The organism is Rahnella bonaserana (genome assembly GCF_019049675.1).
GTDB classification, from domain to species: Bacteria; Pseudomonadota; Gammaproteobacteria; order Enterobacterales; family Enterobacteriaceae; genus Rahnella; species Rahnella bonaserana.
On the sequence record NZ_JAFMOW010000062.1, the window covers coordinates 173,015 to 230,540 of the forward strand.

General features: G+C 53.0%; 54 protein-coding genes (2 of these 54 cut by a window edge). 23 read left to right on the forward strand and 31 right to left on the reverse strand.

All coding sequences use genetic code 11. The features are described from left to right. A protein-coding gene (glgX, locus tag J1778_RS12295) for a glycogen debranching protein GlgX (RefSeq protein ID WP_217173401.1) crosses the window boundary here: on the reverse strand, window positions 1-622 show its start. Its footprint begins 1,661 nt before the window's first position; only the first 622 of its 2,283 coding nucleotides appear in the window; it begins with the start codon at window positions 620-622; the stop codon falls past the left edge of the window. 214 nt (window positions 623-836) lie between these two features. On the opposite strand from glgX, the gene J1778_RS12300 reads away from it, so the two are divergent. Both J1778_RS12300 and cbl read left to right on the forward strand, forming a co-directional pair. After that, entirely contained in the window at window positions 837-1,781 is a 945-nt protein-coding gene (locus J1778_RS12300; RefSeq protein ID WP_217173402.1) for a 2-hydroxyacid dehydrogenase, read from the forward strand. A 172-nt stretch (window positions 1,782-1,953) separates the two neighbouring features. Further along, window positions 1,954-2,907: an HTH-type transcriptional regulator Cbl gene (gene cbl / locus J1778_RS12305; RefSeq protein ID WP_217148862.1), complete on the forward strand. Its 954-nt coding sequence runs from the start codon at window positions 1,954-1,956 to the stop codon at window positions 2,905-2,907. 138 nt (window positions 2,908-3,045) lie between these two features. Here cbl and J1778_RS12310 read toward each other — a convergent pair whose 3' ends face one another. Then, the gene (locus J1778_RS12310; protein WP_217173403.1) at window positions 3,046-4,989 is read right to left on the reverse strand and encodes an exoribonuclease II; all 1,944 of its coding nucleotides are present in this window, start codon (window positions 4,987-4,989) and stop codon (window positions 3,046-3,048) included. Between the two features lie 149 nt (window positions 4,990-5,138). Then, on the reverse strand, window positions 5,139-7,445 hold the full coding sequence (locus J1778_RS12315) for an FdhF/YdeP family oxidoreductase (RefSeq protein WP_217173404.1): 2,307 nt from the start codon (window positions 7,443-7,445) through the stop codon (window positions 5,139-5,141). A 459-nt stretch (window positions 7,446-7,904) separates the two neighbouring features. On the opposite strand from J1778_RS12315, the gene J1778_RS12320 reads away from it, so the two are divergent. After that, on the forward strand, window positions 7,905-9,074 hold the full coding sequence (locus tag J1778_RS12320; RefSeq protein ID WP_217173405.1) for a serine hydrolase: 1,170 nt from the start codon (window positions 7,905-7,907) through the stop codon (window positions 9,072-9,074). A gap of 175 nt (window positions 9,075-9,249) precedes the next feature. On the opposite strand, the gene J1778_RS12325 is transcribed toward J1778_RS12320, so the two are convergent. From J1778_RS12325 to J1778_RS12345, 5 genes are all read right to left on the reverse strand, one after another. After that, on the reverse strand, window positions 9,250-9,477 hold the full coding sequence (locus J1778_RS12325) for a hypothetical protein (RefSeq protein WP_015697366.1): 228 nt from the start codon (window positions 9,475-9,477) through the stop codon (window positions 9,250-9,252). A gap of 221 nt (window positions 9,478-9,698) precedes the next feature. Next, window positions 9,699-10,637, reverse strand: a complete 939-nt coding sequence (locus J1778_RS12330) for an ABC transporter substrate-binding protein (RefSeq protein WP_217173406.1) — start codon at window positions 10,635-10,637, stop codon at window positions 9,699-9,701. Window positions 10,638-10,646: 9 nt separating this feature from the next. Further along, window positions 10,647-11,744: an LLM class flavin-dependent oxidoreductase gene (locus J1778_RS12335; RefSeq protein WP_217173407.1), complete on the reverse strand. Its 1,098-nt coding sequence runs from the start codon at window positions 11,742-11,744 to the stop codon at window positions 10,647-10,649. Window positions 11,745-12,034: 290 nt separating this feature from the next. Then, on the reverse strand, window positions 12,035-12,328 hold the full coding sequence (locus J1778_RS12340) for a DUF1161 domain-containing protein (RefSeq protein WP_120134343.1): 294 nt from the start codon (window positions 12,326-12,328) through the stop codon (window positions 12,035-12,037). A gap of 103 nt (window positions 12,329-12,431) precedes the next feature. Beyond that, window positions 12,432-12,800 carry a DUF1283 family protein gene (locus tag J1778_RS12345; protein ID WP_217173408.1) on the reverse strand — a complete coding sequence of 123 codons (369 nt, stop codon included), beginning with the start codon at window positions 12,798-12,800 and terminating at the stop codon, window positions 12,432-12,434. A 132-nt stretch (window positions 12,801-12,932) separates the two neighbouring features. On the opposite strand from J1778_RS12345, the gene J1778_RS12350 reads away from it, so the two are divergent. Further along, entirely contained in the window at window positions 12,933-13,259 is a 327-nt protein-coding gene (locus J1778_RS12350) for a YnfA family protein (RefSeq protein WP_217173409.1), read from the forward strand. A 4-nt stretch (window positions 13,260-13,263) separates the two neighbouring features. Here J1778_RS12350 and J1778_RS12355 read toward each other — a convergent pair whose 3' ends face one another. Next, on the reverse strand, window positions 13,264-14,169 hold the full coding sequence (locus J1778_RS12355) for a LysR family transcriptional regulator (RefSeq protein ID WP_217173410.1): 906 nt from the start codon (window positions 14,167-14,169) through the stop codon (window positions 13,264-13,266). A 310-nt stretch (window positions 14,170-14,479) separates the two neighbouring features. Here J1778_RS12355 and J1778_RS12360 point away from each other — a divergent pair, with 310 nt between their 5' ends. Then, a complete protein-coding gene (locus tag J1778_RS12360; protein ID WP_217173411.1) occupies window positions 14,480-15,775 on the forward strand; it encodes an NCS2 family permease in 1,296 nt (431 codons plus the stop codon). Between the two features lie 132 nt (window positions 15,776-15,907). Here J1778_RS12360 and ydfG read toward each other — a convergent pair whose 3' ends face one another. The 8 genes from ydfG to J1778_RS12400 all read right to left on the reverse strand — a co-directional run bounded on the left by ydfG (window position 15,908) and on the right by J1778_RS12400 (window position 24,573). Next, window positions 15,908-16,657, reverse strand: coding sequence for a bifunctional NADP-dependent 3-hydroxy acid dehydrogenase/3-hydroxypropionate dehydrogenase YdfG (gene ydfG / locus J1778_RS12365; protein WP_217173412.1), 750 nt, complete (start codon window positions 16,655-16,657; stop codon window positions 15,908-15,910). 125 nt (window positions 16,658-16,782) lie between these two features. Then, the gene (locus J1778_RS12370) at window positions 16,783-17,838 is read right to left on the reverse strand and encodes an aldo/keto reductase (RefSeq protein WP_217173413.1); all 1,056 of its coding nucleotides are present in this window, start codon (window positions 17,836-17,838) and stop codon (window positions 16,783-16,785) included. A gap of 47 nt (window positions 17,839-17,885) precedes the next feature. After that, entirely contained in the window at window positions 17,886-19,331 is a 1,446-nt protein-coding gene (locus J1778_RS12375) for an MFS transporter (RefSeq protein WP_238484683.1), read from the reverse strand. A gap of 110 nt (window positions 19,332-19,441) precedes the next feature. Then, window positions 19,442-20,530 carry an ABC transporter ATP-binding protein gene (locus tag J1778_RS12380; protein WP_217173415.1) on the reverse strand — a complete coding sequence of 363 codons (1,089 nt, stop codon included), beginning with the start codon at window positions 20,528-20,530 and terminating at the stop codon, window positions 19,442-19,444. Then, a complete protein-coding gene (locus J1778_RS12385) occupies window positions 20,531-21,484 on the reverse strand; it encodes a carbohydrate kinase family protein (protein WP_217173416.1) in 954 nt (317 codons plus the stop codon). A 26-nt stretch (window positions 21,485-21,510) separates the two neighbouring features. Next, a complete protein-coding gene (locus J1778_RS12390) occupies window positions 21,511-22,350 on the reverse strand; it encodes a carbohydrate ABC transporter permease (RefSeq protein WP_217173417.1) in 840 nt (279 codons plus the stop codon). Further along, window positions 22,347-23,249 carry a carbohydrate ABC transporter permease gene (locus J1778_RS12395; RefSeq protein ID WP_217173418.1) on the reverse strand — a complete coding sequence of 301 codons (903 nt, stop codon included), beginning with the start codon at window positions 23,247-23,249 and terminating at the stop codon, window positions 22,347-22,349. The genes J1778_RS12390 and J1778_RS12395 overlap by 4 nt, the downstream gene beginning before the upstream one ends. Window positions 23,250-23,322: 73 nt before the next feature. After that, on the reverse strand, window positions 23,323-24,573 hold the full coding sequence (locus tag J1778_RS12400) for an extracellular solute-binding protein (RefSeq protein WP_217173419.1): 1,251 nt from the start codon (window positions 24,571-24,573) through the stop codon (window positions 23,323-23,325). A 304-nt stretch (window positions 24,574-24,877) separates the two neighbouring features. On the opposite strand from J1778_RS12400, the gene J1778_RS12405 reads away from it, so the two are divergent. From J1778_RS12405 to xdhC, 6 genes are all read left to right on the forward strand, one after another. Next, complete coding sequence (locus J1778_RS12405; protein WP_217173474.1) at window positions 24,878-26,050, forward strand: ROK family transcriptional regulator; 1,173 nt, start codon at window positions 24,878-24,880, stop codon at window positions 26,048-26,050. Window positions 26,051-26,169: 119 nt separating this feature from the next. Next, window positions 26,170-27,522, forward strand: coding sequence for a guanine deaminase (gene guaD / locus J1778_RS12410; RefSeq protein WP_217173420.1), 1,353 nt, complete (start codon window positions 26,170-26,172; stop codon window positions 27,520-27,522). After that, window positions 27,519-28,157 carry a TetR family transcriptional regulator C-terminal domain-containing protein gene (locus tag J1778_RS12415; RefSeq protein WP_217173421.1) on the forward strand — a complete coding sequence of 213 codons (639 nt, stop codon included), beginning with the start codon at window positions 27,519-27,521 and terminating at the stop codon, window positions 28,155-28,157. The genes guaD and J1778_RS12415 overlap by 4 nt, the downstream gene beginning before the upstream one ends. Next, window positions 28,154-29,557, forward strand: a complete 1,404-nt coding sequence (gene xdhA, locus J1778_RS12420) for a xanthine dehydrogenase small subunit (RefSeq protein ID WP_217173422.1) — start codon at window positions 28,154-28,156, stop codon at window positions 29,555-29,557. The genes J1778_RS12415 and xdhA overlap by 4 nt, the downstream gene beginning before the upstream one ends. Then, window positions 29,550-31,949, forward strand: coding sequence for a xanthine dehydrogenase molybdopterin binding subunit (xdhB, locus tag J1778_RS12425; RefSeq protein WP_217173423.1), 2,400 nt, complete (start codon window positions 29,550-29,552; stop codon window positions 31,947-31,949). Before xdhA ends, xdhB begins: the two co-directional genes overlap by 8 nt. An 11-nt stretch (window positions 31,950-31,960) precedes the next feature. Then, a complete protein-coding gene (xdhC, locus tag J1778_RS12430) occupies window positions 31,961-32,749 on the forward strand; it encodes a xanthine dehydrogenase accessory protein XdhC (RefSeq protein WP_217173424.1) in 789 nt (262 codons plus the stop codon). On the opposite strand, the gene J1778_RS12435 is transcribed toward xdhC, so the two are convergent. Both J1778_RS12435 and J1778_RS12440 read right to left on the reverse strand, forming a co-directional pair. Next, on the reverse strand, window positions 32,742-33,041 hold the full coding sequence (locus J1778_RS12435; RefSeq protein WP_217173475.1) for a helix-turn-helix domain-containing protein: 300 nt from the start codon (window positions 33,039-33,041) through the stop codon (window positions 32,742-32,744). The two genes, xdhC and J1778_RS12435, sit on opposite strands and share 8 nt — an antisense overlap. After that, entirely contained in the window at window positions 33,041-33,367 is a 327-nt protein-coding gene (locus J1778_RS12440) for a type II toxin-antitoxin system RelE/ParE family toxin (protein WP_338019642.1), read from the reverse strand. Before J1778_RS12440 ends, J1778_RS12435 begins: the two co-directional genes overlap by 1 nt. Window positions 33,368-33,688: 321 nt before the next feature. Between J1778_RS12440 and J1778_RS12445 the strand changes: the two genes are divergently transcribed. From J1778_RS12445 to J1778_RS12455, 3 genes are read left to right on the forward strand one after another with little or no spacing between them, the layout of a single operon-like run. After that, window positions 33,689-34,756: an ABC transporter ATP-binding protein gene (locus J1778_RS12445; RefSeq protein ID WP_217173425.1), complete on the forward strand. Its 1,068-nt coding sequence runs from the start codon at window positions 33,689-33,691 to the stop codon at window positions 34,754-34,756. A 24-nt stretch (window positions 34,757-34,780) separates the two neighbouring features. Continuing rightward, on the forward strand, window positions 34,781-35,782 hold the full coding sequence (locus J1778_RS12450) for an ABC transporter substrate-binding protein (RefSeq protein WP_217173426.1): 1,002 nt from the start codon (window positions 34,781-34,783) through the stop codon (window positions 35,780-35,782). 19 nt (window positions 35,783-35,801) lie between these two features. Next, complete coding sequence (locus tag J1778_RS12455) at window positions 35,802-37,532, forward strand: ABC transporter permease (RefSeq protein WP_217173427.1); 1,731 nt, start codon at window positions 35,802-35,804, stop codon at window positions 37,530-37,532. Between the two features lie 71 nt (window positions 37,533-37,603). Here J1778_RS12455 and J1778_RS12460 read toward each other — a convergent pair whose 3' ends face one another. Continuing rightward, entirely contained in the window at window positions 37,604-38,212 is a 609-nt protein-coding gene (locus tag J1778_RS12460; RefSeq protein WP_217173428.1) for a hypothetical protein, read from the reverse strand. A gap of 265 nt (window positions 38,213-38,477) precedes the next feature. On the opposite strand from J1778_RS12460, the gene J1778_RS12465 reads away from it, so the two are divergent. Next, window positions 38,478-39,173 carry a GntR family transcriptional regulator gene (locus tag J1778_RS12465; protein WP_217173429.1) on the forward strand — a complete coding sequence of 232 codons (696 nt, stop codon included), beginning with the start codon at window positions 38,478-38,480 and terminating at the stop codon, window positions 39,171-39,173. Between the two features lie 52 nt (window positions 39,174-39,225). Here the strand turns inward: J1778_RS12465 and fetB are convergent, their stop codons facing one another. From fetB to manA, 4 genes are all read right to left on the reverse strand, one after another. Continuing rightward, window positions 39,226-39,999, reverse strand: a complete 774-nt coding sequence (gene fetB, locus J1778_RS12470) for an iron efflux ABC transporter permease subunit FetB (protein ID WP_217173430.1) — start codon at window positions 39,997-39,999, stop codon at window positions 39,226-39,228. Then, the gene (gene fetA / locus J1778_RS12475) at window positions 39,986-40,657 is read right to left on the reverse strand and encodes an iron efflux ABC transporter ATP-binding subunit FetA (protein WP_217173431.1); all 672 of its coding nucleotides are present in this window, start codon (window positions 40,655-40,657) and stop codon (window positions 39,986-39,988) included. The genes fetB and fetA overlap by 14 nt, the downstream gene beginning before the upstream one ends. A 155-nt stretch (window positions 40,658-40,812) precedes the next feature. Continuing rightward, on the reverse strand, window positions 40,813-42,348 hold the full coding sequence (locus J1778_RS12480; protein ID WP_217173432.1) for a YdgA family protein: 1,536 nt from the start codon (window positions 42,346-42,348) through the stop codon (window positions 40,813-40,815). A 134-nt stretch (window positions 42,349-42,482) separates the two neighbouring features. Then, window positions 42,483-43,664: a mannose-6-phosphate isomerase gene (gene manA, locus J1778_RS12485; protein WP_217173433.1), complete on the reverse strand. Its 1,182-nt coding sequence runs from the start codon at window positions 43,662-43,664 to the stop codon at window positions 42,483-42,485. Window positions 43,665-43,933: 269 nt separating this feature from the next. Here manA and fumC point away from each other — a divergent pair, with 269 nt between their 5' ends. Beyond that, window positions 43,934-45,331, forward strand: coding sequence for a class II fumarate hydratase (gene fumC / locus J1778_RS12490; protein WP_217173434.1), 1,398 nt, complete (start codon window positions 43,934-43,936; stop codon window positions 45,329-45,331). A gap of 69 nt (window positions 45,332-45,400) precedes the next feature. Here the strand turns inward: fumC and tus are convergent, their stop codons facing one another. Then, window positions 45,401-46,336, reverse strand: a complete 936-nt coding sequence (tus, locus tag J1778_RS12495; protein WP_217173435.1) for a DNA replication terminus site-binding protein — start codon at window positions 46,334-46,336, stop codon at window positions 45,401-45,403. 181 nt (window positions 46,337-46,517) lie between these two features. On the opposite strand from tus, the gene J1778_RS12500 reads away from it, so the two are divergent. After that, window positions 46,518-47,084, forward strand: coding sequence for a DNA-3-methyladenine glycosylase I (locus tag J1778_RS12500; protein ID WP_217173436.1), 567 nt, complete (start codon window positions 46,518-46,520; stop codon window positions 47,082-47,084). 27 nt (window positions 47,085-47,111) lie between these two features. Here J1778_RS12500 and J1778_RS12505 read toward each other — a convergent pair whose 3' ends face one another. Beyond that, complete coding sequence (locus J1778_RS12505; protein ID WP_217173437.1) at window positions 47,112-48,074, reverse strand: GlxA family transcriptional regulator; 963 nt, start codon at window positions 48,072-48,074, stop codon at window positions 47,112-47,114. 115 nt (window positions 48,075-48,189) lie between these two features. Here J1778_RS12505 and J1778_RS12510 point away from each other — a divergent pair, with 115 nt between their 5' ends. Further along, the gene (locus tag J1778_RS12510) at window positions 48,190-48,831 is read left to right on the forward strand and encodes an HD domain-containing protein (RefSeq protein ID WP_217173438.1); all 642 of its coding nucleotides are present in this window, start codon (window positions 48,190-48,192) and stop codon (window positions 48,829-48,831) included. Between the two features lie 80 nt (window positions 48,832-48,911). Here J1778_RS12510 and yqfB read toward each other — a convergent pair whose 3' ends face one another. From yqfB to J1778_RS12530, 4 genes are all read right to left on the reverse strand, one after another. Continuing rightward, entirely contained in the window at window positions 48,912-49,217 is a 306-nt protein-coding gene (gene yqfB / locus J1778_RS12515) for a N(4)-acetylcytidine aminohydrolase (RefSeq protein ID WP_217173477.1), read from the reverse strand. A gap of 223 nt (window positions 49,218-49,440) precedes the next feature. Continuing rightward, window positions 49,441-49,770, reverse strand: coding sequence for a helix-turn-helix domain-containing protein (locus J1778_RS24880; protein WP_420804079.1), 330 nt, complete (start codon window positions 49,768-49,770; stop codon window positions 49,441-49,443). A 205-nt stretch (window positions 49,771-49,975) separates the two neighbouring features. Beyond that, complete coding sequence (locus J1778_RS12525) at window positions 49,976-50,335, reverse strand: cupin domain-containing protein (protein ID WP_217173440.1); 360 nt, start codon at window positions 50,333-50,335, stop codon at window positions 49,976-49,978. A gap of 128 nt (window positions 50,336-50,463) precedes the next feature. Next, window positions 50,464-51,069, reverse strand: a complete 606-nt coding sequence (locus tag J1778_RS12530; protein WP_217173441.1) for a transglycosylase SLT domain-containing protein — start codon at window positions 51,067-51,069, stop codon at window positions 50,464-50,466. Window positions 51,070-51,286: 217 nt separating this feature from the next. On the opposite strand from J1778_RS12530, the gene J1778_RS12535 reads away from it, so the two are divergent. Together J1778_RS12535 and gap are read left to right on the forward strand one after the other, a co-directional pair. Continuing rightward, entirely contained in the window at window positions 51,287-52,264 is a 978-nt protein-coding gene (locus J1778_RS12535) for a GlxA family transcriptional regulator (RefSeq protein WP_217173442.1), read from the forward strand. 78 nt (window positions 52,265-52,342) lie between these two features. After that, window positions 52,343-53,353: a type I glyceraldehyde-3-phosphate dehydrogenase gene (gene gap, locus J1778_RS12540; RefSeq protein WP_217173443.1), complete on the forward strand. Its 1,011-nt coding sequence runs from the start codon at window positions 52,343-52,345 to the stop codon at window positions 53,351-53,353. 137 nt (window positions 53,354-53,490) lie between these two features. On the opposite strand, the gene J1778_RS12545 is transcribed toward gap, so the two are convergent. Next, window positions 53,491-53,904 (reverse strand): VOC family protein, encoded by a 414-nt coding sequence (locus tag J1778_RS12545; RefSeq protein WP_217173444.1) that lies wholly within the window; start codon window positions 53,902-53,904, stop codon window positions 53,491-53,493. Between the two features lie 200 nt (window positions 53,905-54,104). On the opposite strand from J1778_RS12545, the gene J1778_RS12550 reads away from it, so the two are divergent. The 3 genes from J1778_RS12550 to J1778_RS12560 all read left to right on the forward strand — a co-directional run. Then, window positions 54,105-54,563 (forward strand): MarR family winged helix-turn-helix transcriptional regulator, encoded by a 459-nt coding sequence (locus tag J1778_RS12550; RefSeq protein ID WP_217173445.1) that lies wholly within the window; start codon window positions 54,105-54,107, stop codon window positions 54,561-54,563. Between the two features lie 198 nt (window positions 54,564-54,761). After that, window positions 54,762-56,504 carry an MFS transporter gene (locus J1778_RS12555; protein WP_217173446.1) on the forward strand — a complete coding sequence of 581 codons (1,743 nt, stop codon included), beginning with the start codon at window positions 54,762-54,764 and terminating at the stop codon, window positions 56,502-56,504. 48 nt (window positions 56,505-56,552) lie between these two features. Further along, window positions 56,553-57,526: the 5' portion of an HlyD family secretion protein gene (locus J1778_RS12560; protein WP_217173447.1), read on the forward strand. 76 nt of this gene lie beyond the right edge of the window; the window shows 974 of its 1,050 coding nt (coding positions 1-974); it begins with the start codon at window positions 56,553-56,555; its stop codon lies off the right edge, out of view.

Here is a 57,526-nt window from a genome sequence, read left to right on the forward strand (position 1 = left end):
TTTTACGCGAGCGAGCCCATGAGAATGCCGGGTCGATCACGCGACACTTAGGCAGAAACTCGGCGCTGTCACGGTTATCAATATGCAGGTCTTTTTTCGGGCTCTGCATATCATAGGCGAACAGCGCATCGTCCCATTTCAGCTCACCGACAATCTGTTTGGCATACGGGTCGAGCAGCAGTTTGGCGGGATTAAACCGGTGTCCGTCATGCGGCGCATACGGGCCATGCACGCGATAGGCATAAAGCAGACCGGGGCGGGCATCGGGCAGATAACCATGCCAGACCTCATCGGTGTATTCCGGTAACTCAATTACGTCGTACTGTTCGCCGTCTTCATTGAAAAGACACAATTCGACTTTGGTGGCGTTAGCCGAGAAAAGGGCGAAGTTCACACCCAGCCCGTCCCATGTCGCACCCAGCGGCACGGGCAATCCTTCACGTACGCGGGTGGTATGTCCGGAATCGAAACTGCGAACAATTTCGCCGTCACTGTAGGGATGGATAATCCGCACGCCGAGTTCGTCCACGGCGATATCAACCTGAGCATGTGAAGGAACTGTGCGGACTTCTTCCGTTGTGGCGGTAGGTTTACTTGTCTTGCTTGACCGGGCCTTTGTCATACTCGACGTCACTCCATTTCAGGGAAATCTGACAAAAAAATGCCGAAAAAGGGCCATCTGCGCATGCACAGACGATAATAACGAGTGTAGACCGGAGTTTGGAACTTCTCCCGTTAACCGTCGAAAAGCTGTACAAGGCGCAGAGCATCAATGATAGTGAGAACGAAAAGACTAGCCTGCTAGTTATTGTCTGACTTTCTCCAGAGGAATTCCCATGACCATCGCGTTACTCAGCCATGTCGATCTTGATGCTGGCTATCCTGACCGGTTTAAAGCGGCCGGTTTTACTCTTTATTTTGCGACGACGCCGGAACAACGTAACACTCTGGATCCGCAGATAGCACAGCAGATCCGCGCGGTGCTGACCATCGGCAGTATTGGTTTAAGCGCGGCAGAAATGGATAACCTGCCAGACCTGGAAATCATTTGCGCGCAGGGTGTCGGATTTGAACATATTGATGTTGCCGCAGCGAAACAGCGCGGTATTCATGTCACGCATGGTCCGGGAACCAATAATTCTTCCGTGAGCGATCACACGCTGGCGCTGATGCTGGCGATCACCCGTAAAATCCCGCAATTCGATGCGGCGGTGCGGGGCGGAGAATGGAAAAAATCCCGCTGGAATACACCAGGAATGGCGGGGAAGCGTTTAGGAATTATCGGGATGGGCAACATCGGCAGTCTTATTGCCCGCCGTGCTGCGGGTGGATTTGATATGGAAATTGCTTATCATAACCGTCGCCCGTTGCAGGATACGCCATACCCTTATTTCCCGGATGTCACCGGACTGGCGCAATGGGCTGATTATCTGGTGGTAGCAACGCCGGGTGGCAAAGACACGGTCAGGCTGGTCGATGCGGACGTCCTTCGCGCGCTGGGGCCGGAAGGATTTGTCATTAACATTGCGCGCGGCAGCGTGGTGGACAGCGGGGCGCTGATCGCCAGTCTCAGAAATCATGAAATTGCCGGCGCGGCGCTGGATGTAGTAGATGGCGAGCCGCAAGTACCGGTGGAAATGCTGACACTGGATAACCTGGTCATCACGCCGCACGTGGCAGGGCGTTCGCCCGAATCCGTCGAAAACATGATGACGCTGGTGTTATCGAACCTCACCGCGCAATTTAGTGACAAACCTGTCATCACGCCGGTGCCGCAATAGCACGTTTTCACCGCTCGCCTGCACCCTGATATAAACGCCGCCTGTCGGCGTTTTTTTACGGGTGTCATCCCGTCGTTAGTCGGAAAAAGCATAAGACACAGCTTTTTCTTATTTGTCTGGCATAGCAACAGATCGTAACAATAGGGTTTTGGCAAGCAAGAGGCAGACAGCGGTGAACTTTCAACAACTCAAAATTATACGGGAATCAGCGCGATGCAACTACAACCTGACTGAAGTCTCGAACATGTTATTCACTTCACAGTCAGGGGTCAGCCGCCATATTCGCGAGCTGGAAGATGAGCTGGGCGTTGAGATATTCATCCGTCGAGGTAAGCGTTTGCTGGGACTCACGGAGCCCGGTAAAGAGTTGCTGGCTGTCGCCGAAAGGATCCTCAACGAAGCACAGAACATCCGCCGTCTGGCCGATGTTTTCTCGAAAGAGGACGCTGGCGTTCTGACTATCGCCACAACCCATACTCAGGCGCGTTACAGCCTGCCGAAAGTCATCAAAGCGTTCCGCGCGATTTATCCCGGTGTGCGTCTTGAATTACATCAGGGCTCGCCGCAGGAAGTTCTCGCGATGCTGCTGAGCGGGCAGGCGGATGTCGCCATTGCCAGCGAAAAACTGATGAACGACCCGGCTGTGGCGGCGTTCCCGTATTACCGCTGGCATCACGCGATAGTGGTTCCGCAAGGTCATCCGCTGACATTGCAGCATCCGGTGACATTGCAACATCTGAGTGAGCTGCCGTTAATCACCTATCGTCAGGGGATCACCGGTCGCTCCCGCCTTGATGAAGCTTTTAACCGCGCCGCGCTCACCGCCGATATCGTGCTCAGTGCTCAGGATTCCGATGTAATTAAAACTTACGTCGAACTCGGACTGGGTGTGGGCATTCTGGCGGATAAAGCGTTTGAAGCCGCCCGTGATACCGGCCTTCAGCTGATCAACGCCGAGCATCTGTTCGAAGCTAACACCGTCTGGCTGGGGCTGAAAAAATCGCAATTGCAACGTAACTACGTCTGGCGGTTTATTGAATTGTGTAATCCGGGACTGTCTGTGAATGAGATTAAAGAGAAGGTATTTGCGACGGGTGGGGAACCGGTGATTGACTATCAGATCTGAGTGGCAAGCTTTTCGCTCCTGCCCCTGCGAAGGGGGAGGCTGGGAGGGAGCTAACTGAGCTCTTTTTCGGCAAGGCAAATTTCACATATAAAAAAACCGGTCCTGAGACCGGTTTTTTACATCCGCTAACAGCGAAACCTAAACTGCGGGTTTGGCGATCACGTTACGATTTTCCATGCGAACTTCCGCAATGTTCACATCAATGATATCGCTCTGACGGTAGGCCACTTCGCCTTTAATCAGCACGGTGCCAGTATCAGCACTGCATACCAGTTCGTCGCGCACGCTGTGCAGGAACGGAGCCGGGATGAACGCCACTGCGCCGATGTCTTGCAGACGCACACGCAGACCGCCGCGGGTGACATCAATGATTTCAGCGCTGAACTTAACGTCAGTACCGACTTTATCTTCCAGATAGCGCGCATACAGCCAGTCACCGACATCACGTTCGGCCATGCGGTTAGCACGGCGACGCTCTGCCAGCTGAACGGTCATGTCGTCCTGAGGTTTCTCAGCAGACTGTTGCAGGATCATTGCTTTCAGCAGACGGTGATTCACCATGTCACCGTATTTACGGATTGGTGATGTCCAGGTGGCGTAAGCTTCCAGACCCAGACCATAATGCGGCCCTGGAGTGGTGCTGATTTCTGCAAACGTCTGGAAACGACGGATACGGCTGTCGAGGAACTGCGTTGGCAGCGCATCCAGTTTACGGCGCAATGCGCAGAAACCTGGCAGCGTCAGCAGTTCTTCAGCATTAGCTTCAACGTCGTTGGCCTGCAACACGGTCACTGCGTTTTCTACCAGCAGCGGATCAAAACCAGTATGCACGTTGTAAACGCCGAAACCGAGGCTGTCGCGCAGGGCGATAGCTGCACAGACGTTGGCGGCAATCATGGATTCTTCCACGATGCGGTTAGCGATACGGCGATGTTCAGCGACGATTTCCAGCACGTTGCCTTTCTCACCCAATACGAAGCGGTAATCAGGACGGTCTTTAAACACCAGCGCGTGTTCAGTGCGCCATGTGCTGCGCAGGTCACAGACGCGTTTCAGCAGACGGATTTGCGAGGCAATCACATCGCTGGCCGGTTGCCATTCGCTTTTCTCATCCGCTTCCAGCCAGTCAGACACATCATCGTAGGCCAGCTTAGCTTTCGATTCGATGGTCGCGGCAAAGAAACGAATATCACTGCCCAGTGCACCTTCGGTGCCCAGCGTCACAGAGCACGCCAGAACCGGACGGCTGACATCCGGCCACAAAGAACAGATATCATCAGACAATTCACGCGGCAGCATCGGGATGTTGAAACCCGGCAGATAGTTGGTGAATGCGCGTTTTTTGGCGATATTGTCGAGATCGCTGCCTTCACTGACGTAAGCCGTCGGGTCGGCAATCGCGATAGTCATTTGCAGGGTGCCGTCGCCGTTGTCTTTCACATACAGCGCGTCATCCATATCCTGCGTGCTGCCGCTGTCGATGGTGACAAATGGCAGGGCAGTCAGATCTTCGCGGGTCAGGCCTTCATCGCGCAGTTCTGCGATGTCAGATTTTGGCGCTTCACGTTCGAGATTATGACGTGCCAGCGTCACCCACCACGGCGCGAGATCGTCAGTGCCGGTGGTGATCCATTCGGTGATTTCAGCCTGGAAGCTGTGATCGCCTTCTTTCAGCGGGTGGCGGCGCATTTCAGCCACACACCAGTCGCCGTCGCTCACTTCATGATTGATATTGCGGGCAACGCGGCACTGAATGGAATCACGTAATAAAGGGTGGTCCGGAATGATAGAAAGACGGTCGTCTTTCCTGGTCACGCGGCCTACAAAACGACTAAGGAACGGCTCAACCAGCGTTTCCGGCTGAACGATTTCACGCTCTTTCTCTGTTTGCAGGGAGGCAATGACGCGATCCCCGTGCATGACTTTTTTCATGTACGGAGGCGGAATGAAATAGCTTTTTTGACCGTCTACTTCAAGAAAGCCAAAGCCTTTCTCAGTGCCTTTCACGATGCCTTCGACACGCGGAGTCTGAGAGTGAAGTTGCTGTTTTAGCTGCGCGAGCAGCGGGTTATCTTGAAACATATCGTCCAGAGAATTGGGGGTTAATGTGGCTCGATTAGCGGCAGACAGTTTTACGCGATCTGGTCCCTTCGGGCAAGCGGCATCTACCCCTTTCGCCTCATAACCCTGAAGCGAAAGGGGAGATTTGCGCGAGGGCGCGCAAGTCCGACTTATGCAATACGTTGCAGGTCGACTTTTTGCTCGCAGCGACGGATAGTGACCGGCACGGCTTTGGAGGTCGGGGTATGGGTCTGGTCACCAAAACTGGACATTGGCACCAGCGGATTGGTTTCCGGATAATAAGCCGCCAGATTACCGCGCGGAATGTCGTAGCTGACCAGTTTGAAACCGGTCACTTTACGCTCGATGCCGTCGTTCCACAGCGTTTCTATTTCCACCAGTTCGCCGTCTTTCAGGCCGAGATCAGCCAGATCCTGCGGGTGAATAAACAGCACTTCGCGCTGGCCGTAAACGCCACGGTAACGGTCGTCAAGGCCGTAAATTGTGGTGTTGTACTGGTCGTGTGAACGCAAAGTTTGCAGGGTGAACGGCGCATTCTGGTCGCCCATCGGGATCAGCACGTCCGGCAGTGGGGCCGCGCTGAAATTCGCCTTGCCGCTGAGCGTGTTGAAATTCAGTTCCGCTGCAGCATTGCCCAAATAGAAGCCGCCTTTAATATCGCAGCGTGCATTGAAATCTTTAAAGCCTGGAATGGTCGCTTCGATGTGGTCGCGGATCAGATTGTAATCGTCAGCCAGCGCCATCCAGTCGAGGTATTTATCACCGAGAACGGCATTGGCGATACCGCAGACAATCGCGGTTTCGGAACGCTGTTCTTTCGATAACGGAATGCCGACACCTTCAGACGCATGCACCATGCTGAAGGAGTCTTCAACGGTGATGAACTGCGAACCGGTGGCCTGCATATCCAGTTCGGTACGGCCCAGTGTTGGCAGGATCAGCGCTTCTTTGCCCGGCGTCAGATGAGAGCGGTTGAGTTTGGTGCTGATTTGCACAGACAACTCAAGATTACTCAGCGCCCGTTCGGTACGCGGTGTATCCGGTGCCGCGGCCGCCAGATTTCCGCCGAGACAGATCAGAACTTTGGCTTCTTTACGCAGCATCGCTTCCAGCGCTTCAACGGTGTTATGGCCCGGCACGCGCGGTGGGGTGAATTTGAAGTGGCTTTCCATCGCATCGAGCAACGCTTTTGGTGCTTTTTCATCAATGCCCATGGTGCGGTTGCCCTGCACGTTACTGTGGCCGCGAACCGGACACAAACCGGCACCCGGTTTACCGAGCTGACCAAACAGCAGTTGCAGGTTAGTGATTTCACGCACGGTCGGAACGGAGTGTTTATGCTGCGTTATGCCCATCGCCCAGGTACAAATCACGCGTTCGGCGTTCATATAAATAGACGCTGCTTCACGCAGATCCTGTTCGCTCAGACCCGACTGTTCAGTGATTTTTTCCCAGCTGGTGGCATCCACCACGGCCAGATACTCATCCACGCCAACGCTGTTTGCAGCAATAAAGTCTTCATCGAAAAGGGAAGGCTGGCCGGAGGCGATGCGCTCGCGGTGAGTCTGCAACAGCGCTTTCACGATACCGCGCACGGCCGCCATATCGCCGCCAAGATTTGGCTGATAATACGCCGCACTGATGCGACCGGCTTTCGGTGTAACCACTTCCAGCGGTTTTTGCGGGTCGGCAAAACGTTCCAGACCACGTTCACGCAGGGTGTTAAAACTCACCACTTTTGCGCCACGGTCAGACGCATGGCGCAGGCTGTGAAGCATACGCGGATGGTTGGTGCCCGGGTTCTGACCAAAGACGAAAATGGCATCGGCTTTTTCAAAATCATCCAGACGGATGGTGCCTTTACCGACGCCGATACTTTGCTTCAGGCCGACACCGCTGGCTTCGTGACACATGTTCGAGCAGTCAGGGAAATTGTTGGTACCGAACATCCGGCCGAAGACCTGATACAGATATGAAGCTTCATTACTGGCGCGCCCGGAGGTGTAGAAATCTGCCTGATCCGGGCTTTCCAGACCTTTAAGATGACTGGCGATCAGCGCGAAAGCCGCGTCCCAGCTGACAGGTTCGTAATGATCAGTTTCGCGGTTATAACGCATCGGGTGAGTCAGGCGCCCCTGGTATTCCAGGAAATAATCGCTTTGTTCGCGCAGTTTGCTCACGCTGTGTTGGGCGAAGAATTCAGGCTCAACGGCTTTACGGGTGGCTTCCCAGCTGACGGCTTTCGCGCCGTTTTCACAGAAACTGAAGGTGCTGTGGTTGTCATCGCCCCAGGCACAGCCCGGACAGTCAAATCCGCGACCTTTGTTAACACGCATCAGGTTACGCAGGTTAGACAGAACTTTTTTACTGTCGAAGACGAAACGGGTGGTTGATTCCAGTGCGCCCCAGCCGCCGGCAGCGCCGTGGTAGGGTTTGATCTCAGTTTTGAATTTCATAATTATGCTTCGCAGGTGATTTTTGTCTGATTTTAAACAGCCGTAACGATGAATTGTTAACCGGAATGTTAATTTTATGTCACAAGTTTAGGAGGGGTATGCGCTCCCGTCTAATCGAATGCCATGATGGTGTGATAGAAGCGCTCTATCGCAGGAAAATATCGGGGAATAACGCAAATAGCGTTTAAAAATCAGGGATGGGAGCGCAATGCCAATCAGTTTGAAAACAGCGGGTTGTGATAATGAAAGCTAATGACCTCGCAGGATGTGGTTTTCGGCTGAAATTAACACAAGTTGTAACAGTATCGTTTCATTATGAAATGCTTAGCAAAAGACTAAGGGTTTTTCTGCGAGGGGTTTTAGTGCAACCTATGCCGCAGATTTTTAATCCATAGGTTTTTTGTATAGAGTGCGGCTCAGTTTATGCCCCGACTCTGTAGCGCGTTTAAGGAAGATTCAGTGAAACGTAGTGTAATTAGTGTCTTATCTTGTGTATTGATGTTCTCCGCAGGCAGTGCGAAAGCTATCGCACCACTGGATTTCCCTGTTGTTCCGCCGAGTATTGATGCGGCTTCTTTTGTGCTGATGGATTATGCCAGTGGTGATGTGCTGGCTGCCGGTAACCCGGATGACCGCCGCAATCCGGCCAGCCTGACCAAACTGATGACAGGTTATGTCATTGACCGCGCACTGGATCATAAAAAAATCACCATGGACGATGTGGTCACGGTACCTCAGGAAGCCTGGGTTGCCGGTAACAAGAGTCTGGAAGGTTCTTCGCTGATGTTCCTTAAACCGGGTGACCGCGTGAGCGTGCGTGATTTGATCCGCGGCATCATCATCACGTCCGGTAACGATGCCTGTGTGGCGATGGCCGATTATGTCGCAGGCAGTCAGGACTCATTCGTTGGCATGATGAATCAGTACGTCACCAGCCTTGGCCTGACGAACACCCATTTCGAAACCGTACATGGTCTGGATGCACCGGGTCAGTACACCACATCTTATGACCTCGCGAAGCTGTCACGTGCCATTATCGGCGGTGAGCCTGAGGAATATCGCATGTACGCTGAGAAATCACTGACATACGACAACATCACTCAGCAAAACCGTAACGGCCTGCTGTGGGATAAAAATCTGCAGGTGGATGGCCTGAAAACCGGTCACACCGAAAGTGCCGGTTTCAACATCATTGCCTCTGCAACGCAGGGTGATCGTCGTCTGATCGCAGTCGTTATGGGCGGTAAAAGCTCAAAAGGGCGCGAAGAACAGGCGCGTAAACTGCTGACCTGGGGTTTCCGCGAATACACCAGCAAACAGATTTTCAAAGCGGGTCAGACCGTTTCGGATGAGCACGTCTGGTTTGGTGCGACTCCTCAGGTGAAAGTCGGTTCACAGAGTGATGTGTTTATCAGCGTACCGCAGGCCGATGCCGATAAACTGAAAGCGCAGTATGTGCTGACCAATCCGCAGATTGACGCGCCACTGAAAAAAGGTCAGGAGCTCGGCAACATTAATATCGTAGATAACGGCAAAGTCATCAAAACCGTGCCGCTGGTGGCACTGGAAGATGTCGCAGAAGGCGGGATCATCAGCCGTGCGATTGATTACGTGAAACTGAAAATCTGATTCGATTTTCTGAACGTAAAAGGCGCCGCTTCGGCGCCTTTTTTGTCCCTGAGATTCACATCAAACTTCCCGGCCTGAAAATCGGGGATTGTCACAAATGATTGTTAACAAGGTGTAATTGGTTTTGAAATCACCGGGCAAATGGCTCACATCCACCCGGTGATTGTGCAAGATTTCAGAATACTTTGGAGGAGAAGTCGGTTTTCACTTCGCTTTCGATGTAGGTATTTAAGCCCCATCCTGCACGGGCCAGTTCCTTCATCTTCTCAAGATGTTCAGGGCCGGGGTGGCGGATGTCGTAAAGATAAACGTGGTTATTCTTGAAACGGACTTTGATCGAATTGGCATCAATCTGGAAGCTGACAACCTGTGAATCACCGCTTTTGTTGGCGTAATTTTCCATGCTGTATCCTGTTAGCTAAGCCTGATTTCGGGCGACGTCTACTATTAACCACGTCCGGCATTTGGTTACAGGGTGATAGTTCACACTATCAGCATGTTAACTTCAGTCCGTTAACTTCATCTTATTAACGACAAGGTTGATTAGCGTAATGAAGGTGGGCAGGTTTTGTCGTGAAGAAAACAGGCACCTGCTGAACGCCGGTGCCGTGATTTCAAAGGCAGTTATTTTAGCAGGAACGAATGGTCAAACGTGCCGGTGACATTCAGGGCGACAGGGAGTAATCCCTGAGCATGATAGAAATCAGCCGTTTGCTGTTGCTGCGTTTCCGTCGCGGCATCAATCGGTTGCCAGTAGGATTTACGACGCTCAAACCCCAGTTTCGCCGCGTCCAGCGGGAAGCCGATGATTTTCGCCAGTTTCTCACTGTACGCATCCAGATTTTTATATGCCCAGACTTGTGCATCGCTCAGACGTTGCAGGTAGTCGGCAATCGCCTCACGTTTGGCTTTATCCTTAAGCGCGGTGTCTGTTGCTGCCAGGAAACTGTTGCCCGACCATAAACCCCGGCCATTCACCAGAACCCGCAGATGATCCTGTGTTTCGGCGAAGGCGGTGTAAGGTTCCCAGGTTGCCCAGACATCCACGGAACCCTGGGTCAGCGCCAGTTTGGCATCGCTCGGCGGCAGAAAACGGAAGGTCACGTCTTTGGCCGACAGTCCGGCAGACGCCAGCGCTTTTAGCGCCACAAAATGTCCAATGGAACCGCGATTTGTGGCAATGCTTTTACCTTTTAAATCCGCTGCGCTTTTAATCGGGCTGTCCGGTTTTACCAGCAGCGCGGTGCCATAGGCGTCCGATTTATCCACGGCAATCGCTTTCACTTGCGCGCCTGCGGCTTCGGCAAATAACAAGGGCGCATCACCGATAATACCGACATCTACCGCCTGCGCATTCAGCGCTTCGGCCAGTGGCGCGGCGGCAGGGAATTCTGACCACTCAATTTTGTACGGCAAATTATCCAGCTTATTGGCTGCCTCCAGTTGCGCCCGCATATTGCCTTTCTGGTCGGCTACCCGCAGGGTGATTTGTCCGGCATTGACTGCCAAGGCGCTGCCAATCAGCGAAACCAGCAACAGAAGATTTTTCACATTCACTCGCATCAGGGTTCCTTATACCAGCGTGGTTGCGGTGGTTTTATTCAGTGCCTGACGCGCAGCGATTTTCTGTTTCGTCAGCGGGATCAGACTCTTGCCGTACTCGACGGCGTCGTTGAGTGGGTCAAAACCGCGGATCAGAAAAGTGGTGATCCCCAGATCGTAATATTTCAGCAGGGCATCGGAGACTTGTTCCGGCGTGCCGACCAGCGCTGTTGAGTTAGAACCACCGCCAATCAGTCCGGCAATGCCGGTCCACAGGCAGGAATCCAGACGGTCGCCTTGTGCAACGGCCTTCAGTAAACGCTGCGCGCCGACACTTTGCGGTTTAGCCGCCAGCGCCTGACCTTTTTCAGCCTGCTGCGCGGTGGCTTTCGCGAGGATTTCGTCGGCTTTGGCCCAGGCTTCTTCTTCGGTTTTACCGAGGATCGGGCGGAAGGAAATACTGAAATCGACCTCCCGCTGATGTTTTGCCGCAGACGCTTTCACTGCTGCGACCGTTTCCGCCGCACTTTCCAGCGGCTCCCCCCACAGCGCGAACACGTCTGCCTGTTTTCCGGCAACGCGAATGGCGTCATCAGAAGATCCGCCAAAAAATACCGGCAGCTTTTTCTGATATGGCTTAATGGCGGAGAAAGCGTTTTCTGCCTGATAAAACTCACCCTGATGATCAAAGCCCGTTTCCGAGTACCAGCTCTGTTTCAGCACATCGATATATTCGTCCGTGCGCTGATAGCGACCAGATTTCGGCTTGAAATCGCCGTCACGACGCTGTTCTGCGTCACTGCCGCCGCTGATGATATGCACGGCGACGCGTCCTTCCAGCAGGTGATCCAGCGTGGCAAGTTTGCGCGCTGCCAGTGTCGGGGCGACAAAGCCCGGACGATGCGCCAGCAGAAAATGGATACGGGAAGTGCTGGCACCGGCGTGCGCCGTGACCAGAAAGGCGTCAGGCTGATCGGAGGCGTAAGCCACCAGAATACGGTCAAAACCCGCATCTTCATGGGCTCTGGCGAAATCGGCGATGTATTTTTTATCGAAAATCGGACCGGTCGGCGGGATGATTTCAGAAGCCAGACGATGGCCGATCATACCGATAAATTGCACGCTCATAAGCTGTCACTCCTCAGATGAGGCCAGCGAATGAAAGTCTGCGCTGGCAGGAGGTATCACCTTAAACGGCAACTTACTATGTGAGAAATTCATTATCTTCATAAGCTAATATGAAAATTGTGCATTACAGGATGCGGGCAAATAAAGGGGTATTACTGAGCGCGACAGGCCGGGTGAATTATATGCGGGTGAATTATTTGCTAGTGAATAATTTGCGAGTGAATTATGTAAAGGGGGCAGGGATGAACCCTCCCTCTGAACGAGGAAGGGTGTGGAGCAAAACTACGACGTTACTGCGAGTCCTGGCTTGTGCCGGTTTTCGGGCTGGCAGCCGAGCTGTCTCCCGCATCCGCAGTTTTGGTATAAACAATCTTCTGGCTGTCATTTCCACAATGACCGACGACCTGGCCACCGCTCTGGTCAGCCTGATCGTTAGGAACGATATCAAGTTTGAACCCGGATTCAGGCAAACCGTTTGCTACAATTTTTTGGGTAATGTCTGCTTTGACGCTTTCACAGGATGCCTGTGCCATCAGAGGTGCAAGCATCACGACAGCGAGACCAGCTAAGAGTGTCTTTTTCATCATTCATTCCTTTTATGAGAACCGCAGTATCAATAAGTCTAGCAGATATGCAGGGGCGGTAAGATTTACTGCCCCAGTGGAGAGACAATCTGGCAGGAAATGATTACGGCGCCATCAGCTGACGGCCTGTGCGGCGGTCGAGACAGCGTTCAGTGTTCGGTTCCCAGTACGCATTAATGTTCTGGCTGGCTTCACACTTATCGCGCAGATCTATGGAGTTGTCATATTTGGAGAAGTCCTTCTCATTACGCTGATTTTTCATCGCGCGCAGACGCTGGGTTTCATCCCACTGTTCTTTGCTCTGACGTGCTTCTTCGTTGGTCATGGCATCATTGCCGGTACCGCCAAAGACACAGGTTCCGCCCGCACAGTTGGTGGCAGCTTGCACAGGAACCTGCCAGCCAGCGGTCATGGCCAGCAAAGCAACAGGAAGCATGGCGCGCGTCAGTCGGGTTATAAACGTTGTATTCATTAGCTAATCCTTTTAATTTACACATCGCTCAGGCGAATCTATGAATTATAACACCCGCCTGAATGGCGTCACCCTTTGCCTGTAAACTGGTTGATATGTTATTGAAGTCCGCACTGTAAACCTGGCTCAACTATGCTCAAAACATCTTTACTCTTCTTTGCCACAGCGCTGGCGGAAATCATCGGCTGCTTTTTACCTTATCTCTGGCTGCGCAAAGGCGGCAGTATATTGCTGCTGCTTCCGGCGGCTCTCAGTCTGGCGGCGTTTGTCTGGTTGCTGACCCTGCATCCGGCGGCGAGCGGCAGGGTATACGCGGCTTACGGCGGCGTGTATGTCATGACCGCAATGTTATGGCTGCGGTTTGTCGATGGCGTGAAACTCAGCACCCCCGACTGGCTGGGCGCGTGCGTTGCACTGGCGGGGATGCTGATTATTATTTCAGGCTGGAAAGCCTCATAAGCGATTACTGCGATAATCTTTCCATCAGCACAATGACTTTCTGAATCACGATTTGCGCAGCACGGGACAGCTGACGGCGTGGCGCAACGCACAGAGCCAGTGTCAGCGGTTTGGCCGTTCGCCCCTGCAACGGCACAAAGGCCAGCCGCTTTTCCTGTAAGTCAGGCAAAACATCCAGCAGACTGAGCACGCCAACACCGGCGCCTTTACGAATAAGTTCGCGCATCATGCGCACGTCATTGCAGACGATCGACGGTGTTTCCAGCAACTGATAACGGTTGTACAGCAATCTGGCGCGGGCATTCACCATCAGCGGTTCCGAGGGAATGATCTGCCGGTAGGAGGCGATATCGCTGAAAGACAGCGATTCCTGCTGTGAAAGTTCGTGTCCGACCGGCATGGCAATGCCAATGGGTAATTCCGCGAAAGCCCGCACTTCCAGCCCGGTATGCTCAACCGGATCCAGCAACAATCCGAAATCGACCTCTGCCGAGCTGACCTGTTCGCTGATATTCCGGCTGTCTTCTATCCGGATATCAAAGGTCAGGTAAGGATGTTCTGCGCCCACTTCCGCAATCAGTTCTGCCACCATTCCCTCGCTGAGTGCTGCGATCATAGAAATAGTGACGTGTCCGCGACGCAATCCCTGGATCTCATCGAAGCGTTCCTTTGTACGGGAAAACTCTTTTCGCCAGCGGCGGATGTCATCAAACAAAATTTCGCCCGCTGAGGTCAGTTTCAGGCCGGTGGGCAGGCGTTCGAATAACGGGGTTTCCAGCGTCTGTTCGGCCTGCAATATCTGCCGGTTAATGGCTGAGGCGGAGACATGCAGCGCTTCCGCCGCTTTGCGCAAACTTCCTGTTCGGGCGACTTCGGTAAAATATTGCGAAAAACGGGAGAATGGAGACATGGGTGTACTAATTTATGCAGTGAATAAGTGAGATATCTATTATGGACTGCATCACTCATTTTTCCTAGATTGTGCGATGCCCCTTTGTAAAACAACCACCTCAGGTTGTTTTACAGTCAAAACGGGCAAATGACAGGGTTCGTCAAAACACGTTTTAGCTCGTGTGCCGCAATCAGTGATGGAAAGCGGGGCGAACGGTGGCATTTGCACTGCTGGCACATGATCGTGTTTTGAAAAACAACACTAATAACAAGCGTGCATGTTTGAAAACCAGACTCAACGTGATCATGCGACCAAGAGATACCTTCTCATGTTAGAAAAACTATTTAAGTTAAAAGCTCACCGTACTAACGTGCGGACTGAGATTGTGGCAGGACTGACTACATTTTTAGCAATGGCCTATATTCTGTTTGTTAACCCGTCTATTTTGGGCGCGACGGGGATGGATAAAGGCTCGGTCTTTGTGGCAACTTGTCTTGCTGCCGCAATCGGTTCCGCACTGATGGGCTTTATTGCCAACTACCCGATCGCCCTGGCGCCGGGTATGGGTTTAAACGCCTTCTTCACCTATACCGTCGTGCTGCACATGGGTTACACCTGGCAGATCGCGCTGGGTGCTGTTTTCCTTTCAGCCTGTATTTTCTTCGCGTTATCCATCTTTAAAATCCGCGAATGGATTATCCGCAGTATTCCTTTGCCATTGCGCTCGGCGATTGCGGCAGGTATTGGTTTATTCCTGGCGCTGATTGCGCTGGAAAACGCCGGTATCGTCGTGGCTAACCCGGCAACGCTGGTGGGCCTGGGTGATCTGACCAAGCCTGGCCCGTTGTTTGCTATGCTCGGCTTCATTCTGATCGTGGTGCTGGAAGCGCGTAAAATCACTGGCGCGGTACTGATCGGCGTGCTGGCCGTGACCGTGCTGGCTATCGCTTTGGGTTACTCGCCGTTTGGCGGCGTGATGTCTCTGCCTCCGTCGATTGCGCCAACCTTTATGCAACTGGACATCAAGGGCGCATTCAACGTTTCGCTGATTAGCGTGGTGTTCGCGTTTCTGTTCGTGGATGTGTTCGACAACTCAGGCACCCTGATTGGCGTGACCAAACGTGCAGGGCTGGCGGATGAAGACGGCAATATCCCGAAAATGGGCCGTGCGCTGGTGGCTGACAGCGCCGCTGCGTTGTTCGGTTCTCTGCTGGGGACGTCGACAACCACCAGTTATATCGAATCTGCTGCGGGTGTGAGTGCCGGCGGACGTACCGGTCTGACCGCGATTGTGGTCGCGATCCTGTTCCTGCTGAGCCTGTTCTTTGCGCCGCTGGCGGGCAGTGTTCCGGCATTCGCAACTGCACCAGCGCTGCTGTTCATCGCGGTTCTGATGACCTCAGGTCTGGCAGAAATCGACTGGAAAGACATCACGGTTGCCGCTCCGGTGACCGTGACTGCGCTGACCATGCCATTTACCTACTCTATTGCTAACGGTATCGCGTTTGGTTTCATCACCTGGACGCTGGCAAAACTGCTGACCGGCCGTGCACGTGAACTCAATGCAGCGCTGGTTGTGCTGTCCATTCTGTTCGTGATTAAACTGGGCTGGCTGAGCGCCTAATACGCATTCAGTTATCAGAAAGGCGCGGGCACGTTTGCCGCGCCTTTTTTGTTAGCCTGAGAAAATACAGGAAATAAAACAGGTAATAAAAAAGCAGCCGAAGCTGCTTTTGTTGTAAATCAGCAAGCACTATCACGCTTCGCGATGAACCTGCAAACCGGCGAGCGACTGGCTGACAGGCATCATTTCGATGCTGTTGATGTTGACGTGCGCAGGCAGGGTTGAAACCCAGAAAACGGATTCTGCGATATCCACAGCGGTCAGCGGGTTGGTATTGTCGTAGGTTTTGCTGACTTTCTCGTCATCGCCTTTAAAGCGCACATTCGAGAATTCTGTTCCGCCGCACAGGCCCGGTTCGATGTTGGTGACGCGAACATGGGTGCCGTGCAGATCGGAGCGCAGATTCAGGCTGAACTGACGGACGAACGCTTTGGTCGCGCCGTAAACGTTCCCGCCAGCATAAGGCCAGTTACCTGCGGTAGAACCGATGTTAATTACATGACCAATATCACGCTCAACCATGCCCGGCAGAACCGCGCGGGTCATGTACACCAGACCTTTAGTGTTGGTGTCGATCATCTTGTCCCAGTCTTCCAGCGACGCTTTATCGGCTTTTTCCAGACCCAGCGCCAGACCGGCGTTGTTCACCAGCACGTCGATGTCACGCCAGTCAGCAGGCAGGCTGTCGATGGCGTCCTGAATGGAGGCGCGGTTAGTCACGTCCAGTTCAACGGCGTAAAGTGCGTCTCCCAGCTCGGCTTTCAGGTCGTCCAGACGCTCTTTACGGCGGCCGGATGCAATCACTTTGTGGCCTTCTTTAACAAATCTACGTGCGATTTCTGCACCAAATCCGGCGGTGGCGCCGGTAACAAAAATAATCATCCCGGTAATCCTCTGTTTTAAGCAAGGTGCGCACCAGGCGCACAAAAGAAACTCTGTAAGTATTAACACAAAAATAACGAGACCGGCATCATCAACCGGTCTCAGTACGTATCATTTTGTTGCTGTTACTTCTTCAGATACGGCGCGATCAGCGATAAATCCGCCGACGAAAGACGATCGGGTGCGGTCTGCGCCTGATGCCAGTAAGGATACAACAAAGGCAATTGGCTGACTTTATTAAGTCTTTCAATTTCTTCGTTATTGAGGGTTAAATTAGCGGCGAGCAGGTTGTCCTGTAACTGTGCATCGTTACGTGCGCCGACAATGACTGACGTGACTTGCGGACGGGCAATCAGCCACGCCAGCGCAATCTGTGCCGCAGAAACACCGCGGGCTTCAGCGATGTCCACCAGCACATCGACAACATCGTACAGCGCGCTTTCATCGCGCACCGGTGGTTCGCCCCAGTCAGCCAGATGGCGTGTACCTTCAGGCGCCGCCTGATTACGGCGATATTTACCGGAAAGCAGACCGCCAGCGAGTGGACTCCACACCAGTACGCCAAGCCCCTGATCTTGCGCCACCGGCAGCAGTTCATATTCAGCTTCACGCGCCTGCAGGGTGTAATGAATCTGCTGGCTGACCGGGCGGATATAATGATTCGTCTGCGCCACGCCCAGTGTTTTCATGATGTGCCAGGCGGAAAAGTTCGACACGCCGACATAACGCACTTTGCCACTGGAAACCAGATCGTCCAGTGCGCGCAACGTCTCTTCCAGCGGCGTCAGGCCGTCCCATTCGTGCAGTTGATACAAATCCAGATAATCGGTATTCAGACGTTTCAGGCTGGCTTCACAGGCGCGCAGAATATGGTGGCGGGACGAGCCGCGATCGTTAGGGCCTTCGCCCATCGGGAAGCGGGCTTTACTGGCGACCAGCACATCGTGGCGTTTACTGCCCAGTGCCTTGCCTAAAATAACTTCTGATTCACCGCCTGAATACACGTCGGCGGTATCGAACAGATTAATTCCGGCGTCGAGACACAGACCAATCTGGCGCCGGGCGGCACCGACATCAGTTTGTCCGGTTTTGGCAAATTTACCCTGACCACCAAACGTCATGGTGCCCAGGCTGAGAACTGAAACTTTCAGACCAGAATGGCCTAACAAACGGTATTCCATGGTATTTCTCCATTTTTTGGAAACGTGATTTCAGTCTGACTGCGCCTTTATTTTTCCGGCACAGCCGGTCGGGGTACAGATTCTTTTTTACGCCGTATTTCATCGCCTGCGGTTTTATCGAGCGTCAGGCTGTCGAGCGTCCCCGCCAGAGAAAACAGACCAATGATGATAAAGGCAATGTGAAACGTGTCGATCCGCAATGTATCGCTGGCCGGTAAGAAATGTTCGGCAATGCGCAGGGAAAGCGCGCCGATAGCAATTCCGAGACCGGTAGAAAGCTGCTGTGCCGTATTGAAAAGGGTATTCGCGCCACTCATTTGCCCGGCCGGAACCTGGGAAAAAGCCAGGGTATTGAGCGCCGTGAATTGCATGGAGCGGGTCATGCCACTGGCGAATAACAGCAATAATGTCAGTGCGGTCGGGACTTGTGGCGTGAGTAACGCACAGGCAAAAATAGTCGCACAATTCAGCAGGCCGTTAACCAGCATAATCGACTTAAAACGGAAACGATGCAAAATCGCCGAGGTAAAAGGCTTCATCGCCAGATTTCCGGCGAAGACCGACAGCACCAGTAAACCGGCATCAAAAGCGCTCATGCCGTAGGCCAGCTGGAACATCAGCGGCAGCAGGAAAGGCAGGGCACCGATGGCCACGCGAAACAGCGAACCGCCATAAATTGTGACGGCGTAACTTTTTATTTTCAGCGCCACCAGCGGTAACAGCGGGTGCGCGGCACGTTTCGAATGCCTTATCGCCAGCGCGCCGGCCACGAGCGCGGCGCCTATCATGGCGAACGGTTTCCAGTCGAAAGTTCCTTCGTTGAATTTATCCAGTCCGAAGATCAGTCCGAGGCAGGCAATGCCGGTTAGTACGAAACCAGTGAGATCAAAGGGCACGCCTTTTTCGCCCGGGATCTGCGGGATAAGTCGGCGGGCAAACAGCAGCGCGACAACACCCAGCGGAACATTGAGGATAAAAATCCAGTGCCAGGAAGCGTAAGTGGTGATGAAACCGCCGAGCGGTGGCCCGAGGATCGGCGCGACAAGTCCCGGCCAGGTGATGGTGGCGATAGCGCGGATAAGATCCGATTTTTGAGTATTCTTCAGTACCACCAGTCGCCCGACGGGCACCATCAGCGCACCGGCGAACCCCTGCAACATGCGCGCAGCGGTAAAGGTGCCGAGACTGACGCTGGCGGAACACAGCACCGAGGCGAGGGTAAACAGGACAAGTGCCATTGAGAACACATTGCGCGTACCAAAACGGTTAGCAATCCAGCCGCTGGCAGGGATAAAAACGGTCAGCGTCAGAATATAGGCCGAAACGCCGATGTTCATATCCACCGGATGCACGCCGAAATCTTTCGCCATCTGCGGCAGTGCGGTGACAATCACCGTGGCGTCGAGGTTTTCCATAAAGAAAGCCCCGGCGACCAGCAGCGGCAACGCAGAACCCGGCGGAAGAGAGAATTTTTTGTTTGAGAAGAAGCTCATAGAAGGTAAGCGCGCTAATGAAACAGGCAAAGTCTGAGCATAGCGCATCGCCGGAAAGCGTCAATGATTAAGCGTCTCCCCCGATGCGGGAGAGACTGTGGAATCAAAACTTAAACTTCTGCCAGCCTTTCACCCGTGGCTGCGTCAAACAGATGTATGGCTTCGCTGTTAGCTTCCAGATACAACGGCTGACCGTCGCTGACGCGGGCGCGTCCGGCGAACTGCACATGCAGCGGGAAACCGCTCCAGTCGATATGCAGCAGGCTGCTTTCACCGGTGACTTCCAGCAAGCGCAAGGTGGCTGCCGGTTGTGGGCTGTGCTGCACCGGTCTGATGTCGTGCGGTCGCAGGCCGAGAGTGACCGGCTGGCCTTCGGAATGCCGTGCCTGCAATGCCCATTTTTCCGGCAGTGCGAACCACAACTGATTGCAGGTGACGCCCGGCTGCCCGTCGATATTCTGGAATACGCCGCTGAGCAGATTCATGGGCGGCGAACCGATAAACCGCGCGACAAAGGTATTCACCGGTTTGTCGTAAATGGACAGCGGATCACCCTGTTGCACGATAAAACCGTCTTTCATCACCACAATGTTATCGGCCAGCGTCATCGCCTCTATCTGATCGTGCGTCACGTACACTGTAGTGGTACGGAACTGCTGATGGAGCGATTTGATTTCTGCCCGTAATTCCATGCGCAACTGGGCATCGAGGTTGGAAAGGGGCTCATCGAACAGAAACACTTTCGGATTACGCACCAGCGCACGTCCCATTGCCACACGCTGACGCTGACCGCCGGACAAATCTTTTGGCAGACGTTTCAGCAGATGATCAATCCCCAGCACTTTCGCGGCCTGCTGCACTTTAGCCTGCTGTTCAGCCTTAGGTACCTTTTTCACCTGCATGTGAAACGCCATGTTTTCTGCAACGGTCAGATGCGGGTACAGCGCATAACTCTGGAACACCATCGCGATATCTCGATCCGCAGGGTCAAAATTATTGATCTGCTGTTTATCGAGCAGAATGTCGCCGTCAGACAGCGATTCCAGCCCCGCCAGCAGGCGCAGCAACGTGGATTTTCCGCAGCCAGACGGACCGACCAGTACGGTAAAACTTCCGTCAGGAATGGTGAGATCCAGCGGTTTGAGGACCTGCACTTTGCCATAATGTTTGGCGACTTTTACCAGTTCTACCAGAGCCATTTAGATTTTCTCCACAAGGCCAAAAAGCGATTGCCAGTCAGGATAACGGCGCGGGGAACTGCTGATCGCACAACCGGCGACGCGCACTCCCCATTGCAGCGCCGTGGCAGGCGGCAGGCCATAAATCAGCGCCGATAAAAATCCGGCATTAAAACTGTCTCCGGCACCAATGGTATCGACCACATCCACCGGTTCGGCGTGCTGATGCAACGTCAGGTTTTTCGCCCATAAACGCGCACCTCCGGGACCACATTTCGCGACGAAAAAAGCATTTTCAGGCATCTGTGCCAGCAAACTCAGCGCGGCAGAATCCAGCGTTTCAGCGTCCGCCAGCCCGAGCGTTTCCACTTCATTGAGCAGCAGCGCATCACAATACGGCAGCCATTTTGCCGCCTGTTCACGTAACGCATCGCTCCAGTCTTGTGGCGGCCAGCCGCTGTCGATGGCTACCTGATAACCCCGTTGTTTCAGCGCTGCCAGCAGTTGCGGATAGTCAGCATAAAGTGCGGTACACAACCAGGTACCGCACAGCAATACCCAGTCGCCGGATTGCGCGGTGTGCGGGATTTGTGCCAGTACGTCCTGCATGGATAAACGGACGATATGCCCCTGATTGCTGAAAAACGTCCGCTCGTGATCCGGATGCGTCACGCCAAAGGTCAGCGAGGTTTCGCAGTCATAAGTCGGCCAGAGTGCTGCGCTTTCCGGGAACATAGCCGCCAGCCAGCCGCTGAACTGGTCATTGCCCTGATTCGCGACCAGACGAAAGGGGGCTCCAAGCGCCGACAGCGCCAGCGCGCAATTTCCGGCAGAACCGCCGGGGCGCAGTGAGCTGCTTTCCAGCATCGCTTCCGTGCCTTTTTTCGGCCATTCATGCAGCGTGCTCATGATCAAATCCACGTTGATATTGCCTGCCACGTAAAGTGTGGCGCGGGTTTGCGGTCGGCTTGTCATTAATGAGGTTTCCCTGATGTTCATAATCAGCCCTTGCTGCCGCCGGCGGTTAACCCGCTGACCAGTGTTTTTTGCAGCCAGAGCGCAATAAAGAGCGGCGGAATGGCCGCAAGAATGCCAACGGCGGCAATCAGTCCGTCATCGGTAGCGCGCCCGGCAGTGAAACCAGCGATAGTCACCGGCAGTGTCTGGGCGTTGATATTGTTGGTAAACAGCAACGCGTAGAAAAATTCATCCCATGCCAGCAGCCAGCCGAACATCGCGGAAGCCCCCAGCGCCGGTTTTGCCAGCGGTAATGTGATGCGCAGCAATACCTGCCAGTAACGAAGTCCGTCGAGGCGTGAGGCCTGTTCGATATCCACCGGCAACGCGTCAAACTGGTTTTTCAGCATCCAGGTCAGGAACGGCAAAATCATCGAGCAATACACCAGGATCAGCCCGATATGCGTGTTCAGCAGGGTCAGTTTTTCCAGAATGAAGTACAGCGGCAGCACGAAGGCCACCGGCGGCACCATGTAAATTGCCAGACTACCAAACAGCCAGCCGTCGCGACCGGGATAACGGGAAAAACTGTAGGCGGCAGGAATGGCCAGCAACAGGGAAATCACCGTTGCGCCACTGGCCACCAGCAAACTGTTGCCGAGCGCGTGTAAGAACAACGCGCCTGGCTGACCGGCCTGCAATGTCAGCAGGCTGGCGTAACGGCTGAAATCCCAGTGGCGCGGCAGCCATTCAAGCGGAATACGGGTCAGATCTTCCGCCGAGCTGACGCTCATCAGGAACATCCACAACAGCGGCGCAAGAATCGAAAGCGCCAGCACCAGTGCGGCCAGATAGCGTAAAACGAGCCGGATTTTCTGTTTCATTCGGTGCTCCCTGAGCGACGCTGGCGCAATAGCATCACCATATAAATCAGAATAAGCAGGGCACAGATCAGCGTCATGAGAATGGCGTAAGCCGCACCGCTGCCTGCACGCAGATAGCTGAAAGATTCCTGATAGACAAAGAAGCTGACAGTTTTCGTGCTGTCGAGCGGGCCACCGCGGGTCATCACATAAATGATGTCGAATACTTTAAATGCGTCGATGGTGCGCAGAATAAGCGCGACGGCCAGCGGCGCGGCAATCGCCGGCAGAGTAATTTTGCGAAAACGACGGAAAGCCGATGCGCCGTCCAGCCGTGCGGCTTCGAACAAATCCTCCGGAATAGTTTGCAGCGCCGCGAGTACCAGCAGGGTGATCAGCGGATAGTTTTTCCAGATATCGGCAAACATTACTGCGTTAATGGCGGAAGACGGATCACCCAGCCAGCTGCGGTAAGTGTCAATCAGCCCGAGCTGGGAAAGCAGGGCGTTGATGCTGCCGTAATCGGGATTAAAGTTCAGCCGCCACATGGTGGCGTTGACGATAGTCGGCAGAGCCCATGGCAAGATCACCAGCACGCGCAGTGCGCTGCGCCCCCGGAATGGCTGATTCAGCAGCAGCGCCACCAGTACCCCGATAATGCCTTCGGTCATCACGGAAACTACGGTGAAATAGAGCGTGCGCCAGAGGGCGGCGCGAAAATCAGGATCCGTCAGGGCATAGATAAAATTATCGCTGCCCACCCAGTTGGGCGCAGAACCGTCACCAATCAGGCCGGCATCGGTAAAACTGAGCCACAGCGTGCGGGCGAGTGGCCAGGCAGTCAGCAGAAACATCATCAACAGCATGGGTGCCAGAAGCAGCCAGGCCTGACGGCGCTCGCGTTGGGGTAAAGTCAACATAATGAATTTCCGTGGTGTTGGTGCGCCCGTCAGGCAGGAGCCTTCGGGGCGTTGTGTTGGCTTTTAAAAAAACTTAACGTAAACGGTCAGCGGCGGTTGTTGCGGCTTCCATACCGTCTTTTGCCGGGGTTTTACCCTGCAATACCGCCTGAATGTTTTGCTGCAATATATTGGAGAGACGCGAATAATCCGCCGTCACAGGGCGAGACAACATCACGTTCAGCGAGGTTTTCGCCGCCGCGATCAGTTGTTCCTGATCTTTCTGTACTGCCGGATCTTCATAAGAAGATTTCCAGATTGGCAGGCTCAGTTTGGCGTATTTGTTTTGCACCGGTTGCGAGGTCATGTAGCTGATGTATTCCCACGCCTGATCCGGATGCGCACTGGCTTTAGCAATGCCCAGCCCCATCGAACCGTTAACGCCTGAAGCGCCGCCTGCGGTTTCACCCGGAGCCGGAATTACCCCGACGTCACCCGCGACTTTGCTCTGTTTCGGGTCGTTGGCCATGTTGTACATGTAGGTCCAGTTCAGCGCGAAAGCGGCGTCGCCGTTGGAAAATGACTTACGCACATCTTCTTCCAGATATTCGCGGGAATTCGGGTTGGTCAGCCCTTTATCCAGCGTCTCTTTCATGTAACTGATGGCTTTCATCGCGCCGGAGTTGGTGAAGTTCAGCTTGCCGTCTTTGTAGAAATCGCCTTTAAACGCGGAAACCAGCGTGGTGTAGTCGCACAGCAGCGCTTCGGACTGTGACCAGCTCCAGACCAGCGGATATTTCACGATGCCTTTTTCTTTCAGGATCTCAGATTGCTTCTCAACGTCAGCCCAGGTAGCCGGCGGGGTAGTGATCCCGGCTTTAGCCAGCATGGCTTTGTTGTAATACAGATATTTAGTATCGAGGATCCACGGCATCCCCCAGCGTTTGTCTTTGTAGGTGACGGTAGAAATCGCGCCATCAAAAATCTTGCTGCTTTCGTCGGCAGGAATACGTGCCGTTACGTCCTGCAACAGGCCGTATTTGTTGAATTCAGCGGGCCAGATGGCATCGAATAACACCACATCGTAGCCTTTGTCTCCGGCACCGCGTGCGGCAACGATTTTGTCATGCAGCGCTTCGTAGGGAACAAATTCCAGATTTACTTTGATATCCGGATGCTGCTTAGTGAAATCTGCAGTCATGGCACGGATATCCGCTTCGCTGTACGCAGCCTGGGTCATAAACAGGGCACTCAGCGTGGTTTCCGCCAGTGCATTGACAGAATATCCCAGTGTGAGAGCAGAGAGGGCGCACAGGGTGGCCGCAGGGGTAAGTCGTAGGCTCATCGTCATTCTCCGAAACAGGGTTAAGTTTATTAAATCAATTTGATTGCTTTAATAGGCTAAAAAAAATGGGATACCACTGAGGTAACCCTGCGTCCCTGCCGGATTGTGCTACTGGATCTGAAGGTGAATCTTAAAAACATTGGAAAGCGAATAGTGACTGGCGATTATTATTAACATGGCAATAACATTCAAAGCTGTGATGGCACCGTCATATTCATATTGTGTTATTTATTAAATCAATTTGATTGCTGTAATCAGTCGCCACATACTTGCCCGCAAGGTCTTCACTGTGGAGAGGCACGTGATAACAACGTCTGGCACCAATCTTGAGCACGCCCGTGCTCACAATCGTCGGGTGGTGATAGAAGCCATTCGCCTCAATGGTGAACTCACCCGTGCAGAAATTGCCCGGCTGACGTCACTGACCCCACAAACCGTTTCTAACATCGCTACCGAACTCGAGCAGGCAGGGATTTTGTCTTCCCACTTGCCGCGCCGGGCGGGAGGGCGTGGTCAACCAGCAACGCCACTGACACTCAATCCTGACAGCGCCTATTCCATCGGCATCCATCTTGATCATCAGTCGCTGCTGATTGTGCTGGTGGATCTGACCGGAACCGTCCGCTTTCGCAAACTGATCCATGTGCAGAAACCTCAGCCAGAGCCCACGCTGGCTCTTATCGATCAGGTTGTGCAAGAAATGCGCCAACAGGTGAAAATTGACTGGCGAAAAATTCTGGGTGTCGGCGTGGTGATGCCCGGACCGTTTGGCGTGGAAGGGATTTCTTCACAAGGGCCGACCACGCTGCACGGCTGGGATAATGTTGATATTGAAGCCCGTTTAAGCGCCGCGACCGGCTGGCCGGTGACGCTGGAAAACGATGCCACCGTCGCCGCCATTGGTGAGCGTTTTCACGGTGTGGCTAAGCAATTATCGTCGTTTGTGTATCTGTATATCGGCACCGGACTCGGCGCCGGCATCTTCACTGACGGGCGGATTTACACCGGTCATGCACACAATGCGGGCGAGGTCGGCCACATTGTGGTGCAACCGGGCGGGCGGGAATGCTATTGCGGCAACAAAGGTTGCCTGGAACGCTATGTTTCTTTGCAGGCGGCGTACGAAGCCTGCGGTTTGGATCCGATGTCTGCGATGCCGGAAGACCTGCTTAAAGTGGATGAAAAACTGTTTGATAAATGGCTCGATACCGCTGCTGAACCGGCGTTGCAGGCCATCAATATTATGGAATGTGTGTTTGATGCGCAGAGCGTGGTTATCGGCGGAACCATGCCTAAACCCCTGGTTGAGAAGCTGATTCAGCGTCTTACGCCACTCTACAGTTCGGTCCGCAGCCGCTATGCACAGAGCAGCCGCATCCGCCTCGGCATGTCCGGCAGTGACACGGCAGCATTGGGTGCGGCGGCACTGCCGATCTTCGACGAATTCAACCCGCAATATGAGGTGTTACTGAAGTAGAGTTTCCTCCAGCCTTAAAAACATCCGGACGGTCTGACCAGTTGGTCAGATTTGGCATAAGCTTTGCAAGTGTTCTGTTATCAATCATGAACGTGAACGTTGCAGAGAAGGACAATGCCATGAGTCAGATCATCACCCGCGCCGTTCGCGGTAATTTCTTCGATATCCGCGAGCCGGTGTTGCGGCCGGAAGATTTTGAAGCGCAGGTGCGTTATATCGAAGACGGCCTGATGTTGCTCAGCGGCGGGCATATCGTCTGGCTGGGCAGCTGGCAGGAGGGTGAGGGCCTGCTGGCACTGGCACAAAAAACCGCCGGTCTGGAAATCGATGATTATCGCGACAAACTGATCGTGCCCGGTTTCGTCGATACACATATTCATTATCCGCAAACTGAAATGATCGGCGCTTACGGCGAGCAACTGCTCGAGTGGCTGACCCGATATACCTTCCCGACTGAACAGCAATATCACTGCGCAGATTATTCCAGGCGCATGTCGAAATTCTTCCTTGATCAGCTGTTACTCAACGGCACCACCACGGCGCTGGTGTTTGGCACCGTACATCCGCAGTCGGTCGATGCGCTGTTTAAAGAAGCGTCCGACATCAATATGCGCCTGGTGGCGGGCAAAGTGATGATGGACAAAAATGCCCCTGATGCCTTGCTGGAAACCCCCGAAGAAAGCGAGCGTGACACGCGGGCCCTGATTGCGCGCTGGCACAACCGTCAGCGCCTGAGCTACGCGCTGACACCGCGTTTTGCGCCGACATCTTCGCCGGAACTGTTGCAAAAAGTCCGTCTGCTGAAACAAGAATTCCCCGATGTCTTCATGCATACCCATCTGAGTGAAAACGTTGCCGAGCTGTCGTGGGTGAAAGAGATGCACCCGGAACATCAGCATTATCTCGACGTTTATCATCAGTACGGTCTGACCGGCGAACGCTGTGTATTTGCGCACTGTCTGCATCTGGATGACAGCGAATGGGATTGCCTGCGCGACACCGGTTCGGCTATTGCTTTTTGTCCAACGTCCAACCTGTTTCTGGGCAGCGGCCTGTTTAATTTGCAGAAATCCTGGCAGAAGCAGGTGCGCGTCGGGATGGGCACGGACGTCGGCGCGGGTACCACCTTCAATATGCTGGAAACACTGTCGGAAGCTTATAAAGTCGGACAACTTCAGCGCTACCGTTTATCCGCCTTCGAAGCCTTCTATCACGCCACACTCGGCGGCGCACGGGCGCTGCATCTCGATGACAAAATTGGCAATTTTAACGCCGGTAAAGAGGCCGATTTCGTGGTTCTCGAACCGGGTGTCAGTGCATTACAAAAATTGCGCGCCTCCAACAGCAATACGCTTGCGGAAAAGCTGTTTGTGCTGATGACGCTGGGCGACGACCGCAATGTTTACTGCACGTATGTCGATGGCGAACAGGTCTATGCGCGCGATGCTTTGCCGGAGGAACGTTCAGCATGATGAACAATGAAACCGGCGGCAAAGTCCGCGTCGCACGTGAACGAACATTAGAGAATATCCATGCCGCCGCCATTGCAGAATTCAGCGAAAAGGGCTTTCAGGGCGCGACGACCCAGGCCATTGCTCAGCGCGCGGGGATCAAAAAAGCCCAGCTGCACTATTACATCACCGGGAAAGAAGAGTTGTACGAAGAACTCTTGCAGAAAGTGCTGAAAGTCTGGGGCGACATCATTCAGTTCGACTCGTCGCTAAGCGAGCCGCAAGCGGTACTGAGTCGTTATATCCGTAACAAACTCAATTTCAGTTTTGATCAGCCCGAACTGTCGCGCATTTTCACCAGCGAAGTGCTCGGCGGCGGTCACTATCTTCATAAATACTGGCCGCAGGCCACGCAGAACATTATTGGCAAAGAGAACCTGATCCATCAGTGGATTGAGCAGGGAAAAATCCGCGCGCTGGATGCCCGTCTTTTCATCATGCATATCTGGGCGGTGACGCAGTATTACGCCGATTTTGCGGTGCAGGTGAAACACATGTACGGCAATTTTGAAGGCGATGAACAGGCGCGCGAACACATTATCGATGAAGTGACGACACTGATTCTGAATGGCTGTAAGACAGGAGACTGCGCATGATCCAATTTCTGATGAACGGCAGGATCCACACGGAAAATCTGCCCGCTGACACGACGGTATTACAATACCTGCGCCGCGATGCAGGGCGCTGCGGCACCAAAGAAGGGTGTGCTTCCGGTGACTGCGGAGCCTGTACGGTGGTGCTGGCAGAACCGGAAGGGGATGCGCTGTCCTACCGGACCGTCAATGCCTGTCTGACATTTATGCCCGCGGTGCATGGCAAACAGCTGATCACCGTAGAAGATCTCAAACATCGTGGCGAACTGCATCACGTGCAGCAGGCGATGGTAGATAATCACGCGTCGCAGTGCGGTTTCTGCACGCCGGGGTTTGTGATGTCTCTGTTTGCACTGGAAAAACAACAACAAGCGTTTAGCGTGACACAGACCCGGCACGCGCTTTCCGGCAATCTTTGTCGCTGCACCGGTTACCGGCCGATCATGGATGCGGCGAAAGCCATTTGTGACGCGCCGCAACCAGATCAGTTTGATGCCGATGCCCGGCTGACGCTGGACAAGCTTCGTACTATTTCAGCCACCGCAGAACCGGTGAGTATTAATGAACTGGCCGGACGTTATCTTGCCGAACCAGATTCCCGACTGGTGGCCGGCGGCACCGATCTGGCGCTGGAAGTGACCCAGCGCTATCAGCGTCTGCCGAAGCTGATTTCACTGAGTCATATTCCTGAACTCAAAATGATTACGCTGACCGGTCAGGCTATTCATATTGGCGCAGCGGCACCGCTGAGTGACTGTATGCCGGTCTTACACGATGAATTCCCAGAATTCGGCGAATTGCTTGAACGCTTTGCCTCGCAGCAGATCCGCAATCAGGGCACCTTTGGCGGCAACATTGCCAACGGTTCGCCCATCGGTGACGGCGGGCCGGTGTTGCTGGCGCTGGATGCTTCGTTGTTATTGCGGCGAGGCGCGGAACAACGCGAATTGCCGCTCGATCAGTTCTTCCTCGGTTATCGCAAAACGGCGTTACAGCCGGGCGAATTTATTGAGCAAATACGCATCCCGCGCAACCCTTCAGCGTCACGCCAGTTGCGTATTTATAAAGTGTCTAAACGGCTGGAGGATGATATTTCCGCCGTCTGTGCGGCTTTACACATCGAAGTGAAAAACGGTGTGGTGATACATGCCCGCATCGCGTTCGGCGGGATGGCTGAAGTGGCGAAGCGCGCCATCTCCTGCGAGGCACAATTACTCGGTCAGCCGTGGCAAACGGCGACTGTCGAGCGTGCCTGTCAGGCGCTCGGACTGGATTTCACGCCGATCAGCGATTTCCGTGCCACTCGCGAATACCGTATGCAGGTGGCGAAAAACCTTTTGCGCCGCTGTCATATCGAAATGACTTCTCCTGAAACCCTGATGCGGGTAACTCACTATGTCTGAATCTAAACCGGCTCTTTCTCAACAGGAAATGGAGACGTTGTTTCGCGCAGGATTACAGAGCGGCGTCGGCAAAAGCCAGAAGCATGAAAGCGCGGATAAACACGTCAGCGGCGAAGCGGTGTATGTCGATGACCGGCTGGAATTCCCTCATCAGCTGCATCTGGTGCCGCTGCTCAGCCCGCACGCCCACGCAGATATTTTGCATATTGATACCGCACCTTGTTACGACGTTCCCGGCGTGGTGCGGGTAATGACCGCTGAAGATGTGCCGGGTAATCTGGATATTGCCCCGCTGACCCATGGCGATCCGCTGATGGCGCAGGGCACCGTGCAGTATGTCGGTCAGATTGTGCTGGTGGTGGCGGCAACGTCAATGGACGCCGCCCGTGCCGCTGTCGCGCTGGCGAAAGTGGAATATCAGCCGCGTGATGCCGTGCTGACTGTGAAACAGGCGCTGGCGCTGGAACATTATGTAGAAGAGCCGCATCAGCATAAACGCGGCGATGCTGAAATTGCGCTGGCCTGTGCGCCGCACCGTTTGCAGGGTGAGCTGGAAATTGGCGGTCAGGAACATTTTTATCTTGAGACACAGATTGCCTCGGTGATGCCAGGTGAAGATGGCGCAATGCTGGTCTGCAGCTCAACGCAGCATCCGACAGAAGTGCAAAAACTGGTGGCGTCGGTGCTTAATTTACCGATGCACAAAGTGATGGTCGATATGCGTCGTATGGGCGGCGGTTTTGGCGGCAAAGAAACGCAGGCGGCAGGCACGGCGTGCCTTGCGGCACTGGCGGCGCATCTGACCGGACGTCCGGCGAAAATGCGTCTGGCGCGTCAGGATGACATGCTGATCACCGGTAAGCGCCATCCTTTCCATGTCAGCTATGACGTCGGTTTCACCGATGACGGAATTATTCACGGCATCGACCTCAAACTGGCGGCAAACTGCGGCTATTCACTGGATCTCTCCGGTTCTATCGTCGATCGCGCGATGTTCCATTCGGATAACGCCTATTACCTCGGCGATGCGCTGATTACCGGTTATCGCTGCAAAACGAATATGGCGTCGAATACGGCTTACCGCGGATTTGGAGGCCCGCAGGGAATCGTGGCGATTGAGCATATTGTCGATCACATTGCCCGCGAGCTGGGGCTGGATCCACTGATCGTGCGTAAGAACAATTACTATGGTCAGGAAAGCCGCAACGTCACTCACTACCATCAGCCTGTGGGCCAAAACCTGTTGCAGGAAATGACGGCGCAACTGGAAGAGAGCGCGGAATATGCCCTAAGACGTGACGCCGTCACGAAATTTAACCACAGTAATCCCTACCTGAAAAAAGGGCTGGCGCTGACGCCGGTAAAATTTGGGATTTCATTCACCGCCAGTTTCCTTAATCAGGCGGGGGCGCTGGTGCTGGTGTATACCGACGGCAGTATTCAGCTCAACCATGGCGGTACGGAAATGGGACAGGGGCTGAACACCAAAGTTGCACAGGTGGTCGCGGAGGTATTTCAGGTGGATATCAGCCGCATTCAGATCACCGCCACAGATACCGGGAAAGTGCCGAATACCTCGCCGACCGCGGCCTCATCCGGCGCTGACCTGAATGGTAAGGCGGCGCAGAATGCGGCTGAAATCATCAAAGGGCGCATGGTTGAGATGCTGATGCGTGTTTATGATGCGCAGGAATCAGACATCACTTTCAGTAACGGTCAGGTGCGGGTTAAAGATCAGTATTTTAGTTTTGAACAGGTTGCTAACCAGTGCTGGCTGAATCAGGTGCCGCTGTCCAGCACCGGCTATTACAAAACGCCGAAGATTCTCTATGACCGCAGTAAAGCCGCCGGACATCCTTTCTATTACTTCTCCTACGGCGCAGCCTGCGCGGAAGTGCTGGTCGATACGCTGACCGGGGAATACAGACTGCTGCGTGCGGATATCCTGCATGACGTTGGCGATTCGCTCAATCCGGCGATTGATATCGGCCAGGTTGAAGGTGGATTCGTCCAGGGCATGGGCTGGCTGACGACGGAAGAACTGGTGTGGAACGACAAAGGGCGGTTAATGACCAGTGGTCCGGCAGCCTACAAAATTCCGGCGATTGGCGATATCCCGCAGGACCTGCGCGTGAAACTGGTGGAGAACCGTAAGAACCCGGAAGACACGGTTTTCCATTCCAAAGCCGTGGGTGAACCGCCGTTTATGCTCGGGATCTCTGTCTGGTGCGCGATTAAAGACGCCGTTGCCAGTCTGGCTGATTACCGGGTGCATCCGCATATTGATGCACCTGCCACCCCCGAAAGAGTGCTCAACGGCGTGAATCAGTTGCAATTCACAGGTGACGTTGTCACTTATAACGCTCCCGATCACATCAAGGTTACCGGTTAACGGAGGTTCCCATGCGTACTGATGACTGGATAACCCGTCTGCATGACCTGCAACGACGCGGCGAGCCGTTCGTAGTGGCGACGCTGGTGGAGAATCAGGGCTCCACGCCGCGCGATGCGGGCAGTAAAATGCTCATCACCGCTGACCAGATATTTTATACGCTCGGCGGCGGTAATCTGGAATTTCAGGTGACCGCCATTGCCCGCGAAATGCTTACATCGGGAGCGAAAACCTCCCGTTTCGAACGGTTTTCCTTAGGCGCCCGGCTCGGGCAGTGTTGCGGCGGCATGGCGTCGGTATTGCTTGAACCGCTCGGCCAACCGCAACCGCATGTGGTGGTCTACGGCGCGGGGCATGTCGGACGCGCTCTGGTGAATATTCTGAGCACGTTGCCGTGCCGTATTACCTGGGTAGATGCCCGTGCCAGTGAGTTTCCTGTGGAAGTGGATCCCCAAATTACCTGCATCGTGGATGAAGAACCCGAATGTACTGTGGCGCAGATGCCCGCCGGCAGTTATTTCATAGTGCTGACTCACGATCATCAGCTGGATTTCGCCCTGAGCGAGCAGATCCTCAAACGTGGAGATTTTCGCTATTTCGGACTGATAGGCTCGGATACCAAGCGTAAACGCTTCGATTACCGGTTATCGGGTAAAGGGATTTCTGATGAGCAACTGACAAGAATGCGCTGTCCGGTCGGGCTGCCTGATGTACGTGGCAAACTCCCCGCCGAAATCGCCGTAGCCATTGCCGGAGAGTTTATTGCCGCGTATGGCGCGCACAATCAGGTGGTCAGCTGAGTTTTCTGAAATCAAAGGTACCGCCTAGCGCGACGGCGTAACGGCTGATGGTGGTCAGAGTTGGGGACGCGACACCGTTTTCCAGGCGACTAATATTTTGCTTTTTAAGCCCGGTGCGCCGTGCAATGTCATCCTGTGTCAGGGATTCTGCAATTCGCATGGCTTTAAGATCTGCGACCATTTTTTTATGCATTTTGTGGGCGGCGTAAGCGGCGACAAATTCGGGATTCTTCATCGCTTCCGCTTTCACCACGCTCAAGGGGATCAGTTCATAGTCATCATCATCGTCAATCATGCTTCATTCCTTTTGACCGTTTTCATACGTTTTATAGCCAGCTCTAAATCTTCGGGAGGCGTCTTATCCGTCTTTTTATGAAGTATATGGACGACATAAATACGGCGACCCTTCATAAAAAAGTAAAACGCTCTGCCCAGACCATCCCGGCTGGTAACCCGAATCTCTCGTAATCCTTTTCCAACATATCTTACTAAGGGTTCTTGCAGATCAGCTCCGTAGTTCTCAAGATCTTCCAGTGCATCAACGACAGCGGCATAAAGTGTCATAGGCAATTTCAGAAGTGTTTTCTGCGCACAGGGCAACAGGGTTACGTCGTACACAATCGCTTTCCTTGCGGTGGAGTATGATTACTCTTTGTTCAAATAGGAAGTAATCATTTATGATTATTTTCAAACCGGAAGCCGTCTCGTATTTCTGCCTGCTTCCGCCGTTTCGTGTGATCACGAACCGGCATTCTGTCCCTCTTTTTCACCGTGATCCGAAGGACGGTATTTTCCTCCGCGATGTCTCGCAAAAAATAACTCACTGAAACATCTGTCAAAACCAAACCTTCTCCACCGGTTCATAAAACAGTCACAAAACCGCAGTAATTTGTTTCCTCATCGAACAGGCCAGTGCCGCACTGAGGAAACCTCCGACGCATGTCTGCTATTCAGATCTCCCACCTGAGCAAATCCTTCACCACCCAGCCGGTGTTAAATGATGTCTCATTGCATATCCGGCACGGCGAGTTCGTCGCGGTGCTCGGGCCCTCCGGCTGTGGGAAAACGACATTACTGCGCACCATCGCCGGCTTTGAACCGGTCAGCAGCGGCACGATCACCGTGGGAGATCGTCTGTTTTCTTCCCCTGACATCCATGTGGCGCCGGAGAAGCGTGATCTGGGCATGGTGTTTCAGAATTACGCGCTATGGCCGCACATGTCCGTTGAAGAGAACGTGGCGTACAGCCTGAAAGTGGCGGGAATGGATCGTAATGAACGCCGCACAAGAACGCAGGATGCGCTGACGCTGGTCGGTTTAGGGGATTATGCGACGCGCCGGCCGTCTGACCTGTCCGGCGGTCAGCGTCAGCGTGTGGCTCTGGCGCGCTGTCTGGTGACACGCCCCGGCGTGGTGCTGCTGGATGAGCCGCTGGCGAATCTCGATGTGCATTTGCGTGCGGCGATGGAGGAGGAGTTCAGCCGTTTTCATCAGCACACCGGCGCGACGTTGCTGTATATCACCCACGACCAGCAGGAAGCCATGGCGATTGCTGACCGCGTTGTGGTGATGAATGAAGGTAAGGTTATGCAGTTCGCGACACCGCAAACGTTATACCGGGAACCGGCTAACCCCATGGTCGCGACTTTTATCGATGACGGTCGCGTTATCCCGGCACAGAACATCCTGCCGGCAGAAAGCGGCAGTGCTCTGGCTGAGATTCTGGGCAGGCGCGTCCGCTTGCGGGCATCACCTGACCAGACAGCGGTTGCCCGCGCACAAGTGTGTGTTCATGCCGCCGATTTACGTTTTGCCCAGCCCGGTGAAACGGGTATCGCTGCCCGGATCACCAGGGTGATTTTTCGCGGGGGATATCATCAGTATGACGTTGAACCCTTCAGCGCCCCGGAACTGCGGCTATCACTGCATTCACCTGACGGCAGACTGTGGCAGGTGGGTGACAATGTCACTTTTATCATCACTGACGGCTGGATCATTCCTCAGTAATTTTCATTTCATAAAAACAGGGCTATGCACATGTTGAATAAGATAAAACGCACATCTGCCACTTTGGCTCTGACTGTCGCGCTGTCAGTTCCGGCATTCGCCGCAGACACTGCGTCAGGCAAGCTGGTGATTTATACCTCGCAGGCACCTGAAATTGCGCAACAGACCATCGATGCATTTAAAGCCGCTAACCCGAATATACAGGTGGAATGGACGCGTAACGGCACCACGCAGTTAATGAATGTGTTGCAGACGGAAATGATGGCGGGTGATGTGAAAGCAGATGTGCTGCTGGTCGCGGATTCCATCAATCTGGGTGCGCTGAAAAAAGACGGTAAGCTGATGGCTTATGCCGACGCGCCCGTGGGGAATATCAGCGCGAATTACTATGACAAAGATAAAACCTGGTTTGGCACCAAAATCATTGCCACCGTGATTGCCTTTAACACTAAAAATGCCAAACCTGCCGACAGCTGGATGGCGCTGACCGATCCGCAAAACAAAGGTCAGGTAGCCGTGCCAAGCCCGCTGTATTCCGGCGCGGCGTTATATCATCTGCATACGGCGATCAATACGCCTGACATTGGCTGGGCGTTCTATCAGAAACTGGCGGCAAACGGCATTACACCGGAAGGCGGCAACGGTCCTGCACTGAAGGCGGTCGCCAGCGGAATGGCGAAATACGGGGTGATCACGGACGCCGATATCATCCGTGCCAAAAAGCAGGGCTCACCGATAGATCTGGTTTATCCGAAAGAAGGGGCTTCTTTTGTGACAGAACCGGTCGCGATACTTTCCGGGGCACATAACGTGCCGGCAGCCAAAGCGTTTGTCGATTTCATGTTATCGCCACAGGGCCAGCAACTGGTGGCGAAGCAGGGCAACCGCCCGATTGATGCCAGTGTTGCGGCACCTGAAGGATTTGCTCCGATGGATTCGATCAAACTGCTGACTCTCGATTCAGATAAAGCGGTTGCAGATGACAAAGAAGTCCGCGCCAGATTCACTGAAATCTTTGGTGGCTGACAGCACAAAGGACCCATCAATGAGCGCAATGAGTGAAATCCAGCGCCGGATACCCCCTTTGCGCCGTGGGTGGCCGGGCAGTGAGAAAGTGGTGCTCTGGGGACTGACGCTGTTGATAGGCATATTATCGATTGCGCCTCTCACGCGGCTGGTATGGGCGGCAATCGCACCCGATGGCGTTCCGGACCTCACGCGGTTGACGCATCTGCTGGGTACCCGCAAAGTGGTGATCGCCACGATGAATACCCTGACGATTGCCGTCGTTTCCACGTTTCTGGCGATGCTGCTGGGGACAGTGGCGGCGCTGCTGATTGCGCTGACTAATCTGCGCGGCAAGCAGGCGTGGGTATTTACGTTTATTCTGCCGCTGATGATCCCGCCGCAAGTGACGGCACTGGCGTGGGTGCAGGCACTTTCACCGTCGAGCCCGGTTTTGCAATTTCTGGGACTCAGTTTACCCGCCGGTTCACCTTCACCGATATATTCAATGACCGGCATTGTTGTTTTGCTGGGGCTGCATAATGCGCCGCTGGTGTTTCTGATGGTGCGTGCCGGATTACGCAGGTTACCGGCCGAACTGGTGGAAGCGGCACGCAGCGGTGGGGCAAAACCCTGGCGGGTACAGTTTACGGTGATTTTGCCGCTGGTACGTCCGGCTATTTTTGCAGGTGCGGCACTCTCTTTTGTCACCTCCGCCGGTAATTTCGGTATTCAGGCGATGCTCGGTATTCCGGGACGTATCCCGACACTTATCACGCTGGTTTATCAGCAACTCAACAGCGTGGGCACATCGGCGCTGGCGGATATGGCCGTGCTTTCATTACTGATTGCCGCTATTACGCTGGCCGGACTGATATTCAGCCGCTGGCTCGGCGGGCGTCAGGATGTGCGGGTCACCGGTACGCCGCGGGCGTTGCATCAGTCACTGGGTCGCTGGCGTTTGCCGGTTGAGGTTGCCGTATGGGTATGGATGTTGCTGACACTCATGCTGCCGCTTTCCGCGTTGCTGACCACCTCACTGACGACAGGCTTTGGTCAGGCTCTGACGATACAGAGCCTGACGCTGAGCAATTACGCTAATGCATTGTATGGCTATCCTGCTATCCGTCACGCATTTATGACCAGTCTGGGTCTGACCGTAATGACCGCGCTGATACTGACATTGGCTTCGCTGTTTCTGGCCTATTTTCTCAGCTGGCAACGCACGCGGCTGGTGCGTATTTTGCAGTTATCCACGGAACTGGCGTATGCCTTGCCGGGGATTGTCACGGGTATTGCGGCGATCCTGTTTTTCCTCAGGCCACTGCCGTTGCTGCATATCAGCCTTTACGGCACCCTGTGGATCATTCTGGCTGCGTATCTTTCGAATTTTATGGCGCTGGTGTTACGGCCGACGCTGGCCGGATTCGCCCAGATCGAACGCTCGCTGGATGAGGCCGCGCAAATCTTTGGGGCGGGATTCCTGAGAAGAATGCGCGATATCCTGATGCCACTGGCCGCGCCCTCGGCGATGGCCGGATCTATTCTGGTGTTTCTTACCGCACTCAATGAAATTCAGGTGTCAATTTTGCTGGTGACGTCAGGAACGCAAACCCTCGGGCCGATGATTGTCTTTCTGGATGAAGGCGGTTCATCAACGCTGGCCGCTGCGGTGGGATGTCTGATGATTGGCGTCGTGCTGGGATTTATGCTGCTGGCCTCGCTGTTCGCGCGTCGTCTTCCTGAAGGCGTCTTGCCATGGCGGGTATGAATCAACTACACCTGCTGCACAAACGCGCAGCAGGTGTAGTTTTAGCCGATATCTTTTTTACAGATATTATCCTACAGGGTTTTAAGCGGCTCACTGCGTTTCCGGAAAGCAATGGCAGAACCCAGACACAACAGGTAACCCATCATTTCGGTGCCTTCTTCGACAATATTTTTAACTTCCCGCACATAGTCGCCTTGCATCACGGCTTTCCAGATAATGTTCATTCCGAAGACCCGGGAAAAGACCAGGATCAACACCAGACCGCAAACCATATAGTGGCAGGCCGGATGAGCAAGAAAAGCAGACAATCCGCGCAGGCTGGTTTTCGGGGTGATACAGGCCCAGACAATACAATAGACCGCGATCAGGCTGGCAAAATAGACCCATGAGCCGTAGTGGATCTGGTCAAATAAGGCGTCGAGTTCACGAATGAGCATACAGAAGAAGAACCCGCCAATCAGGATCATGCCGCCGCGCAACGCCGGATGTTTTTTGGCCTGCAGGAAAAACAGTCCGCTGATGGCCAGCAGTGTCAGTTCCTGCAGAATTTCAGTGGCGGAAATTTCCTGCACACCGTCTTTAAATACAGCCACATCCAGCCAGATGACCAGTGCGGTAAAGACGGCTCCCAGTGCTAGTACGATAAAATTGAGTAAATGCTTCAAAAGTGTGTGTTTCATTATTGCCCTGTTTTCAATACGTTGATGCGCTTACTTTACATGTTCTGAACATTTATCTGCGTAGCGTGAGGTACGACAAGGATACGGAAGGTCATCGCGGGGATATTGGGAATGTGTGCTGGAATGATAATTATTATGAATGTTAAGTGCTATTTTCAGAGATTTTTTGCATGATTTGAGACTGCACGACATTTACTAATGACGAAAGCAAACGGTTGATGTTAGCGTGCAGGGAAACTGCCAGAAAGAGGCCATTTAGCATTCCATGAGTAATCCAACTACAACCGCCAAGCAGCTGGAAGTTCAGCGCATTGTCGACGTTTTATCAAAAGCCATCGCTCAGCAACGCCTGCGTCCCGGAACACGTCTGGTTGAATCACAGCTTGTTGAGGCACTCAGCGCTAACCGCAATCATGTTCAGGTGGCGTTACAACGTCTGGCTTTACAGCGTATTGTCACTATCGAACCAAACCGCGGCGCCATGGTGGCTCAGCCCACGGCGAAAGAGGCGCGCGAAGTCTTTATTGCCCGCCGTGCTATTGAACGCGCCATTGTTGAATGCATCGGACCGGATGTTATCCGTCGCCATCGTCAGCGGATCACCGCCCATTTGCGCGGAGAGCGTGAAGCGGTACAGTCTGAAGACCGCCGCGCCGTGGTGCGGGAATTAAGTCAGTTTCACCTGATACTGGGCGAAATTTCAGGTAACGAAGTGCTCAGTGAAATTCTGGCGAATCTGATGGTGCGCAGTTCCCTGATTGTCGCGCTGTATCAGCGCAACGAAGTCCCTTCATGCCAGTGCGATGAGCATCAGGCAATCATTGATGCGCTGGAAGCCGGCGACAACACTCAGGCGGCAGAAATCATGCAGGAACATCTCGACGATCTGGAAGGGGTATTGGATCTTGCTGATGAAGCTGCAGGGGAAGTGAATTTGCGTCAGGCGTTATCGGATTTATAACGCCGTAAAGGCAGAGTGCCCGTCAGCGAACCTGCTGACGGGCAAGAAAATATTACGATGATTTCAGATCGCGCAGCTGCGCACGGTCATTGTAGAAACGTTTATAAGACAGATAACCGGCAATAATTGTCGATAAACTGGCGGTTGCCAGCAGCATAAATGTCACCATAATCTGATACTTGATCGCTTTCACCGGATCGATACCGGCAAAAATCAGCCCTGACATCATCCCCGGTAAACTCACAATCCCCACCGTTTTGGCGGCATCGACCGTCGGGATCATCGCCGCACGAATACTGTCACGAATAATCCGTCCAGAAGCCATTTTTACCGGCGCTCCCAGACTCAGCATCTCGAGAATTTTTTGCTGATTGTCGAGAAAGCGCTGATTCAGATTGCTGTAACACAAACCCACCGCCACCATCGCGTTACCGGCAATCATTCCCGAAATCGGAATAACCTGCATGGGCAGAAACTCGATCGAACCGCTCAGGATCAGGATGGAAAGCGTCAGTGCAGTGCCCGTCGTGATCGCGATAAACGAAATAATAAAACCGTTATCAATGTTGCGGCTGCGTTTTTTGGCGTTCAGTGCGGCATTTACGCAGATGAACAGCACCATCAGTACCGTTAACAGGCTGTTATTGATATCGAAAATGTATTTGAGCACATAGCCGACAATCACTAACTGCACAACGGCGCGGGCTACGCTCCAGATAATGTCTTTTTCGAGGCCGAGTTTTTCTTTTTTGCTGACCAGCAGGGCGACGACCACCAGGATCAGCGCGAGAGCCAGAGACTGATTAGTAATATTATGCTGATTCATGAGCCGCGCTTCCTTGTGAATGACGGGTCAGGGTGACGACTTGTTTCGCGTGGCGGATTTCATTCTGATCGTGGCTTACCCACAATACGGCGACCCGTTCTTTGTTAGCGAGGCCCGCGATGATCTCGTTAATGTTTATCTTATTTTCTTCATCCAGTGCGCTGGTGATCTCATCAAGCAAAAGTACGTCCGGCATAAATTGCAGATTACGCAGCAGGGCGACACGCTGCTTTTCTCCGCCGGAGAGCTCCTGTGTGCGCTTGGTCAGCATATCCTCAGATAATTTCACCCGTTTCATCCAGTCGCGAAGTTGCGCATCATCAGGCTTTTTATTGCGGATCTGATAAGGCAGGGCGAGGTTGTCATATACCGTTTCACCAAACAGCGATGGCGTCTGGAAACAGTAAGATACGCGCTGGCGGTAGGTTTCAGGTTTTATCTGTGCGATATCTTCGCCTTTAAACCAAAGCTTTCCGCCGGTCGGCGTTTGCAACGAAGCAATGATCTTCAGCAATGTGCTTTTACCGCTGCCAGAAGGGCCGGTCAGTAATGTGAATTCCCCCGGATTGAGGGTGAGGGAAACAGGTTCAAGAAGCGGAATATTGTTGAGTGTAAAAGAGACGTCTTGCAGACGAAGGAGGTCAGTAGGAGTGGTCACGCCTGAAAATCCTTTGGTAAAAAATTGATTGTGTGAATCATATCACTCTTTTACCGGATAAAACGCAGGGGTTTGTACGCTTATGACGCATAAAAAAAGCCCGTTTTTCAACGGGCTTTGATCAGTTCCAGTAATATGAGCTCTGTCTTTACAGATTACTGAGCCGGAACGGGCGCCGGCGCTACCGGAGATTCCTGCTCAGGCGTCGGGGCTGGCGCTGCTGGCCCACCCAGAATACCGAACAGACCGGCAAATTCCTGCAACGTCATTTTCTGGCCATTCAGGTCAATCTGATTGTCAGCATAATGGAAGCTGCTGGTGATAGTGTCGTCTTTCACTGTGGTCAGTTTAAACATCTGACCCATCGCCGCCAGACCCTGAACCTGCTGCTGGGCCAGTTTAGCTGCGTCGTCGGCGTTATAACCTTCGATCTGCGCAACCTGTGTGGTCACCTGAGTCGCCATTGGCAGTGGGATATTCAGTTTAGCGTCAACTTTATTTACCAGCTGAGACAGCATCTGATCTTGCGTTTGCGCCGGTGTCGCAGCCGGGTCTTTCAGATCCAGTTGCAGGTTAAAGCTGCTTTCGCCTTTGCTGTTTTTCCAGCTCAGCGGAGCAATGCTGATGCTCGGATTACCCTTGAGCAACAACGGCAGATTTGCCAGCAGTAAATCCGCAGCCTGCTGCTGATAAGCCGCAGGATCCAGTTCACCTTGTTTCATCAGCAACTCACGTGACTGCTGATTGTAGTTGTCGGCGAACTGTTTCAGGGATGCGCCATCAAGCTTATCCAGCTTCAGTGTCAGTTTTGCAGAACCGAAATCCTGACCCTGAACTTTCAGTGCGTCGATGGTGTAATCCTGCTGACCGCCAATGTTATTGCCGTTTTCAGAGAATTTGCTCACCAGTTTGAAGTTGTCGAGAGAACCGGCGTCTTTGCCATCAACATTTACCAGGATTTGCTTCACGGTAAGATTTTGATCGCCCACGCCTACCTGGAATTTGCCCTGACGGGTATCGCTGTCCATGCTAAAACCGGCCAGAGTCACTTTCTCAAGTTGCCCCCACTGGTTTTTAGACGTCAGCGCGATGCTGTCGGTATTAGCATCAAGCTTCATGGCGGTCAGATCTTTATCAACATCCACATTGATGGTACCGCCGGAGAAGGCCAGCTGGCTTTCGTCTTTCTGGTACGTCACAGGAATGATGTCAATGGCTGATGCACTCGCGCCGCTGTAAGAAACGCGGGTGTCGACGGTGACCAGGGATTTTCCTTTGGTCACATCAAACAGACCTTTAACGGTCGGTGTGTTTTGCAGCTCTGAATGAACCGACGCCATGCTTGGGATCAGATTGAATTTTTTCAACTGAGCGGCAGGGAACGGACCATGGTCGATGGTTTCGATAAAGGCAATTTCGTCACCAGTTTTCAGCACACTGCTGCCCGCGGTGGCAGCGGCAGCGTCAGGACGCAGAACGATGCGCATTTTGCTGCTGAACAGCCCGCGCTGGTAATCTTCATAGCTGACTTTAAGACCGGCTTTAGGATAAGCGCTTTGCAGCTGGCTGTTGGCATTGGCGACCTGCTCATCCATATGCTGCTCAATCAGTTTACCCGTGTACCAGGAGACGCCTGTCCAGGCCGCGCCAATGACTACAATGACGCTTACAGCGACTAATGACTTCTTCATATCTCTGTTTATCCTTATGAAATATCCCGAAAATAAAAAACGCCTTACGGCGTTATTAGTCTTCTGAGTGTAGCTGAATCAGCAAAAAAATCATCAAAATGGGGCAGTTAGCCCCATTTTGTTTAGGTTTCAGATCATTTCACCAGCGTATTGAACACCCGTGCAATGCGACCGTTACCGCTGACTGTGACCGGAGACTCACTGGCAGACAAGAAACATGACTCGCCAGGGGTGAGCACCAAGGTTTGATCATCTTTTGCCAGAACGCTCTGGCCTTCAATACAGAAGACAATAGCAGCGCTGTCCTGCTCCAGCGTTTGTGGTTCTGCTGCAAGGCTGTGAATAGAAAATGCAAAATCTTCGACAGGAATAGGGAAGTTGAGTTCCGCGCCTTTTACTACCGGCGTTGTCAGCAATTCGGCGGCAGGTTTCGCATTGAATTTCAGGTTGGCCAGTAATTCAGGAATATCGATGTATTTTGGTGTCAGACCTGCGCGCAGGACGTTATCGGAATTCGCCATCACTTCCAGAGACACGCCTTTCAGATAAGCGTGCGGGGTTTCGGCGTACAGGAACATGCCTTCGCCCGGTTGCAGGGTGATCACGTTCAGCAGCAGCGGAGAGAACAGACCGCTGTCATCGGGATAAAATTCAGAAATGCTGCGGATGGTGTCCCACGGCTCGCCGTGTTGATCATCAAGCACGGATTTCAGAACGTCCAGCGCACGGGATTTTTCTTCACCTTCGAGGCTCAGAAGGCCGGCAAACAGGGTACGCAGATGGTCAACATCCGGGAAGTTCAGGAAGCTGGCAATCAGCTGATGCGCGCCGGCAACGGGTTGCAGTAAAGACACAATGTCGCGCAACTCACGAAAACCATTCATCGCCTGGAAAGGCGTCAGGGCATAAACCAGCTCAGGCTTGTGGTTCGGATCTTTATAATTACGCTCGGCTGCGTCCAGAGGGATCCCGGCAGCATTTTCCTTCGCAAAACCTATTTCAGCGGCACCTTTGCTTGGATGGACCTGAATAGAAAGTGGCTGATCGGCGCAAAGTACTTTGAACAGGAATGGCAACTCGCCAAAGCGTTTAGCGACTTTAGTCCCTAATTGACCGTTAAGGTCTGCGCTGATTTGGTCGCGAAGAGAGACGGTCTGGCCGCTGGCATTCTCAACCTGAGAACTGCTTTTAGGGTGAGCGCCCATCCATAATTCGGCCATCGGACGGTCTTGCGGGTCGGTAATTCCGTAGAGTTTAGTCAGCGCGTCTTTGCTGCCCCAGGCGTAATTCTGTACACCGTTATGCATCTTTTGCATTGCTTCATCCTGAATAGAAAATATTGCCGCCTAGTAAACAATGCCAAAGCAGGCATTACAACTGCGGAGCCCCAAAAAGAGCCATGAGCGCGTAATTTCGGAATGGAGATCGAATCGAATTATACGTCCGCCTTATAAGCCACTATAATTAATCCGTCGCCAACGGATGCGTGGGAGCGCGAGCGGCATTCTGACACCTGCAAAAATTCCTGATTTAACCTACAAAAAAACCTGATTTATCATCGTAATAAGCATCTAAGGAGACAGTAATGGCAGCAACACGCATTGAAAAAGACTCAATGGGGCCAATTGATGTTCCGGCAGATAAACTTTGGGGCGCACAGACGCAACGTTCCCTGGAGCATTTTCGTATATCTTCTGAAAAAATGCCTGAAGCGCTGATCCACGCGCTGGCTCTGACCAAACGTGCGGCCGCCAGCGTGAATATGGATTTGGGCTTGCTGCCGGCAGAGCGCGGAAACGCCATTATTGCCGCCGCTGATGAAGTCCTTGCTGGCCAACATCCTGCTGAATTCCCGCTGGCTATCTGGCAGACCGGCTCCGGCACCCAAACCAATATGAACATGAACGAAGTGCTGGCAAACCGCGCCAGTGAAATTCTCGGCGGCGAGCGGGGCGAAGCGCGTAACGTTCACCCGAACGATGACGTGAACAAGAGCCAGAGCTCCAACGATGTGTTCCCGACCGCGATGCACGTTGCCGCGGTGATCGAACTGCGTGAGACGCTGATCCCGGAGCTGAAAGTGCTGCACAAAACGCTGGCAGCAAAAGCGGATGCGTATCGCGATATTGTTAAAATTGGCCGCACGCATTTACAGGACGCCACGCCACTGACGTTGGGTCAGGAAATCTCCGGCTGGGTGGCGATGCTGGCCCATAATTTAACCCACATTGAAAACAGCATTCCGCACATTGCCGAGCTGGCGCTGGGCGGTACCGCGGTGGGAACCGGCCTGAATACGCACCCGGAATATGCGGTGCGCGTGGCGAAAGCGTTGGCGGAACTGACCAAGCAACCGTTTGTGACGTCGCCGAATAAATTCGAAGCGCTGGCCACCTGCGATGCGCTGGTTCATGGTCACGGGGCGCTGAAAGGCCTGGCGGCTTCGCTGATGAAAATCGCCAACGATGTGCGCTGGTTATCTTCCGGCCCGCGTTGTGGTATTGGCGAAATTTCTATCCCCGAAAACGAGCCGGGCAGTTCCATCATGCCAGGTAAAGTGAACCCGACGCAGTGCGAAGCCATGACCATGCTGTGCGCGCAGGTGCTGGGTAACGATGTTGCGGTAAATATTGGCGGGGCTTCCGGTAACTTCGAGCTGAATGTCTTCCGTCCGCTGGTGATTCATAACTTCCTGCAATCTGTACGTCTGCTGGCCGACGGAATGCGTGGTTTTAACGAACATTGTGCCGTCGGTATTGAACCGAACCGTGACCGGATCACTCAGCTTCTGAATGAGTCGCTGATGCTGGTGACTGCGCTCAATACGCATATCGGCTATGACAAAGCGGCTGAAATAGCCAAGAAAGCTCATAAAGAAGGGCTGACGCTCAAGGGTTCTGCCCTGAAGCTCGGTTATCTGACTGAAGAACAGTTTGATGAATGGGTGCGTCCGGAAGCTATGGTTGGCAGTATGAAAGCATAACGTTTCTGTTTGGACGTAAAGGAATGAGGTCCGGGAAACCGGACCTTTTTTATGACGTTGCTCTGACGTTTATAGCGGATAGTCGGTGTACAGATGCAGGCGCTTAATCAGCAGACTCAGCGGCTGAGACTGCGGCTTATATTTATGCTTAATCGTTGTGACATCGTAATCATGCAGTTCACCTAACTTTGGTTCCTGCATCATCGGAGAGCGCAGGCATAAAGCAATCAGTGGCAGCGGGCAGGGATGTTGTACCTGTTTCTGGCTGTTGCGATACCACACGCGGGCGATAGGCTGCACTTTTACCGGGCGTTTAAATTTCAGCGCAGCATGCTCCGGCAGACGCTTCACATCGCTCATCTCACGATTAATATTTTCCATCCATTGTTCACGCGTATAAGGCGAAACAGCGCGCCCGGCATTCAGGCTTTTCTCCAGATGAGCCAGCACTTCATCACGGGTTACATTCTTAATAATGTGCTTGTTTGCCCAGCCAAAACGCACGGAATCCGGATCATTCAGATACGTCACTGAACGGTAGGCGTTGAGCGTGATCAGACCGCGAAGATGCGTATGCACAAACTCGAAACGCTGTTCGCGGGCAAGGCCGGATTCCACGGTCACAATATGTTCCAGCTCGGCTTTAAGTTTGTTCACTTCCTCAATCAGAAGCAGGGCGGACTGATGCTCCGCGGGATCGACGGCATAACACAATACGCCCGGCAGACGCACGGCCGATTTACTGCTGACATTCTCGTTATTATGATGGATAAACAGGCGCTGAAAATGCTGTAACGCCAGTTGTTGCGCGGCTTCGCCGGTATGAGGTGTCACGATGATTTTGTCTGCGGGATTATGTTCTTCACCTTTAACAACTTCAGGCAGCGCAAACACTCGTGCCTGCAATAATTCCAGCTGACTCAGGAAATGCCCCAGATCCTGCAACGCCAGTTCCAGTTCGTTAAAACAGCCATTCATCCGGGCAATTAAATCATAATCCGCCATAAACCCTCCGGTTAGTTACAACATACAGTGTAGGGCATAATGATAAATCGTGCACACCTGAACTTCAGGGAAATCATCAGTTTCGGAGTTTTAGTCGCTTAACAGGGCGGGGATGAAAGTTTACCACGTCCTGATTGCGGTCAGGTTAGAATAAAGGATGTTTCCGTTGCTGGAGTTCGCTATGACTGACCTTATCCGTTGTCCGTGGGGTACAAATGATCCGATGATGACCGACTACCACGATCATGAATGGGGTAAGCCTGTGCGCGACAGCAGAGCACTGTGGGAAAAGCTGATGCTCGACGGCTTTCAGGCCGGGCTATCCTGGCGAATTGTGCTGAAAAAGCGGGATGCCTTGCGACTGGCATTTTGCCATTTCGAACCGGAGAAAGTGGCTGAATTCACTGAAGAAGACATCGAAAGGCTGGTGAGTAACGCCGATATTATCCGTTCCCGCATCAAAATCACGGCGGTAATTAATAACGCCCGTGCGTATCTTGCGATGCAACAGGCGGGCGAAGAGTTTGGTGAGTGGATTTGGGCACAAATCGGCGGTAAAGCCATTCAGCACATGGGTCCGGTTCCCACTAAAGATGCGCTTTCTGAACGTATTTCGAAGGATCTTAAAAAACGAGGTTTTAAGTTTGTGGGACCGACAATTGTGTTTGCCTGGCTGGAAGCCACCGGCCTGATTAATACCCATCATCCGGCGTGTTTTCGGCGTGCTCAGGTGGCGAAAGAAGCCTGATTTCATAAGAGATTTATAAAAAATCTATTAGCGAACATGGTGTTTTTGATATTGTGACGGTGTCACAGATAGCTGTCTGATGAATGCCCGCCGCATGATATCCACACCTGAAAAACCACATTCTGCGGCGATTTGTTTGATAGCCAGTTTTCCAGATTCCAGAAGTTGCCTGGCATGAAATACCCGCTGCTGCTCGAGCCATTCCGCTGGCGACTGCCGGAGTTCCTGATTAAATAATCGGGTCAGATGGCGCGGACTGATGCCCATATGTTTGGCCAGACTTTGCACATTATGCGGATGGTTCAGGGAATTCATCACCCAACGCTGCATATCCTGCAACGCTGATCTGCCGCTCAGTGAGGCTTGTCCGTGGCGACTGAACTGCATTTGCCCGCCGGGGCGTTTAAAGAACATCACCAGTTGCGCGGCAACATCCAGCGCGGTTTCCCGCCCGAGATCTTCCTCAACCATATTCAGCGCTAAATCAAGTCCGGACGTCACACCAGCCGCTGTGCGTAATGGCCCGTCGGCGATAAATATGGCATCAGCTTCGACCTTTACCTGCGGATACTCCTCGCTCAGTTTACCCGCGACGGACCAGTGGGTCGTCACCCGGCGGTCATCGAGCAATCCCGCCGAGGCAAGCAGCAGGGCGCCGCTGCACACAGAACCAAAACGTTTTGCCTGCTGACTCCACCGGCGGATGCCTTCTTTGAGCGAGTCGTCGGCTAAATGTTCGTTGAGTTGTGGCGCACCGGCCACCAGAAATGTGTCGATCGCCACGGGCAAAGGTGAGTTCAGCGAAAGGTCAGCCAGGATCCTCGCGCCGGAAGAGGCAGTGATCACCGCCTCATCGCCGGTCGCCATAATACTCAATTTATAAACTTCACGACCGCGCTGCTGATTAGCTTCAGCGAACACGTCCAGCGGGCCGGAAACATCGAGCAACTGTACGCCGGGCACGGCGAGAATGATGATCTGCTTGGGCATTAAGAGGTTTCCTGTCACAGAATGACGCGTTGTCTTATATCGTCATATTACGACGATTGATGACATTTATCCTGCCGTTTATTCTTGTTTCATACAACCCAACAGGAGAAATATTATGAGTCTGAGTATCCGAGGCATCCGTATTCCCGACAGCAAAATGGCCCGTGAAGCCACCGAACTTGTCCGTGATACTGAATCTGATTTACTGTTTCATCACTCCAGTCGTGTTTATTATTGGGCAGCGCTTGCCGGGCAACAACGCGGGTTAAAGGTAGACCATGAATTGCTGTACATCGGCTGTATGTTTCATGACATGGGGCTGACCCATGAACATTGCAGCTGCGACAAACGTTTTGAGGTAGACGGTGCGAATGCAGCCCGAGAGTTTATGCATCAGCATGGGGTGAGCTCGCAGGATATTGAAAAAGTCTGGACCGCGATTGCCTTGCACACTACGCCGGGGATTCCCCAGTTTATGGATCCGGTCATTGCGCTGGTCACCGCCGGAGTGGAAATGGACGTTTTGGGGATAAACTATCATGGGTATGAAGACGATGTTCGTCACGCCGTGGTCGGTGCGCATCCACGGACACCAGCCTTTAAGGAAGATATCATTCAGGCGTTTTACGACGGGATAAAAGACAAGCCACAGACGACGTTCGGTAATGTGAAAGCGGACGTGATTGCCGACAAAGAGCCCGGTTTTATCAAAGGCAATTTCTGTTCAGTGATCCGCAATTCCCGCTGGCAGGGTTGAATTCAGGAAAGAAAAGGGCGCGCTGATTAATTCACGGCGCGCCTGTTTAAATGTACAGAAATAACATTACATCAACGAGCTCAGATGAGGCGGAACTCAATCATAAACAGTTCTTTCAGCCCCGGATAAATCTCGCTAATGACGTCCTTTAACTGCTCCAGCGTCATATTTTCCTGCACGGCATGTTTTTCATTCAGATCATCGAACAGCACTGGCGTCACCGAAATCACCTCGATATTGCAGAAAAATACATTATCCTCATATCGGCTGACACGCACCTTATCACCGGCAGAAAAATTAGCGTCACTGGCTTCGCGCAGGGTGATGGTTTTGCGGCCGGCAAGAATATCATCTTCAAATCTGCCGTAAAAAGTGATGTTTTTCATAAAGTTTCCAATAAAAGGGGAAAAGGTGTTGTTGATTATATAACGGCTGCTGCGTCCGCCCGCTGCGGTTTTGGTCAGAAAGCCCCGTGCGACGAGATCAGCCAGATGTCGGGTGGCAGTGGCCTTACTGACTTTCGCCACTTTCTGATACTGTCCCGCGCTAATCCCTTCGGCAAATCCGTTATCGCCTCCATCCAGCAAACGATTCAGCACCTTGACTTGTTCAGCAGGGAGTGCGCTGCTGTGGTGCACTATGCAACAGGTTGCGGACTGTCTCAACAGAAACCGGGATGCCATGTCGTTCAAGAAGCTTCTCAGTGGCCAGCGTCGGTCCAAAATCCGCGTAGTGTTGCCGGATCAGTTGCAAAGCAGCGCAGCGTAAATCTTCGGGAATGCGGTTATTGCCGGGACGACCGCGGCGGGCAGAAATAACCGACGCCGCGCCGTGTTCACGGTAACGACGTAAAACACGTTGCACCTGACGAACGGTAAGTTCAAGAAGGCGAGCAGCTTCACGCTGCAGTAGAGTGTGGTCGTGAACACGCTGGATGATGCCGAGCCGGTATCTGTCATAGTCACCAACATAAAGTCTGCATCCTGAGCTAAGCCTGAGGAGATTTAAGACTAGTTCAGAGACGACATCTGTGAGTTGTTGCGTACGACATTAGCCTTTTGGAGTAACATGTACGGTGCGCATAATGTATATTATGTTAAATGGAATATCAGCTACGCACCGATTGCTCGATATCCGATGCCTTTCATACCTCACCTGCTGTCTTCGACGTTTCTTCCGCATAATGAATGGCTAACCAAATCGTTGGCTCGTCAGCACTTGTCCATTCCACACGATGTCTGCACAAAGCCGGAATATTGATGAAGTCACCGGAATTCAGCACGCGCACTTCTTTCTCGTTTTCGAATTTCAAAGCTGCCGAGCCCTGAAGCACTGCGACCCATTCACTTTGCGGCTGGCTGTACCAGAATCCTGGTGGACTGGCCTGACCGGTTGAAATAATTCTCTCGATGCGCATATCGGGCTTCATCAATAACGACTCGAACGTTTCTTCATTTCCCTCCTGTGCATTAACAGGAAAATCCCTGAACAGATTCGTCACCATCCATTTCCACCTTTTGACCGGAGAAATCACGATTTAAACTGATCGCGCTACGTGAATTCTGAAATTCCATCAGTACCACAATGCTGCAGATTTCACGTAGCGCACCCATTTTTCAGCACATCTGAACGCTATAAAGCTGCATAAGCCTTCTCGACTTTGGCCATATATCTCGGTGCCTGAGGCGCCGGATGATACTGGCGGACATGCCAGTTAAACGCTTCCGGTGTCAGCTGATTGATCATTTGAATTGCGGTCTGACGGTTAGCCGAGAATGTTCGCAGTAATGCGCCTGCACCATTTGCATAAGCCACTTCGGTTGCATAACGGCGTGTCAGCGGATCGTTAATCCAGTTTAGTTGCTGACGCTGCAATGCACTGATGTATGCCGTTCCCAGATCAATATTAGTTTCCGGATCGCGTAAGTCGCTATCGTCTGGACACCCGCGTTTACCCTTATACCGATAAGCATCACAACCACTGGTTGAGGCTTTAAGTTGCATCAAACCAATGGCGTTTGAAGGACTTACGGCGTCAGGATTAAAACCTGATTCGACCTGAATGATAGCCTTAACGAGTTTACGATCGACCTTGTACTGGTCAGCGGCATCCTCAATTTCGTCATCATAGGCATGCGTATCGTATTTCTTATATTTCGGCTTACTCGAGCAGCCAGCCAAAATCATCAGCATGATCACCATACTGAGTCTGAAAGTTTTTTTTTGTAGAGAAATCATGAATTTCCACGGTTTAAATAAGTGAGTCTCAGCGCTGACAAGATACCGTTATCATCCCTCAGGATCATGCATAAATCTGCTTTTTTTACCCGCAAACCTGTGACCGACATAGAAGATTGGGCATCAGCACCCTGCTTTCGCTTTATACTGCCGTAAAACGTACTTGTGTGGTAGGCTTGAATCTGTCTCATTTTGTATAAAAGGTATTTTTATTGCCATGACAACAATTCTGGTTATTGTGCCTGACGGAGGCATGTTATTTGAAGCGGCTGGCATCGTCGATATCCTTATGCAGGCCAATCATTTGCTGCCTGTTAATGCCCAAAATTCGCCTTATCAGGTTGCCGTGGCCACCACGCAGGCGCACCGCGTCGTTCATGGTATTTCTGGGCTGAACCTGCTGGCCGACCACCGGCTTTGCGATCTCGACCCGACATTGCCCCGTGACACGATTATTATCACCGGCAAAGGTCAGACTGAAGAGGAAAGCTCAAGTGTTGTCAGTTGGCTGAAACAGGCTGCCCCCCATGCGCGCCGAGTGGTGTCAATTTGTGGCGGTGCGATGTTGCTGGCTCATGCTGGCCTGCTCAATGGCCGCCATGCCACCACACACTGGCGACTGCTTGACACCCTGCAGGCAAAATTTCCGCAGATTAAAGTCGAACGCGGACCGATGTACGTTCAGGACGGTGAGATCTGGACATCCGGCGGTGTCAGTTCAGGTTTCGATCTGACCCTGGCTTTGGTCGAAGATGATCACGGCTTCAGCGTTGCCAGAAACGTCGCCCAAAATCTGGTGATGTTTCTGCGCCGTCCGGGTGGACAGGCGCAATATAGCCGCTATCTTTTGAATCAGGCCAGCGAAGGCCCTATCCGCGAACTTCAGGCCTGGTTACCGGAAAATCTTACTGCCGATTTGTCTGTTGAAGGTCTGGCCGGGCGCGTGGCAATGAGCCCGCGTAATTTTACCCGGGTCTTCACCCGTGAAACGGGGATCACACCGGCGAAGTATGTCGAAGAAGTTCGCCTCAATGCTGCAAGACAACTTCTTGAACAAACCACGCAGGGTGTAGAGCAAATTGCAGTCACGACGGGATTTGGTGGCGGTCTTAATCTGCGTCGTGTCTTTGAGAGAAATTTACAACTGACTCCTACAGAATACAGAGAACGTTTTTGCTCGCGCATGTTGGCGTAAATAGATCTATTGTTGTCATTTACGCCACTCCTCCTTCGGACTACATTAACCGTAAGTCAGATAACTAAGGAGTTCATCATGGTCAAAGTTGGTATTAACGGATTCGGCAGGATTGGACGTAACGTATTGCGTGCTGCGCTAGGTCGCGATGATTTTCAGGTTGTCGCCATAAACGACCTGACAGACAGTAAAACCCTCGCTCATCTTCTCAAATATGATTCCCTCTCAGGTACCTTACAAGCCGATGTCAAAGCTGACGAAGGTCAGTTACTGGTTGATGGCAAAACGGTCCGCGTGTTTTCTGAAAGAGATCCTGCGGCTATTCCGTGGAGCAGCGTGGGCGTAGACATTGTCATTGAGGCCACCGGTTTTTTCACTGAAAAAGAAAAAGCGGAAGTTCACATCACCAAAGGTGGTGCTAAACGCGTCATCATTTCTGCCCCGGCCAAAAACGACGATATCACTATAGTGATGGGTGTTAATGATGGTCAATATGATCCGGCTAAACATAAAGTTGTCAGTAACGGTAGCTGCACCACTAACGGTCTGGCACCGGCGGCGCAGGTTTTGCATCAGACATTCGGCATTGAACATGGTCTGATGAACACCACACACGCTTACACCAATAGCCAGGCTTTACATGACCAGCCGGAAAAAGATTTACGCGGAGCACGAGCAGCGGCAGTATCGATCGTCCCCTATTCCAGCGGCGCGGCAAAAGCCATCGGTAAAGTCATTCCTGAACTGGATGGTCGTATGACAGGTTATTCACTGCGTGTGCCGGTTCCTGTGGTTTCCATCGTTGATTTAACGGTCAATCTGAAACGTGAAGCGACCGTTGAGGAAATCAATGCAGCATTCCGTAAGGCGTCCGAATCTGGCCCTCTGAAAGGAATTCTGGGTTACAGCGAAGAACCTTTGGTTTCCAGCGATTATCGCGGCGACCCGCGCTCTTCTATCGTCGACGGGCTTTCAACGCTGGTGATTGGCGGCAAACTGGTGAAGATCCTTGCCTGGTATGATAACGAATGGGGGTTCTCAAACCGTCTGGTCGATCTGGCTCTGTTGATGGAAAAACGCGGTTTATAATCTCCTCTTTTCCGGCAAGAATAATGACAGACACCGCCGTATGGCGGTGTTTTCGTATGGCTTACAGATTGTCACCGTTATTAAAAGCAGCACACTGTATGTTGTAACTAATTTGTCAGCGCCGGGAGAGTGATGACTCATTCTTCCTGCGGACCTATCTGCATATACGGGTTATAGGCGATTTCCCACAGATGTCCGTCCGGATCGGCGAAATAGCCAGAATATCCGCCCCAGAAAACTTTTTGGCCGGGTTTAACCAGTTTGCCGCCCGCTTTCACCGCCTGCGCTAATACGGCGTCGACTTTAGCCTCGCTGGCGACGGTTTGTGCCAGTGCCATGCCACGAAAACCCTGCCCTTCAGCGCTGACCTGCGCATCCTTCGCCAGCTCTTCCCACGGGAATAATGACAACCAGGCGCCGGCTAATTCGAAGAAACTGACGCCGTCAGAATCGATAACCACTTTGGGAAAGCCAAGTCCGTGCTGATAAAACTCGGTGGCGGCCGCTAAATCTTTAACGCCCAGGGTGATCATGTTGATGACAGGTTGCATCGTTATTCTCCGTCTGAGGGATGAAAGTGATAATGAAAAAGACCTTGCTGACAGAATAAATACTTTTTGAGAACTTTGCTCAGATCCTGCTTCCACTTGTCTCAAAATGTTAACAGGGACCTCCCTTTTCTGGTAAATGTTGCCCATCGTGCTACTCTGACGCGACTGAAATCTGCTTACGCTCCGACAGTGAGGAACCTGTGACCACATTACGCCGCCGCCCGGAAGCAACTTCACCCGCCGTTCGTTTTTTGCCGGAAACCATCCATATCGGTCGCCAGCTGCGTACCTATTGTGATGCCCGCTTCAAAACCATCGGCCTGACTCTGGCCCGCGGCCAGGTGCTATTACATCTGGAAGCCGCCAATGGCCGCCTGCCACAGGGCGAACTCACTTCGCTGCTGGAAGTGGAACACCCTACCGCTATCCGGCTGTTCGACAGTCTGGCAGAGCTTGGCCTGCTGGAACGTTGCCCCGGTGAACACGACCGTCGCTCTAAAGACATCAGGCTGACAGAAGCCGGCACCGAACTCGCCAATCAGGTTCGCAGTATGACCGATGATATTCTTATCAGCGTGATGGAAGGCATTCCGCCTGAAAACGTAGATATCGCCCGTGGCGTTCTCGCCTGTATCACAGCAAATATCGCCGCATTGTAAGTGGCGTTTTAGTAAGTGGCGTTTTACCCCTTATCTCCCTCCCTTCTGATTAATTAATTGCGTTACTGATTAGTTATTCGCTATTTGCATTTGTAAATATCACCGATATGAATAATTGAACTAGACACGTATGACACGTCTTATTACATTATGTAGCAAGCTACAAACTAGTTGGGTAATGACTTACAAGGCATAACGATGACGACGCGTTCTGATTCAGATGTCCGGCAGGATGCCGGTGAATTATCAACACGGGATGCATCAGCACAAACAGCCCCACCGGAAGCCGCCTCACCAGAAACAGAGACAGCACCGCCGGTTCCGCCATCAACACATCACCCTTTTGCGGTTCAGGTCAGCACCTGGCTTTTACAATATCCGCGTCTGCGTATTGCGGTCTATGCGCTGGCCTCCCTGATCATTGGTATGACGCAGGGTCTGGGCATCAATCTGGTCAGTTCAAACCTGCCGGGAATTCAGGGTTCTCTGGGTATTTCCAATGTAGAAAGCTACTGGCTGGTGGCGGCTTACACGGCGACCAGCGTGACCGGCACGATCCTGCTCTATAAAATTCGCACACAGTTTGGTTTCCGCCGTTTCGGGGAATACGGGCTGTTGTTTTTTGCCGTTGCATCTATGGCGCAGACTTTTACCCATGATTTCCAGACCGCGCTGGCCGTGCGCGCGGTGATGGGTTTCGCGATGGCTTCGCTCGGCCCGCTGGCGTTGTTTTATATGTTTGAAATCTTTCCGCCGGCCAAAAAGCTGACCGCCGGATTATGTTTTGGTCTGGCGGGAAGTCAGATTTCCCTGCCGGTATCACGCATTATTTCTCCGCATCTGCTTGATCTGGGTCACTGGCATCAGCTGACCACGCTGGAATCGGGTCTTTCGCTTATCTGCCTGGCGATCATCTGGATTTTGCCGCTGACTCACCCGCCGCGGGTGAAAGTATTTGAGCGTACCGACTGGATAAGCTATCCGCTGATCGCCACCGCAGTGGCCTGTATGTCAGTGGTTCTGACCATGGGCCGTTATTACTGGTGGCAGGAAAAAGACTGGATTGGTGAAGTGCTGGTCGTCGGCATTATCGCGCTCACCCTCTCCTTTATGGTTGAGCTGAAACGTAAGAATCCGATCATCGATTTGCGCTGGCTGATGACGCCGGAGATGTTGCTGTTTACCGGCTCCATGTTGTTCGTGCGAATGCTGCTGTCAGAGCAAACCACCGGTATGGTGGGTTTTCTGAATCTGGTTGGCCTGCTTAACGATCAGCTGGTCACGCTTTTTCTGGTGATCCTGGCCGCAACGTTTGCCGGGCTGGTTGTTGTCAGCATCATTCATAAAGCCAACCGGATTGTTTATATCCATCTGTTTTCTATTGCACTGATCGGCACAGCCTCACTGATGGATGCCAGTTCAACGGTGGACACCCGCCCTGAACAGTTTTACCTGACGCAGGGCATGATCGCCTTTGCCGGTGCCATCTTCCTGCCGACCTCATTGTGGCTCGGTTTTATCCGCGCGTTGCAGTTCGGGCAAAGTCAGATCATCAGTTTTGTGCTGGTTTTTCTCTCGACGCAAAACGTCGGTGCGCAGGTGGGCAGCGCATTCCTGGGTACCATTCAGATCCTGCGGGAAAAGTTTCACTCAGCCGCGCTGGTGGAACATATCAATTTGCAAAATCCGCTGGTAGTCGAACGTATTGCGCGATACAGCCACCTGCTGAAACCGGTCTTGAACGATGGAAACCAGCTCAATGCTGAAGGTCTGGCCTTCCTCAGCCAGAAGGTCACACAGCAGGCCGGTTTGCTGGCCTATAACGATGTTTTCATGGTGGTTTCTTATATGTCGCTGGGCTGTTTTGTCGTTCTGTGCGCACATATTTGGGTCGGAAGGATCCAGACAAAAAAACGCGCAGCCGCTGAGGTTGTTGCATAAACAACGGGCTTTTGCTGATGAATCAAAAAGAGTGAAACGGAAAAACTGATGAAAAATATATTTCGTTATCCATCCATTATTGTGGTGCTTTGCCTCGGGATTATCGGGGTCATGATTGTGTTATACAGCTGGCAGTTATTTCCGTTTAATTCTCAGGTCGAATCGACGGACAACGCTTATGTTCGCGGCAATGTTACCCTGCTCAGTCCGCAGGTTTCCGGCTACATCACTGATGTAAAAGTGCAGGATTTTATGCCGGTGAAAAAAGGCGACCTGCTGTTTGTGATTGATGACAGCACCTATCGGCAGGAATTTTTGCAGGCACAAGCCGCGGCAGCGCAGGCTCAGGTAACGCTGCAGAACTTCGAGCAAAACCGGGCTTCGGGCGCTGCCAGCCTGCAACTGGCTGAAGCGGAACTGCAGAGTGCGCAGGCGACGCAAAGCAAAGCGAAGCTGGATACCGGCCGTAACGGCCCTTTGCTGGAGAAAGGCCTGGTTTCCAAAACCACCGGCGATGAACTTCATGCAGCATTGCTGACCGCACAGGCGAACGTGGCCAAAGCCCGCGCTTCGGTCAATATCGCCCGTCAAAGTCTGGCACTGGTGGATGCCAATAAAGCGTCGCTGGCCGCCGCATACAAAGCCGCTCAGGCCAGGGTAGAAGTGGCGCAAATTAATCTGCAACATACGCAGATTGTGGCGCCTTCTGACGGACAACTGGGTGAAGTCAGTGCGCGGCTGGGACAATACGTCAGCGCCGGCACGCAGCTAACCTCGGTTACCCCGAAAATGGTCTGGGTGACCGCTAATTTCAAAGAGCGCCAGCTGGCGGGAATGCAGGCCGGCACACCGGCGTCATTCACCGTCGATGCCCTGAACGATCATACTTTTAAGGGACATGTGGTGAGGATTGCCCCGGCAGCAGGTTCAGAGTTCAGCGTGCTGAAAGCCGACAACGCAACGGGAAATTTCACCAAGATTTCGCAACGGATCGCCGTGCGTATCGAACTGGAACCCGGACA

Bases quoted from the DNA above. Each gene is read 5' to 3' on its own strand.
- J1778_RS12350 (WP_217173409.1), top strand. From the start codon at position 12,933: ATGCTCAAAACATCTTTACTCTTCTTTGCCACAGCGCTGGCGGAAATC.
- yqfB (WP_217173477.1), bottom strand. From the start codon at position 49,217: ATGAAAAACATCACTTTTTACGGCAGATTTGAAGATGATATTCTTGCC.
- J1778_RS12360 (WP_217173411.1), top strand. From the start codon at position 14,480: ATGTTAGAAAAACTATTTAAGTTAAAAGCTCACCGTACTAACGTGCGG.
- J1778_RS12310 (WP_217173403.1), bottom strand. From the start codon at position 4,989: ATGTTTCAAGATAACCCGCTGCTCGCGCAGCTAAAACAGCAACTTCAC.
- J1778_RS12400 (WP_217173419.1), bottom strand. From the start codon at position 24,573: ATGAGCCTACGACTTACCCCTGCGGCCACCCTGTGCGCCCTCTCTGCT.
- J1778_RS12535 (WP_217173442.1), top strand. From the start codon at position 51,287: ATGACAACAATTCTGGTTATTGTGCCTGACGGAGGCATGTTATTTGAA.
- J1778_RS12340 (WP_120134343.1), bottom strand. From the start codon at position 12,328: ATGAAAAAGACACTCTTAGCTGGTCTCGCTGTCGTGATGCTTGCACCT.
- J1778_RS12525 (WP_217173440.1), bottom strand. From the start codon at position 50,335: ATGGTGACGAATCTGTTCAGGGATTTTCCTGTTAATGCACAGGAGGGA.
- J1778_RS12460 (WP_217173428.1), bottom strand. From the start codon at position 38,212: ATGAAACACACACTTTTGAAGCATTTACTCAATTTTATCGTACTAGCA.
- J1778_RS12345 (WP_217173408.1), bottom strand. From the start codon at position 12,800: ATGAATACAACGTTTATAACCCGACTGACGCGCGCCATGCTTCCTGTT.
- xdhC (WP_217173424.1), top strand. From the start codon at position 31,961: ATGCGTACTGATGACTGGATAACCCGTCTGCATGACCTGCAACGACGC.
- J1778_RS12315 (WP_217173404.1), bottom strand. From the start codon at position 7,445: ATGAAATTCAAAACTGAGATCAAACCCTACCACGGCGCTGCCGGCGGC.
- J1778_RS12530 (WP_217173441.1), bottom strand. From the start codon at position 51,069: ATGATTTCTCTACAAAAAAAAACTTTCAGACTCAGTATGGTGATCATG.
- fumC (WP_217173434.1), top strand. From the start codon at position 43,934: ATGGCAGCAACACGCATTGAAAAAGACTCAATGGGGCCAATTGATGTT.
- J1778_RS12545 (WP_217173444.1), bottom strand. From the start codon at position 53,904: ATGCAACCTGTCATCAACATGATCACCCTGGGCGTTAAAGATTTAGCG.
- J1778_RS12500 (WP_217173436.1), top strand. From the start codon at position 46,518: ATGACTGACCTTATCCGTTGTCCGTGGGGTACAAATGATCCGATGATG.
- J1778_RS12380 (WP_217173415.1), bottom strand. From the start codon at position 20,530: ATGGCTCTGGTAGAACTGGTAAAAGTCGCCAAACATTATGGCAAAGTG.
- guaD (WP_217173420.1), top strand. From the start codon at position 26,170: ATGAGTCAGATCATCACCCGCGCCGTTCGCGGTAATTTCTTCGATATC.
- J1778_RS12330 (WP_217173406.1), bottom strand. From the start codon at position 10,637: ATGCGAGTGAATGTGAAAAATCTTCTGTTGCTGGTTTCGCTGATTGGC.
- J1778_RS12395 (WP_217173418.1), bottom strand. From the start codon at position 23,249: ATGTTGACTTTACCCCAACGCGAGCGCCGTCAGGCCTGGCTGCTTCTG.
- J1778_RS12465 (WP_217173429.1), top strand. From the start codon at position 38,478: ATGAGTAATCCAACTACAACCGCCAAGCAGCTGGAAGTTCAGCGCATT.
- ydfG (WP_217173412.1), bottom strand. From the start codon at position 16,657: ATGATTATTTTTGTTACCGGCGCCACCGCCGGATTTGGTGCAGAAATC.
- J1778_RS12415 (WP_217173421.1), top strand. From the start codon at position 27,519: ATGATGAACAATGAAACCGGCGGCAAAGTCCGCGTCGCACGTGAACGA.
- J1778_RS12390 (WP_217173417.1), bottom strand. From the start codon at position 22,350: ATGAAACAGAAAATCCGGCTCGTTTTACGCTATCTGGCCGCACTGGTG.
- xdhB (WP_217173423.1), top strand. From the start codon at position 29,550: ATGTCTGAATCTAAACCGGCTCTTTCTCAACAGGAAATGGAGACGTTG.
- J1778_RS12510 (WP_217173438.1), top strand. From the start codon at position 48,190: ATGAGTCTGAGTATCCGAGGCATCCGTATTCCCGACAGCAAAATGGCC.
- J1778_RS12300 (WP_217173402.1), top strand. From the start codon at position 837: ATGACCATCGCGTTACTCAGCCATGTCGATCTTGATGCTGGCTATCCT.
- J1778_RS12555 (WP_217173446.1), top strand. From the start codon at position 54,762: ATGACGACGCGTTCTGATTCAGATGTCCGGCAGGATGCCGGTGAATTA.
- xdhA (WP_217173422.1), top strand. From the start codon at position 28,154: ATGATCCAATTTCTGATGAACGGCAGGATCCACACGGAAAATCTGCCC.
- J1778_RS12355 (WP_217173410.1), bottom strand. From the start codon at position 14,169: ATGTCTCCATTCTCCCGTTTTTCGCAATATTTTACCGAAGTCGCCCGA.
- J1778_RS12445 (WP_217173425.1), top strand. From the start codon at position 33,689: ATGTCTGCTATTCAGATCTCCCACCTGAGCAAATCCTTCACCACCCAG.
- fetB (WP_217173430.1), bottom strand. From the start codon at position 39,999: ATGAATCAGCATAATATTACTAATCAGTCTCTGGCTCTCGCGCTGATC.
- J1778_RS12455 (WP_217173427.1), top strand. From the start codon at position 35,802: ATGAGCGCAATGAGTGAAATCCAGCGCCGGATACCCCCTTTGCGCCGT.
- J1778_RS12385 (WP_217173416.1), bottom strand. From the start codon at position 21,484: ATGACAAGCCGACCGCAAACCCGCGCCACACTTTACGTGGCAGGCAAT.
- J1778_RS12375 (WP_238484683.1), bottom strand. From the start codon at position 19,331: ATGAGCTTCTTCTCAAACAAAAAATTCTCTCTTCCGCCGGGTTCTGCG.
- J1778_RS12450 (WP_217173426.1), top strand. From the start codon at position 34,781: ATGCACATGTTGAATAAGATAAAACGCACATCTGCCACTTTGGCTCTG.
- manA (WP_217173433.1), bottom strand. From the start codon at position 43,664: ATGCAAAAGATGCATAACGGTGTACAGAATTACGCCTGGGGCAGCAAA.
- J1778_RS12325 (WP_015697366.1), bottom strand. From the start codon at position 9,477: ATGGAAAATTACGCCAACAAAAGCGGTGATTCACAGGTTGTCAGCTTC.
- J1778_RS12370 (WP_217173413.1), bottom strand. From the start codon at position 17,838: ATGGAATACCGTTTGTTAGGCCATTCTGGTCTGAAAGTTTCAGTTCTC.
- tus (WP_217173435.1), bottom strand. From the start codon at position 46,336: ATGGCGGATTATGATTTAATTGCCCGGATGAATGGCTGTTTTAACGAA.
- gap (WP_217173443.1), top strand. From the start codon at position 52,343: ATGGTCAAAGTTGGTATTAACGGATTCGGCAGGATTGGACGTAACGTA.
- J1778_RS12480 (WP_217173432.1), bottom strand. From the start codon at position 42,348: ATGAAGAAGTCATTAGTCGCTGTAAGCGTCATTGTAGTCATTGGCGCG.
- J1778_RS12505 (WP_217173437.1), bottom strand. From the start codon at position 48,074: ATGCCCAAGCAGATCATCATTCTCGCCGTGCCCGGCGTACAGTTGCTC.
- J1778_RS12335 (WP_217173407.1), bottom strand. From the start codon at position 11,744: ATGAGCGTGCAATTTATCGGTATGATCGGCCATCGTCTGGCTTCTGAA.